The 56,790-nt window shown below is 65.7% G+C and carries 55 protein-coding genes and 2 pseudogenes (1 of these 57 only partly in view); 28 read left to right on the forward strand and 29 right to left on the reverse strand.

Features of this window, described 5'->3' with window-relative positions:
- Both C477_RS23475 and C477_RS09230 read left to right on the forward strand, forming a co-directional pair.
- Positions 1-595, forward strand: a pseudogene (locus tag C477_RS23475) (phenylacetate--CoA ligase family protein); the annotation flags it as partial.
- 90 nt (positions 596-685) lie between these two features.
- A complete protein-coding gene (locus C477_RS09230) occupies positions 686-1,102 on the forward strand; it encodes a PaaI family thioesterase (RefSeq protein ID WP_008894206.1) in 417 nt (138 codons plus the stop codon).
- A 64-nt stretch (positions 1,103-1,166) separates the two neighbouring features.
- Here the strand turns inward: C477_RS09230 and C477_RS09235 are convergent, their stop codons facing one another.
- Both C477_RS09235 and C477_RS09240 read right to left on the reverse strand, forming a co-directional pair.
- The gene (locus C477_RS09235; RefSeq protein WP_008894207.1) at positions 1,167-2,174 is read right to left on the reverse strand and encodes an LLM class flavin-dependent oxidoreductase; all 1,008 of its coding nucleotides are present in this window, start codon (positions 2,172-2,174) and stop codon (positions 1,167-1,169) included.
- Between the two features lie 440 nt (positions 2,175-2,614).
- Positions 2,615-3,889, reverse strand: coding sequence for a M24 family metallopeptidase (locus C477_RS09240; protein WP_008894208.1), 1,275 nt, complete (start codon positions 3,887-3,889; stop codon positions 2,615-2,617).
- A gap of 96 nt (positions 3,890-3,985) precedes the next feature.
- Between C477_RS09240 and C477_RS09245 the strand changes: the two genes are divergently transcribed.
- The gene (locus tag C477_RS09245) at positions 3,986-4,177 is read left to right on the forward strand and encodes a hypothetical protein (protein ID WP_008894209.1); all 192 of its coding nucleotides are present in this window, start codon (positions 3,986-3,988) and stop codon (positions 4,175-4,177) included.
- Positions 4,178-4,200: 23 nt separating this feature from the next.
- On the opposite strand, the gene C477_RS09250 is transcribed toward C477_RS09245, so the two are convergent.
- The 3 genes from C477_RS09250 to C477_RS09260 all read right to left on the reverse strand — a co-directional run bounded on the left by C477_RS09250 (position 4,201) and on the right by C477_RS09260 (position 7,263).
- On the reverse strand, positions 4,201-5,169 hold the full coding sequence (locus C477_RS09250; RefSeq protein WP_008894210.1) for an NAD-dependent epimerase/dehydratase family protein: 969 nt from the start codon (positions 5,167-5,169) through the stop codon (positions 4,201-4,203).
- A 76-nt stretch (positions 5,170-5,245) separates the two neighbouring features.
- Positions 5,246-6,943 (reverse strand): thiamine pyrophosphate-binding protein, encoded by a 1,698-nt coding sequence (locus C477_RS09255; RefSeq protein ID WP_008894211.1) that lies wholly within the window; start codon positions 6,941-6,943, stop codon positions 5,246-5,248.
- The gene (locus C477_RS09260) at positions 6,940-7,263 is read right to left on the reverse strand and encodes an EthD family reductase (RefSeq protein ID WP_049914453.1); all 324 of its coding nucleotides are present in this window, start codon (positions 7,261-7,263) and stop codon (positions 6,940-6,942) included. The genes C477_RS09255 and C477_RS09260 overlap by 4 nt, the downstream gene beginning before the upstream one ends.
- 118 nt (positions 7,264-7,381) lie before the next feature.
- On the opposite strand from C477_RS09260, the gene C477_RS09265 reads away from it, so the two are divergent.
- The 4 genes from C477_RS09265 to C477_RS09280 all read left to right on the forward strand — a co-directional run bounded on the left by C477_RS09265 (position 7,382) and on the right by C477_RS09280 (position 10,182).
- On the forward strand, positions 7,382-7,849 hold the full coding sequence (locus C477_RS09265) for a VOC family protein (protein WP_008894213.1): 468 nt from the start codon (positions 7,382-7,384) through the stop codon (positions 7,847-7,849).
- 105 nt (positions 7,850-7,954) lie between these two features.
- Positions 7,955-8,671 carry an EthD domain-containing protein gene (locus tag C477_RS09270; protein WP_008894214.1) on the forward strand — a complete coding sequence of 239 codons (717 nt, stop codon included), beginning with the start codon at positions 7,955-7,957 and terminating at the stop codon, positions 8,669-8,671.
- Between the two features lie 4 nt (positions 8,672-8,675).
- A complete protein-coding gene (locus C477_RS09275) occupies positions 8,676-9,275 on the forward strand; it encodes an HD domain-containing protein (RefSeq protein WP_008894215.1) in 600 nt (199 codons plus the stop codon).
- Positions 9,276-9,414: 139 nt separating this feature from the next.
- Positions 9,415-10,182, forward strand: coding sequence for an IclR family transcriptional regulator (locus C477_RS09280; protein ID WP_008894216.1), 768 nt, complete (start codon positions 9,415-9,417; stop codon positions 10,180-10,182).
- A gap of 483 nt (positions 10,183-10,665) precedes the next feature.
- Here C477_RS09280 and C477_RS09285 read toward each other — a convergent pair.
- From C477_RS09285 to C477_RS23490, 4 genes and pseudogenes are all read right to left on the reverse strand, one after another.
- Positions 10,666-11,534: pseudogene (locus tag C477_RS09285) on the reverse strand (amidohydrolase family protein).
- 518 nt (positions 11,535-12,052) lie between these two features.
- Entirely contained in the window at positions 12,053-14,821 is a 2,769-nt protein-coding gene (locus C477_RS09290) for an ATP-dependent helicase (protein WP_008894218.1), read from the reverse strand.
- A gap of 726 nt (positions 14,822-15,547) precedes the next feature.
- On the reverse strand, positions 15,548-15,970 hold the full coding sequence (locus tag C477_RS23485) for a hypothetical protein (RefSeq protein WP_152423298.1): 423 nt from the start codon (positions 15,968-15,970) through the stop codon (positions 15,548-15,550).
- Positions 15,971-16,216: 246 nt separating this feature from the next.
- Positions 16,217-16,426, reverse strand: a complete 210-nt coding sequence (locus tag C477_RS23490; RefSeq protein ID WP_152423299.1) for a hypothetical protein — start codon at positions 16,424-16,426, stop codon at positions 16,217-16,219.
- A gap of 525 nt (positions 16,427-16,951) precedes the next feature.
- On the opposite strand from C477_RS23490, the gene C477_RS09295 reads away from it, so the two are divergent.
- Both C477_RS09295 and C477_RS09300 read left to right on the forward strand, forming a co-directional pair.
- Positions 16,952-17,881 carry a hypothetical protein gene (locus C477_RS09295; protein ID WP_049914454.1) on the forward strand — a complete coding sequence of 310 codons (930 nt, stop codon included), beginning with the start codon at positions 16,952-16,954 and terminating at the stop codon, positions 17,879-17,881.
- A gap of 300 nt (positions 17,882-18,181) precedes the next feature.
- Positions 18,182-19,228, forward strand: a complete 1,047-nt coding sequence (locus C477_RS09300) for a polysaccharide deacetylase family protein (protein WP_152423300.1) — start codon at positions 18,182-18,184, stop codon at positions 19,226-19,228.
- A 48-nt stretch (positions 19,229-19,276) separates the two neighbouring features.
- Here C477_RS09300 and C477_RS09305 read toward each other — a convergent pair whose 3' ends face one another.
- Positions 19,277-20,362 carry a zinc-dependent alcohol dehydrogenase family protein gene (locus C477_RS09305; RefSeq protein ID WP_008894221.1) on the reverse strand — a complete coding sequence of 362 codons (1,086 nt, stop codon included), beginning with the start codon at positions 20,360-20,362 and terminating at the stop codon, positions 19,277-19,279.
- A gap of 125 nt (positions 20,363-20,487) precedes the next feature.
- Here C477_RS09305 and C477_RS09310 point away from each other — a divergent pair, with 125 nt between their 5' ends.
- From C477_RS09310 to C477_RS09320, 3 genes are all read left to right on the forward strand, one after another.
- Positions 20,488-21,222, forward strand: a complete 735-nt coding sequence (locus C477_RS09310; protein ID WP_008894222.1) for an MBL fold metallo-hydrolase — start codon at positions 20,488-20,490, stop codon at positions 21,220-21,222.
- Positions 21,223-21,492: 270 nt separating this feature from the next.
- Positions 21,493-24,510, forward strand: coding sequence for an MMPL family transporter (locus C477_RS09315; protein WP_008894223.1), 3,018 nt, complete (start codon positions 21,493-21,495; stop codon positions 24,508-24,510).
- Positions 24,507-25,274, forward strand: a complete 768-nt coding sequence (locus tag C477_RS09320; RefSeq protein ID WP_008894224.1) for a TrmB family transcriptional regulator — start codon at positions 24,507-24,509, stop codon at positions 25,272-25,274. Before C477_RS09315 ends, C477_RS09320 begins: the two co-directional genes overlap by 4 nt.
- 26 nt (positions 25,275-25,300) lie before the next feature.
- Here C477_RS09320 and C477_RS09325 read toward each other — a convergent pair whose 3' ends face one another.
- Complete coding sequence (locus C477_RS09325) at positions 25,301-26,368, reverse strand: mRNA surveillance protein pelota (RefSeq protein ID WP_008894225.1); 1,068 nt, start codon at positions 26,366-26,368, stop codon at positions 25,301-25,303.
- A gap of 184 nt (positions 26,369-26,552) precedes the next feature.
- Here C477_RS09325 and C477_RS09330 point away from each other — a divergent pair, with 184 nt between their 5' ends.
- The 5 genes from C477_RS09330 (at position 26,553) to C477_RS09350 (ending at position 31,360) form a co-directional block, all read left to right on the forward strand.
- Positions 26,553-27,854 carry a DUF418 domain-containing protein gene (locus C477_RS09330; protein WP_008894226.1) on the forward strand — a complete coding sequence of 434 codons (1,302 nt, stop codon included), beginning with the start codon at positions 26,553-26,555 and terminating at the stop codon, positions 27,852-27,854.
- 108 nt (positions 27,855-27,962) lie between these two features.
- On the forward strand, positions 27,963-28,496 hold the full coding sequence (locus C477_RS09335) for a hypothetical protein (RefSeq protein WP_008894227.1): 534 nt from the start codon (positions 27,963-27,965) through the stop codon (positions 28,494-28,496).
- A 162-nt stretch (positions 28,497-28,658) separates the two neighbouring features.
- Entirely contained in the window at positions 28,659-28,991 is a 333-nt protein-coding gene (locus tag C477_RS09340) for a hypothetical protein (RefSeq protein WP_008894228.1), read from the forward strand.
- 100 nt (positions 28,992-29,091) lie between these two features.
- Positions 29,092-30,912: a nitrite/sulfite reductase gene (locus C477_RS09345; protein WP_008894229.1), complete on the forward strand. Its 1,821-nt coding sequence runs from the start codon at positions 29,092-29,094 to the stop codon at positions 30,910-30,912.
- A 166-nt stretch (positions 30,913-31,078) separates the two neighbouring features.
- A complete protein-coding gene (locus C477_RS09350) occupies positions 31,079-31,360 on the forward strand; it encodes a DUF6360 family protein (protein ID WP_008894230.1) in 282 nt (93 codons plus the stop codon).
- Between the two features lie 36 nt (positions 31,361-31,396).
- Here the strand turns inward: C477_RS09350 and C477_RS09355 are convergent, their stop codons facing one another.
- From C477_RS09355 to rqcH, 3 genes are all read right to left on the reverse strand, one after another.
- A complete protein-coding gene (locus C477_RS09355; RefSeq protein WP_008894231.1) occupies positions 31,397-31,738 on the reverse strand; it encodes a CBS domain-containing protein in 342 nt (113 codons plus the stop codon).
- A 132-nt stretch (positions 31,739-31,870) separates the two neighbouring features.
- Positions 31,871-32,164, reverse strand: a complete 294-nt coding sequence (locus C477_RS09360; RefSeq protein ID WP_008894232.1) for a hypothetical protein — start codon at positions 32,162-32,164, stop codon at positions 31,871-31,873.
- Positions 32,165-32,303: 139 nt separating this feature from the next.
- Entirely contained in the window at positions 32,304-34,475 is a 2,172-nt protein-coding gene (gene rqcH / locus C477_RS09365) for a ribosome rescue protein RqcH (protein WP_008894233.1), read from the reverse strand.
- A gap of 285 nt (positions 34,476-34,760) precedes the next feature.
- Between rqcH and C477_RS09370 the strand changes: the two genes are divergently transcribed.
- The 4 genes from C477_RS09370 (at position 34,761) to C477_RS09385 (ending at position 37,122) form a co-directional block, all read left to right on the forward strand.
- On the forward strand, positions 34,761-35,423 hold the full coding sequence (locus C477_RS09370; protein WP_008894234.1) for a hypothetical protein: 663 nt from the start codon (positions 34,761-34,763) through the stop codon (positions 35,421-35,423).
- A gap of 87 nt (positions 35,424-35,510) precedes the next feature.
- Positions 35,511-35,708, forward strand: coding sequence for a cold-shock protein (locus tag C477_RS09375; protein WP_008894235.1), 198 nt, complete (start codon positions 35,511-35,513; stop codon positions 35,706-35,708).
- Positions 35,709-36,035: 327 nt separating this feature from the next.
- Entirely contained in the window at positions 36,036-36,695 is a 660-nt protein-coding gene (locus C477_RS09380; RefSeq protein ID WP_008894236.1) for a helix-turn-helix domain-containing protein, read from the forward strand.
- A 67-nt stretch (positions 36,696-36,762) separates the two neighbouring features.
- Positions 36,763-37,122: a DUF7344 domain-containing protein gene (locus C477_RS09385; protein ID WP_008894237.1), complete on the forward strand. Its 360-nt coding sequence runs from the start codon at positions 36,763-36,765 to the stop codon at positions 37,120-37,122.
- A gap of 410 nt (positions 37,123-37,532) precedes the next feature.
- Here C477_RS09385 and C477_RS09390 read toward each other — a convergent pair whose 3' ends face one another.
- The 3 genes from C477_RS09390 to C477_RS09400 form a co-directional block, all read right to left on the reverse strand.
- The gene (locus C477_RS09390) at positions 37,533-37,841 is read right to left on the reverse strand and encodes a translation initiation factor eIF-1A (RefSeq protein ID WP_083870274.1); all 309 of its coding nucleotides are present in this window, start codon (positions 37,839-37,841) and stop codon (positions 37,533-37,535) included.
- A gap of 99 nt (positions 37,842-37,940) precedes the next feature.
- The gene (locus C477_RS09395; protein ID WP_008894238.1) at positions 37,941-38,453 is read right to left on the reverse strand and encodes a hypothetical protein; all 513 of its coding nucleotides are present in this window, start codon (positions 38,451-38,453) and stop codon (positions 37,941-37,943) included.
- Positions 38,454-38,593: 140 nt separating this feature from the next.
- On the reverse strand, positions 38,594-39,355 hold the full coding sequence (locus C477_RS09400) for a fumarylacetoacetate hydrolase family protein (protein WP_049914455.1): 762 nt from the start codon (positions 39,353-39,355) through the stop codon (positions 38,594-38,596).
- Positions 39,356-39,549: 194 nt separating this feature from the next.
- On the opposite strand from C477_RS09400, the gene C477_RS09405 reads away from it, so the two are divergent.
- A complete protein-coding gene (locus C477_RS09405; protein WP_008894240.1) occupies positions 39,550-39,798 on the forward strand; it encodes a hypothetical protein in 249 nt (82 codons plus the stop codon).
- Between the two features lie 30 nt (positions 39,799-39,828).
- Here the strand turns inward: C477_RS09405 and C477_RS09410 are convergent, their stop codons facing one another.
- Positions 39,829-40,854, reverse strand: coding sequence for an amidohydrolase family protein (locus C477_RS09410; protein WP_008894241.1), 1,026 nt, complete (start codon positions 40,852-40,854; stop codon positions 39,829-39,831).
- 121 nt (positions 40,855-40,975) lie between these two features.
- Here C477_RS09410 and C477_RS09415 point away from each other — a divergent pair, with 121 nt between their 5' ends.
- Positions 40,976-41,581, forward strand: coding sequence for an NTPase (locus C477_RS09415; RefSeq protein ID WP_008894242.1), 606 nt, complete (start codon positions 40,976-40,978; stop codon positions 41,579-41,581).
- A gap of 304 nt (positions 41,582-41,885) precedes the next feature.
- On the opposite strand, the gene C477_RS09420 is transcribed toward C477_RS09415, so the two are convergent.
- Together C477_RS09420 and C477_RS09425 are read right to left on the reverse strand one after the other, a co-directional pair.
- A complete protein-coding gene (locus C477_RS09420; protein WP_008894243.1) occupies positions 41,886-42,098 on the reverse strand; it encodes a hypothetical protein in 213 nt (70 codons plus the stop codon).
- Between the two features lie 149 nt (positions 42,099-42,247).
- A complete protein-coding gene (locus tag C477_RS09425; RefSeq protein WP_008894244.1) occupies positions 42,248-42,670 on the reverse strand; it encodes a hypothetical protein in 423 nt (140 codons plus the stop codon).
- 211 nt (positions 42,671-42,881) lie between these two features.
- Between C477_RS09425 and C477_RS09430 the strand changes: the two genes are divergently transcribed.
- Positions 42,882-43,604 carry a ZIP family metal transporter gene (locus tag C477_RS09430; RefSeq protein ID WP_193366259.1) on the forward strand — a complete coding sequence of 241 codons (723 nt, stop codon included), beginning with the start codon at positions 42,882-42,884 and terminating at the stop codon, positions 43,602-43,604.
- Positions 43,605-43,993: 389 nt separating this feature from the next.
- Here C477_RS09430 and C477_RS09435 read toward each other — a convergent pair whose 3' ends face one another.
- The 7 genes from C477_RS09435 to C477_RS09465 form a co-directional block, all read right to left on the reverse strand.
- Positions 43,994-44,749, reverse strand: a complete 756-nt coding sequence (locus C477_RS09435; RefSeq protein WP_008894246.1) for an adenosylcobinamide amidohydrolase — start codon at positions 44,747-44,749, stop codon at positions 43,994-43,996.
- Between the two features lie 8 nt (positions 44,750-44,757).
- Positions 44,758-45,822: a threonine-phosphate decarboxylase CobD gene (gene cobD, locus C477_RS09440; RefSeq protein ID WP_008894247.1), complete on the reverse strand. Its 1,065-nt coding sequence runs from the start codon at positions 45,820-45,822 to the stop codon at positions 44,758-44,760.
- Positions 45,812-46,864: a nicotinate mononucleotide-dependent phosphoribosyltransferase CobT gene (gene cobT, locus C477_RS09445; RefSeq protein ID WP_008894248.1), complete on the reverse strand. Its 1,053-nt coding sequence runs from the start codon at positions 46,862-46,864 to the stop codon at positions 45,812-45,814. The genes cobD and cobT overlap by 11 nt, the downstream gene beginning before the upstream one ends.
- Before the next feature lies 1 nt (position 46,865).
- A complete protein-coding gene (locus C477_RS09450) occupies positions 46,866-47,453 on the reverse strand; it encodes a GTP--adenosylcobinamide-phosphate guanylyl transferase (RefSeq protein WP_008894249.1) in 588 nt (195 codons plus the stop codon).
- Positions 47,453-48,214 carry an adenosylcobinamide-GDP ribazoletransferase gene (cobS, locus tag C477_RS09455; protein WP_008894250.1) on the reverse strand — a complete coding sequence of 254 codons (762 nt, stop codon included), beginning with the start codon at positions 48,212-48,214 and terminating at the stop codon, positions 47,453-47,455. Before cobS ends, C477_RS09450 begins: the two co-directional genes overlap by 1 nt.
- On the reverse strand, positions 48,211-49,338 hold the full coding sequence (locus C477_RS09460; RefSeq protein WP_008894251.1) for a CobD/CbiB family cobalamin biosynthesis protein: 1,128 nt from the start codon (positions 49,336-49,338) through the stop codon (positions 48,211-48,213). The genes cobS and C477_RS09460 overlap by 4 nt, the downstream gene beginning before the upstream one ends.
- A gap of 73 nt (positions 49,339-49,411) precedes the next feature.
- Positions 49,412-50,071: an HAD family hydrolase gene (locus C477_RS09465; protein WP_008894252.1), complete on the reverse strand. Its 660-nt coding sequence runs from the start codon at positions 50,069-50,071 to the stop codon at positions 49,412-49,414.
- A gap of 112 nt (positions 50,072-50,183) precedes the next feature.
- Here C477_RS09465 and C477_RS09470 point away from each other — a divergent pair, with 112 nt between their 5' ends.
- Positions 50,184-50,792, forward strand: coding sequence for a helix-turn-helix transcriptional regulator (locus C477_RS09470; RefSeq protein WP_008894253.1), 609 nt, complete (start codon positions 50,184-50,186; stop codon positions 50,790-50,792).
- 95 nt (positions 50,793-50,887) lie between these two features.
- On the opposite strand, the gene C477_RS09475 is transcribed toward C477_RS09470, so the two are convergent.
- Positions 50,888-51,499, reverse strand: a complete 612-nt coding sequence (locus C477_RS09475; RefSeq protein WP_008894254.1) for a translation initiation factor IF-2 subunit beta — start codon at positions 51,497-51,499, stop codon at positions 50,888-50,890.
- An 87-nt stretch (positions 51,500-51,586) separates the two neighbouring features.
- Complete coding sequence (locus C477_RS09480) at positions 51,587-51,973, reverse strand: DUF5789 family protein (protein ID WP_008894255.1); 387 nt, start codon at positions 51,971-51,973, stop codon at positions 51,587-51,589.
- A 153-nt stretch (positions 51,974-52,126) separates the two neighbouring features.
- Between C477_RS09480 and C477_RS24060 the strand changes: the two genes are divergently transcribed.
- From C477_RS24060 to C477_RS09490, 3 genes are all read left to right on the forward strand, one after another.
- Positions 52,127-52,303, forward strand: a complete 177-nt coding sequence (locus C477_RS24060; protein ID WP_008894256.1) for a hypothetical protein — start codon at positions 52,127-52,129, stop codon at positions 52,301-52,303.
- 99 nt (positions 52,304-52,402) lie between these two features.
- A complete protein-coding gene (locus tag C477_RS09485; RefSeq protein ID WP_008894257.1) occupies positions 52,403-55,963 on the forward strand; it encodes a PAS domain S-box protein in 3,561 nt (1,186 codons plus the stop codon).
- Positions 55,964-56,134: 171 nt separating this feature from the next.
- On the forward strand, positions 56,135-56,790 hold the 5' portion of the coding sequence (locus C477_RS09490; RefSeq protein ID WP_008894258.1) for a PAS domain S-box protein. 2,404 nt of this gene lie beyond the right edge of the window; the window shows 656 of its 3,060 coding nt (coding positions 1-656); the start codon lies at positions 56,135-56,137; the stop codon falls past the right edge of the window.

A 56,790-nucleotide genomic window follows, 5' to 3' on the forward strand; every position in this document is an offset into this window, starting at 1 on the left:
CACTTCTACCCTGAGGTGGTCGACCCGGACACGGGAGAACCCCTTCCGGAGGGCGAGGAGGGCGAACTGGTGTTGACGACGCTCACGAAGGAGGCCCTGCCCGTGCTGCGCTACCGCACCGGCGACCTCACTACGCTCACGACCGACGAGTGCGAGTGCGGCCGCACGATGGTCCGAATGGACAACGTCACTGGCCGCGCCGACGATCTCATCATCGTGCGCGGCGTCAACCTCTACCCGAGCCAGATCGAAGCCGTCGTCCTCGAGTTCGAGGCGGTCGCGCCCTACTACCGCATCGACCTCGAGCGCGAGGAGAACCTCGACACCCTCGAGNGAAGCCGTCGTCCTCGAGTTCGAGGCGGTCGCGCCCTACTACCGCATCGACCTCGAGCGCGAGGAGAACCTCGACACCCTCGAGCTCACGATCGAACTAGAGGAGGCGTTCGACGGCGACCGCGGCCGACTCCGGAGCGAGATCCTTGAGCGACTCCAGAACGCGCTGTCGTTCACGCCCGACGACCTCGAGTTGGTCGAGTCCGGAACCCTCGAGCGAACGGAGGTCGGGAAGGTCAAACGCGTCTACGACCACCGCTGAAGCGGACCGCGTTCTCCACCGGCGCCGAGCGCGTCCCGCTGAACGTCGCCGACTCCCACTTTTAATACGGTTCGTGAGACAGTACCGTGCATGGATATCGAAGCCTTCTTCGAGGGCATGCCGTTCGCCTCCCTGCTCGGGATCGACGTCACCGACTGCGAGGACGGGCACGCCGAGGGCCGCCTCGAGATGAGCGAGGACCTCTCGTGGAACGAGGACCGGCTGATGGCCCACGGCGGCGTCACGTTCACCCTCGCGGACACCGTCGGCGGCGCGGCGCTGGTCTCGCTGGTCGAGCAACCCGTTCCGACGATCGACATGCGGATCGACTACCTCAACGCCGGCACCGGCGACCTCTATGCGGAAGCCGACGTCGTGCGCTGCGGAAGCGACGTCGGCGTCGTCGACGTGGACGTCTACGCCGAAAACGGCGAGGAGTCTCCTGAAGACGCCGACGCCGTCGGGACGCACATCGCCGACGCGCGCGGGGTCTACAAGACCGGCTGATCGCTGAGCGTCCTCCGTATTCTGTTTCGTCACGTCCGGCTATCGACCCGGCCGGCCGTCCGCTTTACTCGAGTTCCGGCGCTACCTCGCGTCCGAGTCGGTGTACGCAGTCGATCGTCTCCGCCGTGTCGACGCCGGGATAGTACGTCCGGAGGATGAAGTGGAGATCGTCGCCGAGCGCCTCGCGATACCGCTCGAGTTCGTCGACGACCTGTTCCGGCGTCCCGAAGATCGCCTGTTCTTTCAGTTCCCGCTTGCGCTCGGGTTCGAGTTCGTCGACGGACTCGCCGGAGAAGAGCTCCGCGTACCGCCGCTGCAGGTAGAAGTAGCCGTCCCGCATCGCCTCCCAGGCGTCTTCACGGGAGTCGCCGACCCAGCCGTGCTGGAGGACGTAGATCGTGAAGTCGTCCTCGAGGCCCTCCTCCTCGCGGACCTGCCGGATGTCCTCGACGCGCTTGCGGACGCCCTCGACCGAGAGCGCCGAGGGGGCACACCACGCGTCGCCGATCCGAGCCGCCCGACGGACGGCCGGCTTCGCGCCGCCGCCGAGCATAATCGGTACCGACTCGTCGGTCGGTTTCGGCGTGATCGAGACGTCCGTCGGCACGTCGTGGAACCCGGACTCGTACTCGAGGTCGTCTCCGCTCCAGGCGCCTCGGAGGAACGGTACGAGATCGGCGAGCCGCTCGGCCCGTTCGTCCCGCGGGACGGCGAAGACGTCGAACTCCCGCGGGTTCGAGCCGATCGCGAGCCCCAGCGTCAGTCGGCCGTCGGCGAGCAGGTCGACGGTGGCGGCGTCCTCCGCGAGCCTGATCGGGTCGTACAGCGGTCCGAGCGCGACGCAGCTGCCGATCTCGAGGTCGTCTGTCTCGGCGGCCATCGCCCCGAGCGCGGGCATCGTTCCCGAGAGGTAGCCGTCCTCGGCGAAGTGGTGTTCCGACACCCAGGCGCTGTCGAGGCCCGCGACCTCGATCTCGCGGCTCAACGCGAGTACCTCGTCGTACAGGTCGCTCGCCTCGCGGTCGTCGTCCGGCCGCTGCTGGGCGGTGAACAGGCCCGTCCCGAGTTTCATAGTCCTATCATCCAGTGTGACCGGCTTAATTGTTAGTGCCTCGGCTATTCGTCGGACTCGAGTTCTGGTTTGGATTCGCTCGTTGCTTCGTCGCTGTGGCCACTACGAAAGCCCCTGGCGCTCTCGGTGGTTACGACTCGCTGCGGTCCTCGCCCTTCGGGCTGCGGTCCTTGCGTCGTCTCACCAACCGAGAGCGCCAGCCCCTTTCAGTCCCGCCCGCGGTGGCCTGCCCGACCAGCCGATACGGGCGGGACTGAAAGGGGCTGGTGCGGTCGATCCCTCCCGGGCGCAGTAAGGACCACAGCGAAGCGAGGACCGCAGCAAGCCCCGGAGGATCGAGCGTGCCAGGGGCTTTCGTAGTGGTTTCGAGCGATTCGGTCTCGAAACTGGCGACTCACACTCATGCACCGGACCGCATCAAAATACCCGTTCCAAGGCGGTCAGTGATCGATAACCGTAATCTCCTCGACCGGCCACTGGCTCAGGATTTCGACGCCGTCCTCGCGGACGACGACCATCTCCTCGACGCGAACGCCTTGCCGGCCGGCCGGCTCCTGGGTCTCGACGGCCATCGTCATCCCCGCTTCGATCTCGATAGGGTGATCGGGCGAGAGGCCGCGCCAGATCAGCGGGACCTCGTACAGCTGGAGTCCGAGCCCGTGGGCCCAGTGGTTCGTGGTCAGCTGCCAGTGCTCGTCGGCGTCGTAGTAGTCGGCGTGTTCGCCCTCCATGTCCGGGAACCCCTCGGCGATCTCGTCGGTCGTCGCGCCGGGTTCGATGCGCTCGAGCACGTCGTAGAGGTTGTCTCGAGCCGTTTCGTACGCCTCCCGCTGCTCGTCGGTCGGCTCGCCCATCGAGAAGGTCCGGTAATAACACGATCGGTAGCCGAGGTAGCCGATGTTGTAGAAGTCGGCGTAGACGAGATCGCCCGGCCGAATCGCACGGTCGGTCGTGTTGGCCTGGTGTTTCGGCCACGTGTTCGGTCCGGAGGTGAGGTAGCCGCCACCGACGAACGCCCCGTGGCGCCACAGTTCCTCGACCGCCTCGCCCCAGACCTCGTTCTCGCGCTTGCCCGGTTTCGCGGCGTCTTTGATCGCCTGGAATCCCGCTTCGCAGATCGACGCGACCATCCGCAGACACTCGATCTCGTCTTCGGTCTTGACCTTTCGGGCGTCCTCCATGACCGTGTTGCAGGCCTCGACGTCGGTCTCGAGGCCGCGATCCTCGAGGGCCTCGAGTAGTCCTCGGTTGCCAACGTCGACGCCGAGTGTCTCGTCGGCGACGCCGTAGTCCTCCATGGCCTCGTGGACCGTCTCGGCCATCGTCGAGAGCAGGAACCGCCGAGCCGACGGGCTGCCCGAGGCCCGCGGGACGTTCCCGAGGCCGGGACAGGCGTAGCGGACGTCGTGTAGCCAGGGGCAGTTGAACCGCTGATTGCTCGCGTGGTCGGCGGTGTCCCAGTGGACGATATCGCCGTTCTCGGTCAGGAGCGTGTAGTGGTCCGCGCCGCTGCCGCCGGTCATCGCCAGCCCGGTGACGTACCGGATGTTGGGGTCCGAAACGAGCAGCATCGCGCCGAGATCCGTCTCCCGGAGGTGCTCGAGCGCTTTCTCCTTGCGCTCCTCGCGAAGCCGCTGCGTGTCGATTCGCTGCTCCCAGTCGACGGCCTGCGTGCCGCGCGTTCCCTCCATGAACTCCCGCTCGTAGAATGTCATGTCGTGGCATATCACGGGAATCCACTAAACCGTACCGCTGGCGGCGATCGGCGAGGGACACCCGCCTATAAGGTCGTCGGCGTGCTATGCCCGTACATGCCAATACCCGGCTACGATCCGGAAGACATCGACGAGATGCTCGAGTCGCGCCTCGGAGACGACGAGATCGAGCGCAAGCTGACCGAATCGGAACTCGAGCGCTACCGAGCCGGCGACGAGAACCTGCTGGACCTCCTCGACGAGGAGGAAATCGAGCGGGTCCGCGAGCGCGGGGACGGCTCGAACTGAGTCGAAGCCGGGAACACGGCGGGTCAGACCGGGTCGAGACCCGCTTCCTCGCGTAAGACGTTGATGTACTTCCGGAACCCCGACTCGAGGTCGTACTGAACCTCGTAACCGAGATCCTCCCGGGCCTTCGTCATGTCGAGGTTCTGCGTCCAGGGGAGTTCGCCGTCGTCGGAAACGTCGACGTCGGCGCCGGGGACGATCGACTCGACTGTCTCCGCGGCTTCGCGGACCGTCGCGAGCACGCCGCGGACGTTGTAAACTCGCTGCGACAGGTCGTCTTCGGCCGTGAACGCCGCCTTCCGGAACGCCTGGGAGATGTCCTCGACGTGCTGCCAGTCGATCGCCTGATCGCCGTACTCGACGCTGTAGGACTCTCCGAGCGCGGGTTTCTCGATGATGTTCGCGAGAAACGCCGAGCCGCCGGTCTCGCGGTAGGGGCCGTAGGCGACCGTCGGCCGGAGCGCGACGTGGTCGAGACCGTAGTCCTCGTGGTAGACCCGGGCCTGGTGTTCGTTGTACTCCTTGGTCGCGCCGTAGAGCGTGTCCGGATAGACGAGTTCGTCCTCGTCGATCCACTCCGCGTCGTAGTTGTGCGGCGGGGCGTAGACCGCCGCCGAGGACGCCCACGCGACGCGCTCGATCTGATCGTCCAGCGTGCGCGCGGCCTCGAAGACGTTGTTCGTCCCCATGACGTTCACGTCGGCCGCGCTTCGGGGGTTCTCGCGCGCCGTCGTCGTCAGCAGCGCCGCGAGGTGGACGATGTGGGTCGTTTCCGTCTCCTTGACCGCGCGGATCACGTCGGTCGGCTCGCAGACGTCGCCGCGTCGAACGTCCACGTCGTTGGCGACGCCGAGTTTCTCGAGGATCTCCGCGTCCGTCGAGAGGTCGTAGGCGATCACGTCGTGGCCGTGCTCGAGCAGGTCCTGTACCACGTAGGAACCGATGAAGCCGGTTCCACCGGTTACCAGTACGGTAGCGTCGGTGTCGTTCATGTGTCCGTAATATGTCGATAGTTCACGTATAGGTTGGTGATTGTTCTCAGCCGACCGCGGGCGTCGTCGTCACCCGTCACTCGTGGAGCCCTCCGACCGATTCATAGAACGAGGACGCCAGCGTGTCGGCCATGTCTTCCTCGCGGTCGGTTCGCACGTCGATGACGTGGGGAACGTCAGCCGCCTTGCCGTCCTCGAGCGCCGCGGCGAACGCCTCGGGATCGGTCGCGCGCGTTCCGACGGCGCCGAAGGCTTCGGCGGCTTTCACGAAGTCCGTGTCGTGGAACTCGACGCCGGCGATGTCGCCGTCCTCGCTCTGCATCTGCCGGACCATCCCGAGGCTGGTGTCGTTGAGGACGACGAACGTGGGCGCGACGCCGTATTCGACGGCGGTCTCGACGCTGTTCATCGTCATCGAGAAGCCGCCGTCGCCGGCGACCGCGACGACGTCCTTGTCCGTCGTCAGCGCCGCCGACACCGCGGCCGGGTTCGCCCAGCCCATTCCGCCGACGCCGCCGCTACCGAAGTAGGTGCGGACGGCCGGGGTCTGCAGGTAGTACAACAGCCAGAACCGGTTGTTGCCGGAGTCGGCGGTGACGATCGTCTCCTCGTCGACGACCGCTTCGATCTCCGTGACGGCGCGCTGGGGTTTGATCGGCGTCGAGTCGTCCTCGCACTCGGGGGCGGTAAACCACTCTCTGGCCGTCGCCGCGCGTTCTATCGCCCAGTCGTTCGACGCGTCGCCGGCGTCGGCGAGCGCGGCGAGGCTCTCTTTCGCGTCGCCGATGAGGCCGACATCGGCGGGGTAGACCCAGCCCGCGTTGCGCGCGTCGACGTCCGCGTGGACGATCGTCTGCTCGTCGGGACGAATGAACTCGGGGGCCTGCCAGTTCGTGTCCATGGGGTTCAGCCGACAGCCGACGACGAGCAACGTATCGGCCTCGCTGACGACCCGATTCGCGCCTTCGTGCCCGAACGACCCCATGACGCCGGCGGCGCGGTCGTCGGTCTCGGGATAGGTCGACTTGCCGAGATACGAGGTGACGACGACGCAGTCGTACGCCTCGGCGACCGCCGCGAGTTCCTCGTAGGCCTGTGCAGCGTGGACGCCGTTGCCCGCGACGATCACCGGCCGCTCCGCCCCCTCGAGCGCTTCGACGGCGTCGGCGACGTCCGATGCGGTCGGCGCGGCGTCCCACGTCCGGGTCTGAGCGGGGGCGTCCCACGCGGTCGGCGTGGGATCGTCGGGAACGTCGTCGGTAATCGCGTCGCCGTCCAGGATGATCGCGGTCGGACCGGGACGGCCGGCGACGGCGTGTTTGAACGCCAACTGCGTCGAGCGCAGGGTTTCGATCGGCGTGCGCGGAAACCACCACTCCTCGGATACCCCGTCGAGGATCGAGGGGAGGCTGAACCCGCCGTAATCCCCGCGGGCTTGCTGGTACGGCGCCAGCGTCGAGTACTCGCCACGCTCGGAGGCCTCGGTGAGCACGACCATCGGCGACGACGCCAGCCGTGCCTCCATCTGCCCGATCATCCCGAGGCTGCCGATCCAGGGCCCCTGGCCGGCGAGGACGCCCGGGCGACCCGTGAGCCGGCCGTAGGTCTCCGCCATGACGCTCGCCTCGCGCTCGTCGCGCGGCCTGACGAGGTCGACGTCCGAGTCGGGGAGGTGCTCGAGCAGTTCGATGACTCGGCCGCCCGGATAGCCGAAGACGTACTCGACGTCGAGGTCCTCGAGCGTCTCGACGAGTGCGGACGCGGTCGTCGTCATTCGTCGGCGTCCACGTGCACGGTCTCTTCGACGACCATTCGCGGTCCCGCGCCGGGATCGGTGAACTCCGCAGCGTCGTCCATGACCTCCTGACCGATGTCGGACTCGAACGCCTCGTTCATGGCCCGACCGTCCTCGAACGTGAGCTCGAGGACGCCGTCGTATTCGGCGTCGTCGGGGTCCGCCGGAACGGACGTGCTGTACCGTTTCAGACCGGGGAGTTCGCTGGCCATTTCGGCGTGGTCGCCCTGCCACCGTTCGACGAACTCGTCGTGGCTGTACTCGTCGTCCCGGACGAGAAACTCGACCAATGTTATCATGCATCCTCACTGTTGCTATCCGCCGACTTTGTTCTATCGGTGCGGTGTGTTCACCTCAACCGCGGTGGCTGCCAACACGAACCGCAAGGTTATGTGCGCCTACCGTTATTTCCACCGTATGCCCGAGATGCCAGCGATGCGCGTCGATCACGTCGGGATCGCCGTCGAATCGATCGACGACGTCGAAGAACTGCTGTTCGTCCTCGGCTGCGAGAAGATCCACGAGGTGTCCAGCGAGTACGGTGCGTTCACCTGGGCGACGTACGTCCTCGGCGACGCCTCTCGGCTCGAGCTCATTGCTCCCGAGGACGGCTCGGAATCGTTCCTCACCGACTTCCTCGAGCGACGCGGCCCCGGCCTCCATCACATCACGCTCGAGGTTGCCGACTTGGAGCGAGCGGTCGACGTCCTCGACGCACACGACGTCCCGGTCGCCGATTACGCCGAATTCGAACACTGGGGCGAAGCGTTCGTGGCGCCGTCGAACCCGACCGGTGCGTTGCTCCAGCTCATGGAGTACGACGACGGGTACGCGGAGACCCGCGAGGCGGGACGGCGGCTGTTCGTCCGCGGCGAGTCGCTCTGACACCGCCGCTTCGGACGGGCTACGTCGGAGATGTCGGAACGCGACTGCGTGCGGCGCGGTCACAGGCCTCACCATTTATTGTACTGTGCGGAAAACACAGTCGTGATGTACAAACACGTCGCGTTACTGGTTCGTCAGGACGGCCTATCCCACGAGGAGTTCGTCGACTACTGGCAGGAGAACCACACCCCGATCGCCCGCGAGATCGAGGGGGTGGTTCGCTACCAGCAGGTGTTGCCGACCGAACCGGATCACGCCGAGTTCGACGGCCTGGCGGAACTGTACTTCGAGGACCTCGAGGCGCTCCACGACGCGCTGGGCAGCGAAGGCTCGCGCGATTACGACCCCGAGCAGGGGAAAGCGAAGGAGGCTCGCGAAGACGTGGACAACTTCCTCGCGGTCGAGGAGCGACCGCGGTTCATTGGCGAGGAGACCGTCCAGAAGGACGAGGTCGACGGCGATACTGACGGGCTCTACAAGCACTCTGCCTTTCTCGTCCGACAAGAGGGAATGAGCCACGAGGAGTTTGTCGACTACTGGCAGGAGAACCACACCCCGATCGCCCGCGAGATCGAGGGCGTCGTGAAGTACAACACGGTGATTCCGACCGATCCCGAGAACGCCGAGTTCGACGGCGTCGCCGAACTCTACTTCGAAGACCTCGAGAAACTGTACGACGCGCTCGGCAGCGAGGGCTCGCGCGACTATGACCCCGAGAACGGCAAGGCGAAGGAGGCCCGCGAGGACGTCGACAACTTCCTCGCGATTGACGAGCGGCCCCGATTCATCGGCCGCGAGCGCCTCGTCACGGCCGAGGAGTGATCGCATGGCTAACACCGATCGCGACTTCGAGAGTCAGGTCCGCGAGGCGTTTCCCGAACTCGAGCAAATCGAGGACGAAGACCTGCGCGAACGGGTCGTCGAGGCGTGGGTGCTCGGGTTAGCGCGCGGCGGCTGGCGAGACGTCGAGGACATCCCCTACGCCTGGAACATCCACGACGTCACGAACGTCGAACACGTTCGCGGCGTCGCGCGCATCGCGCTCGAGACCGCCCGCGAACAGCGGGCGTTCCACGGCGCCGATCCCGACGTCGACGTGACCGTCGCCGCGTGTCTCCTCCACGACGTCGGCAAGTGCTACGAGTACCCCGACTTCGTGGACGACGAACTGCTCACCGATCCCGATCCGCGATACGTCAGCGAGGAGATCCCCCACTCCATCTCCGGCTACGCCCTCGCCCACGAGGTCGGCTGTCCGCTCGCCGTGCAACGCGCGATCCCGCACTTCCTCGGCGAGGTCCCCACGCGCACGCTCGAGGCCGAACTCGTCAAGAGCGCGAACTCCGCGTCGTCGAACGCCATCACGCAGGCGACGATGGGGATCACGCTACAGGAGTGGGTCGAGGAGTACTCCCAGACTTCGTAGTCGTTCGACCGTCCCGGCGCGAGTCCGTTGGAATTGGACCGAGAGACCGGCGAACTTGCGTTCGAACTCCGCGAACGAAACCAGGAAACGTTCGAACAGCGGGAACAGCTTTTTGCCGATTCGCCACGATTGTGAACGCATGCCAAGCGAATCCCAACACAGGCCGGTCGAAACCGTCGAGACGGCCTTCGACATCGTCGACGTGCTCAAACGCGACGACGGTGCCGGGATCACCGACATCGCCGACGAACTCGGCCTCGCGAAGAGTACGGTTCACCGGCACGTGAAAACGCTCGAGTCGCGGGGGCTGCTCGTCCGGGAGGGCGACGTCTATCGCATCAGTACGTGGTTCCTCGACTACGGCATTCACGTGCGCAACCGCCACCGGTTGTACGACGTCGCCAGACCCAAAGTCGACGAACTCGCCGCGGAAACCAACGAGAAGGTCTGGTGCGTGATCGAAGAGCACGGGATGGGCGTCCACATCTACGGCGCCGAAGGACGACACTCCGTCAAGACCCACGCGCGGATCGGACAGCGGACGTATCTCCACCAGTTCGCCGCCGGCAAAGCCATCCTCGCGCACCTGCCCGACAACCGCATCGAGTCGATCCTCGAGGACTACGGCCTCGCCGCACAGACCGACCAGACGATCACCGAGCGCGACGAGCTCCACGACCAGCTCGCGACGATCCGCGACAGGGGATACGCGTTCAACCGCGAGGAGTCGGTCATCGGCGTCCACGCCGTCGGCGCGCCGATCAGAAACAAGTCGGGGACGGCCATCGGCGCGATCAGCGTCGCCGGTCCTGCGAACCGACTCCGCGACGACCTGATGACCGAAGAACTTCCGTCCCTCCTGCTCGGTGCGACCAACGAAGTGGAGATCAACCTCGCCCACTCGTAGCGGCCCCGTCGTCGCCCGCTCGCCACCGAACTCGGTTACGTCTCCTATGTATCTCCCTCATTACCGAATTCACTAACTCGTCCCATCACCGAACTTACGCTCTCTCCGCCGGTTCGACGCCGATTCACCGCTATCTCGTTCGAGCCTTTCGAACGGCATTCAGCGCGCATCGATCGTCGCTGTCAGATTCGCTCGGTATTCGGTGTCTCGAGTACTAATTCTGGGACTCCGCTGTTCGTCCCTCGGATCGATCCGATCTGTACTTACAGCGGTGCCGATGTAATATCCGCTATGAGGGCCGGTCGATTACAGAAGTACTACTGTAATTCAGCTGATCGTGTTCGTGACGACGGTCGTTTCCGTAATTCGAACGGGGGTGGAGCAGTCGGTCGCCCGAGACCCGAGCGACTCGCTCGGTGGACACTGGTCGATGGGTGACACTCCGACAGGAGGGAACCAGACGGCCCACGGACGGCCGATGGACTACAGTTCGAGGAACTCCTCGGCGTTCTCCCAGAGGATTTTCCGCTTGATTTCCTCGTCGAAGTCGAGGGCGGCGAACTGCTCGAGCCACGGTCCCGGCTCGAGCATCGGGTAGTCGGTCCCGAACATGACCTTGTCCGCGAGGAGGGACTTGGCGTACTGCAGCACCTGCTCGTCGATGTATCTCGGCATCCACCCCGAGAGATCCATGTAGACGTTCCCTTTTGTTGGCAGATCGCGAGCTGTTCTTTCTCCCACGGGTAGGCGGGATGCGCGATGAGGATCTGGAGATCCGGGTGGTCGGCCGCCACGTCGTCGATCAACATCGGGTTGCCGTACTTGATCTTCAGGCCGCGACCGCCCGGCGAACACGCGCCGAGGGTGGAGTTCCCCCCGTGAAAGACGACGGGAACCCCGAGGTCCTCGATGGTCGCCCACAGCTCCTCGTGCTCGGGGTCGGACGGGTCGAACCCCTGGGCGATCTGCTGGAACTTGAACCCGGAGAGATCCAGATCCTCGACGCAGCGGATCGCCTCCTCGACGCAATCGTCTTTGAGCGGATCGACGGAGCCGAATCCGATGAAGAAGTCGGAATGCTCGTCGCGGACCTCGGCGACGTAGTCGTTCGGCACGGGCGGATTACCCGTGTTCGTCTCCGCGTCCCAGCCGAGCAACACGGCCCGGCCGACCCCGGCCGCCCGATACTCCTCGATCATGTTTTCGTACGTGTCCGGCTCGAGGTCGGCGCCGAACCGATCGGCTGCGTCCCGCATCATCTGTCCCCCCGCGTCGTGGAGGAACTCGCTGGTCGGCTGGTGAGCGTGCGTGTCGATCGCGCGCGACTCCTCGAGTACCGTGGGAGAACCCATACCACAAGCGACGTGAGGACACCATATGTATTTTCCCACGAAAGACGAAGTCGATCGAATACCGGTGCTGGCGATCGACGGTCTACTCGAGAGAGATAATTATATGGTATCTGAGTTAATTTCACTATACTAATTTTTGCTATACTTCTGGAGAGAGACCCGATTCAAAACCCGAATGCCGCCTTAGTGTGCCTACTGGTATTGTTTTAGTGCACTTATTCATTCCGGCCACCAATATGGGAGATGTCGTTAGACGAAACGATATCCCTGGCTATATGGGCCTAATATACCCTAATTCTGGACTTTGGGCCGAAGGTCTGATAAAAGACAATAAATCTATATGTTTGTATTGATTCATACAGTAGTATTTGATAGCAACCTCAGAAGGTCGTTGTTGGACACTCATATCGAAGAGACCACCGCTAACCGATCAGTTCGACCGAGCACATCGCACCGGATACGTGACGAGAGTCGGCGATCTCGACGTCGAGTGCGAGAGAATCGACGCGCTTGAGTGTCTAGTCCGTGGAGAGTCCGCGAAGCGACTCCTCACCGATCTCCTCGAGGACGTGCTCGTGAAACGCCTGCAGGGCGGCGCTCTCGTCTTCGGCGAGAACGACGTCGCTGGCCGACAGCGTCGCCAGTCCGAAGGCCCGCGGCGTCGGCGAGTCGAGCAGCGTACGTTCGATTTCGATATCGCCGGCCGCGATATCGCCGACGATCTGCTCGATCTCCGCGACGTTGAGTTTGTCCTCGAGAATCTCGCGGTAGGTCTCCTCGATGACCGCGAACTCCTCGAGATCCTCGGCGAAACCGAGCAGCATCTCGCTCGAGACCTGCTGTTCGCTCGCCGATTTCTCGTAGCCCTTGTAGCGCTTCAAGATCATCAGCGAGCGGGTCGCGTTGATCCGGAAGTACCGCTGGAGGAGGTCGGTGCCGGAGAGCGCGCTCCGGAGGTCCTCGCGGACGTCGTCGGCCTCGAGGTCCTCGAGGATCCCCTCGACGTCGACCTTCCGATTGAGGGGCATCGAGAGGACGAACCCGTTGTCGGCGACGGCGGCGCGAACGTTGGCGGTGGCCTCCTGGGCGCACCGGTAGGCCAGCAGCCGAGAGAACCCGTCGTTGAACTTCCGACCGTAGCTCGAGTGGACGTAGTAGTGGCGCTCGTACTCCTCGCGGTCCCGGACCACCTCGATCGCGAGGCGATCAGTCGTGCTGACGCTCTCGCTCCCCGCGTACCGGAACTGGTGTTCGAACAGCCGTGCGATCGCACGCACGCTGTCGTCGTCCAACGGGAACTCACGGAGCCACGCGCGGACCCGCGGCGGACCGCCCGCGTCGTAGCGCTCGAGGAGGTCGCCCTGGAACGCGAGGATCTCCCGCCCGAGGTCGTAGGACAGCGGCAGCCGCTCGGAGTACCACGAGGGGACGGTCGGTCGCGCGCTCGTGCGGTCGACGTAGACCTTCGAACCCCGCCGGTACCGGTACTCGAAGTGGTCGCCCCCGAGGACGAAGACGTCGCCCTTCTCCAAGGTGTCGAGGTAGTTCTCGTCTAACTGGCCGACCCACTCGTCGCCGGCGCGGGTCTTGACGTCACAGGTGAAGGAGTCGGGAATCGTCCCGATGTTGGTCATGTAGATGACGCGAGCCAGCCGGCCGCGCTTGCCGATCAGCGGCCGTCCGACGGGGTACTCCTCGTGGTGGTGCTCGCCGCTGGGCGGATCGTTCTCGTCGCGCCAGATCTTCGCGTAGACGTTCTTGTCCTCGAGGCCCGCGTAGTCGGCGGTGAGGTACCGGGCGAGCGATTCCCACTCCTCGTCGCTGTAGTTCCGGTAGGGGTAGGCCCGTCGGAGGATGCCGACCACCTCGCTCTCGGGCCGAATCTCGGCGATGGCCATCCCGTAGACGTGCTGGGCGGCAACGTCCTGGGCGTTCTCCGGGATCGAGACGGAGTCGACGAATCCGTCCTCGGCCTTCTTGAGCATCACGGCGCACTCGAGGAGTTCGTCCCGATCCAGGGCGATGACTCGTCCCGTCACCGTCTGGCCGACGCGGTGGCCCGCGCGGCCGACGCGCTGGAGCAGGGCGGCGACGGACTTGGGCGAGCCGACCTGCACCACGAGGTCGACGTGGGGCATGTCGATCCCCAGCTCCAGCGAGGTCGAGGAGGTCACCACGTCGAGGCTCCCCTCCTTCAGCCGCTTCTCGACGTCGTGGCGGACGTCCTTCGAGAGGCTGCCGTGGTGACAGCCGGAGTTCTCCTCGTCGTAGGCGTCGAACCCCTCGCGCAAGTTGTGCAACACCCGTTCGGCGCCCGAGCGGGTGTTCGTGAAGACGATCGTGTTCGTGTGCTCCTGAATGTGCTCGTGGAGCATCCGGTAGAACCGCTCCTGGACGACCTCGCGGGGCGTGTGGATCAGGTCGTCGGTCGGACACTCGAGTTCGATGTCGAACTCGCGGGCGAAGCGGGCGTCGACGATCTCGTACGGACGGGAGTCGCCGCCGGGCTCGTCCCGCCCGACCAGAAACTCCGCGACCCCCTCGAGTGGTTCGATCGTCGCCGAGCAGCCGATCCTGGTGACGTCGTGGTCGACCATCGCCTCGAGTCGCTCGAGGCTCACCGACAGGTGGGTCCCGCGCTTGCCCGCGGCCAGCGAGTGGATCTCGTCGACGATGACGTACTCGACGGTCCGCAACTTCTCGCGGAACTTCGGCGAATTGAGGAGGATCGCGAGCGTCTCCGGCGTCGTGTTCAGAATGTGTGGCGTCTCCTCGAGCATCTTCTGGCGGTCGCTCGAGGAGGTGTCGCCGTGGCGGATGGCGTGGCGGATTTCGCCCATTTCCGCCTCGTCGTTCCGCTCCGCGACGACGGATTCGATCCCCTCGAGGGGCACCTCGAGGTTGCGGTGGATGTCGTTGGCCAGCGATTTGAGAGGGGAGACGTAGAGGCAGTAGACGGAGTTCTCGAGGCCGTCGTCGTCGTCCCGATCACGCCGGTAGAGTTCGTCGATAATCGCACAGAAAGAACTTAGCGTCTTGCCTGAACCCGTCGGCGCACAGACCAGCGTGTTCGTCCCCTCGTGGATCTTCGGGATCGCCCCCTGCTGTGGCGGCGTGAAGAAGCCCTCGTTCTCGGGAACGTACTCGCCGAACTCCTCGAGCCACCACTCTTGGACCGCCGGCTCGAGGAGGTCGAAGACGTCGCGGTCCTCGATCGTGACGGCGTCCGGATCGAAAGGGAGGTCGGCGTCGGGGACCGGCAACTCGAGGCCGTCGTTCCCGCTCATTACCGTCGTCTCCGGGGCCGGTATGTAAGAGGGTTTGGACAGCGGGGCGGAAGTGAACTCGAACGGGGCGAGGCCGGTCCAACTGTCAGAAGCCGAGGCTCGATCGGATTCGTAATGAATCCATAATACAGACCGTTCCTTATTCCTGATATTCAGAGGATATACCGTTGCGGTCCCTCACGTCTCTTGCTCCTGTCATTGACTCGTAATAGTCGGGTTCGTCGGGGGATGACGATCGCCGATCCCGACTCCAACGGAGTCCTGCCAGTAACAGAAATCTACGACGGGACCGCCGTCTTCGATGCCAAGACGGTGACGGCCTCGCGGACGGCGATGAAGTGGGTAAACACGAGACCGTTCCGCACGCGACTAATACAGACAATGACGGACAAAGGAACAGTACGGAGTTCCGTGAGTACGGGACCGAACCAATGACTTCCAATACCGATGACGCTGGGTCCTTGGATGGTACGGAAGTCAATCGGCGGGCATCTTTCCCGACGCAGACCCGCTCAGGACGGATATCTACGTCGGGGACGACACCATAAAGCGGACCAATCTCGAGCAGCACGAAGTCGAGTCGAGTGTCACAGAGTTCGACGAGGCCCACTCGAGAATCTCGACGACTCGACCGGTTCACCCTTCTATGTAGACTTCGACGAACTATCGCTTGTGTATCACTACTCAAATAACCGTCAATAAATAGTCAATTCTATCCTATTTAACTCAGAACCAAGGAATCAACCCCCCGCCATCGTCGTCATTCTCCTCGTCATCATATTGTGGTTCAATCGCCCTGTTATAGTTTTTAATTAAATTTTGTGTGGGCGATAGAACCATTTTGATGCCATGACCCTCATCATTATTAGCGAGTATCGTAGTAGATGTTCCAGTTATTGCACCCAGAACGCCAGCGGGGACGTTACCGGTTTTGATCCCATAGGAAGCTAGGAGTCCTGTCGTTATGGCGCCTGCATCAACGGCTTCTTGTACACCATCATGATCCATGTAGATGATATACTCCGGTGGAACCTTCAGCAGTCGAATGCTCATTTTGTTTTTACCATGATCTGCACTAGCTGTTGATGATAGCACAGACGCTCCAACACAACCTGTGATGCTTGAGACAACGAATTTGCGCCGATTCATTTTATCCCCTACACGATAAAATAATATATCTACTAATATATTTTTCTAATTTTCTGGATTCGAAGTTATTAATTACCCGCACTGTTAATAACACGGTTAGCTGTATCACTGCAAGTTGTGATAATAGCAGGATTGTGATGTACTGTACCATCTACAGCTAGTCAGACAGCTATAGCACAATTTCAGTCAGTTATCCTTCAAAGGTAGTTCCCTGAATAAAATTTTAAATGGATACTATTCATTAAATTATATGTCTGTATAAAATGTCTTGATGAGAAAGGAAATACCTGCAACGATCAACAATGAAGCGATGATTACAAATCCTGCCTCAAGACCAAATATGGGGGAAAAGTCTCCACGGAATCCAACTACTAGCATATAGCTAGCAGATACGAAAAGAAGAGCACTAGTAATAAGATGAATTTTTCGTCGACCTTTAGCCTTATCTGACTCCATAGATGGAATGTATACAAGCTCGGCAATTAAACGTTCGGTAACGAGAGTCTGGCTTCAGAGAGGCTAATAATACTCCAATACTCTTGATGATTTGTGGGGCCTCCTTGAGGGGATTGACGAACGCCGCCAACGACCTCGGTCGCTATCTTTCGAGACGGATCACATGCACTTTGGAGGATTTCAATCACCTCACGAGCACTGACGGCAGGGAAATCGATCGAAGAGGAGGGCGTCGGGGACCGGCAACTCGAGGCCGTCGGTCCGGCTCATTACCGTCGTCTCCGGGGCCGGTATGTAAGAGGGTTTGGACAGCGGGGTGAAAGTGAACGCGTTCGAACGGGGCGAAGCCGGCGGCGTGGAAGTTGCAAGCCTCGCGTATACGTTGTCGATCGGCGACAGACCGAATCAGAGGAACTGCGGCCGTCCCCACGTCACTGCGGAGTTGGGCGAGTCGATTAGCCGCCGTATCCCGCCGCTCGAGCCGTAGGGTCGCCACTTCGGACAGCCAGTACTCAACCCATATCCATGCCACGATTGACTCGACGTCGACTGCTCGGTGCGCTCTCGCTTTCGACCGGCGCGGGCGCGCTGTCGATCGCAGCGCGAGAGTACGGTCCGTTCGCGTCGGATTCCGAGCCCGATTCGGACGCCGACGCGGTCGCGTTCGATCCGGCCGTCGACGGGTTCGGATTCGATAACTACGCGACGCCCCCCGAGTCGCCGTCGCCGAGCGAGTTTATCTCCCGGAGCGACCTCCGAGATCGCCTGACGTCGGTCGTGAGCCCGCCGTTTTTCGACTTGGTCGGGCGATCACCGGACGGAGCGCTGCGGTCGGGGATCGGCGCGATCGTCGATCGGTTCCTCTCGAACGCCGACTGGTTGTTCGGGACGAAGGGGTACTGCTACGGCATGGCCGCGGTCGCGCAGTGGTACGCCGAAGTACCGACCGCCGTTCCCGTCGACCGGGACTCGACCAGCGAGATCACTCAGATCGACGTGCCGGTCGACCGATCCGCGACGCCCGTGCGGGACGATATCGAACGGTTTCACCGAAGCCAGTTCACCGACGTCGACTCGTGGGTACAGCGATTGCCGCTCCTCCGTCCGGAACGGATCGACTACCGGTCGCAGGCGCGCGAGCTCCGCGCCGCGATCAACAAGTACGGATCAGCGGGGGTGACCATCACCGGTGCAAACGTCGTCGAGGGTCACTACGTGCTCCTCTACGAGTACGACGAGGGCGATACCGACGTGACGTTCGCCGCCTACGATCCGAACATCGCCGCGGACGAGTACGCGACGGCCGCGACGTCGCGGACCGTCGGGATCGACACGGCCGCCGGCGAGCCGGTGCTCGGTTCGTACGCGGAGACGTTCGATCGGTTCCTGTTCACTCGCGAGGACCGCGTTACGAACGAGCAGGCCAGAGCGGACAGATCAGAACGGAGTCGCTAGCACCGATCGGATCGCGTTCGGGGCGCCGTCGCTTACAGCTCCGTCACGGCGTCCACGCCGCGAGTCTCGTAGTTGCTCATCGCCGCGGGTCGATCGGAGAGACGACGTTTCGTGAGTTACGTTACCAGCCCGCGTCTCTCGTTTCGAGCTCACGGGACCTCGAGCGCCCGATTTAGTACCTCGATTAGAGTAGTTGCACGTCTAACAAACATTATCAATTATGCACGTATGGGGAAGGTATTCCGCATTCTAATTGTGAGAAAGCAATCATTTATATGATACGGGTCTGACATCCGCTCTGTGAATCGACGAAGCGCTCTCGCCGCGGGAACGGCGGCGATACTGGGAATAGGGGGATGCTTCCGTCCGTCAGGGTCCAGCAACGATGATGACGGCCCTGAACGGGAACCGAGAGACGATGACGGCCCTGAACGGGAACCGAGAGACGAACGAAACGCTCCTGAACGGACCGGCGATTCGGGGATGGTCGTCTTCACCTACGACGATGGGGCGATCGAAGACTACACGATGACGTACCCCGTTCACGAGCGATACGACGTCCCCGCGTGTATCGGCGTCTGTCCCGATCTCGTGCAGTTGTCAGACGATTTTTTGGATCCGAACCACGTCGGAGAACTGCACGACGCCGGGTGGGAAGTGATGTCGCACACGAATCGACATCGATCAGTCGGACGGATTCTCCTCGAGTCCGACGCGGAGGTCGGCCACGACCGGATCTACGTCCAGGCGAATCGCCACGGCGATCACGTGGGCGATCCGCTCGTACTGTTCGACGGCGAACGTACGGTCGAGGCGACGGTCGCCGGGAAGGGCTCCGACGACAAAGGCCAGTACATCCGCCTCGAGGAGCCGATCGATCAACCGCTCGATGCGACCAACCCCGCGTACGTCCGCTACACCGAATCGTTCCTGCGGACGATCCTCTCCGATTCGAAGCGCCGAATCGAAGACTGGGGCATCGACGTGACCGGGTTCGTCTATCCGTACGGGCGCACCGACGGACTCGCCGAATCCCTCGTCCCGGAGTACTACGACGCCGTCCCGAACTACCGGACCGGTGTCGGTGGGATCAATCCTATCGACGACCTCGAGCCGACGCAATTGCACCGTCGGTACATCGAAACGGATCGATCGACGCCCGATGAGATCGAGAAGTTCATGGCGACCGTCGCGTCCGAGGACGTCCTCGGAATGGTCGGCGGTCACAGCGAGTACGATACGCTTCCCGCCGAGCGGATCGAATTTACCATCGAGACCGCCCTCGATCACGACCTTCGAATCGTCACACTGCAGGATGCGCTGACCGAACTCGGCTATCTCGACTGACCGCCGGCCGACCCGTCGATCCGCGAACCGAACGCTGACGCCGCTCGATCACTCGCTCGCGGACGAAAACGCCGTGACGACTTCGAAACCCTGTGTCTCGTAATCGCTCATCGCTGCGAGCCGATCCGAAACGTCCTCGAGTTCGACGCGCCGCGTGACCAGTTTCTGCGGCTCGAGCCGGCCGCCCTCGATCATCCTGAGCAGTTCGTCGTACCGGGAGGGCGGCATCCCGCGGGAGCCGACGACGGTGACGTCCCAGCGGGTCATCTCGTCGACGGGCAGGGCGACCTCCCCCTTCTCGGCGCTGGTCGTCAGCCCGATCTGGACGTGCGTGCCGCGGATGCGGAGGCAGTCGACGCTGTTGCGGCAGGTTTCGGCGCGCCCGAGGGCGTCGACGGAGACGTGGGCACCGCCGTCGGTGATCGCGTCGATAGCGTCCGGAACGTCCTCGCCGCCCTCGAGCGCCGAGGCGTCGATCGTCTCCTCGGCGCCCAGATCGGCGGCCATCTCGAGGGGCTCCTCGCGGACGTCGACGGCGATCGCCCGGCCGCCCAGCGCGGTCGCGATCTGGACCGCCGCGAGCCCGAGGCCGCCGCAGCCGTGGACGGCGACCCAGTCGCCCGCGTCGATGGCGGCCCGGTGTGCGAGCGCGTGGAACGCCGTGACGTACCGACAGCCGAGCGCGGCGACCGCTTCCGGGGAGACGCCGTCGGGCAGCGTCGTAACGTTGAACTCGGCGTGGGGCACGTGGACCTGTTCGGCGAACGCGCCCGGAACGCTCGACTCGAACCCGAGCGCGTACCCGTCCTCGCAGACGTTGCCGTGGCCGTTTCGACACTGGTAGCACGACCCCTCGCCGAGGTTGAACGGGACGGCGACACGGTCGCCGACCGCGAGCGCGTCGACGTCGTCGCCGACCCGCGCGACCCGACCCGCGGGCTCGTGGCCGAGGATCTGTCCGAGCGGCACCTGATCGTCGGCCCACTCGCCGTGTCCCTGCCAGGCGTGCCAGTCGCTTCGACAGATGCCACAGGCCTCGACGTCGACGACGACGCCGTGGGGCGCGAGTTCGGGCGGCTCGACCGACTCGATCGACAGCGGTTCGCCGTAAGCCTCGAGTACAGCAGCGCGCATACCGCCGCCAACGAGTGCGGGGGTGGTAATGGCTCCGACAGCGGCGAGTCGGATCCCCTGTCGCGGCGCTCGAGTGGGCCGCCCAGAGGACTACGCTTATCGGACAGGCCGTGCGAGAGGATCGTATGCGCGTCACCTTTCTCGGAAGCGGCAGCGCGATGCCGACCGGCGAGCGGTTCCAGACCGGTATTCTGGTCCAGGATGAGGGCCGAACGCTGCTGGTCGACTGCGGATCGGGTGTCCTCCACCGCCTCCAGCAGTCCGGCGTCGGCTACGAGAACGTCTCGACGGTCCTCCTCACGCACCACCACCTCGACCACGTCGCCGACCTGCTCCCGCTCATGAAGGCCCGCTGGCTCGCCGGCGAGGACCACCTCGAGATTGTCGGGCCGCAGGGGACGAAGTCGCTGGTCGACGACCTGCTCGACGTCCACGAGTACATGCAGGGGAAACTCGACCTGCAGGTCCGCGAGGTCGTCGCCGGCGAGTTCTCGGTCGCGGGGTTCGACGTTTCGGCCTACGAGACCCGTCACTCGTTGCCTTGTCTCGCCTACCGGTTCGGCGATCTGTTTACCTTCAGCGGCGACAGCGAGGCCTTCGCGGGGCTGGCAAACTTCGCCGACGGGTCGGCCATCCTGGCCCACGACTGCTCGTTCCCCGACGGCGTCGACGTCTCGAACCACCCCACCCCGGAGACGCTCGGTCAGGCGCTAGCCGGTAACGAGATCGGCCGCGTCTACCTGACCCACCTCTACCCGCACACGGAGGGTCGCCACGACGAGATGCTCGAGTCGATCGGCGCCCGCTACGACGGGGACGTCCGGTTCGCCGAGGACCTGAAGACGATCAGTATCGAGTAGCCGATCGGTCGGTGTCTGTTTTCGACAGGTGCCGGTCAACGAGCAGCCGGATCTCTACGATCTGGGCTGGACGAATGTTCTCTCACACCTCCAAAACGTGGGAGTTGGGACTGCCTCCTCCCTCTCGCTACCCGTTTGTATGCGTTCCCGTTTGCGTGTTGTCAACACGCAGGTGTTCGCATCCGAATACGTTTATACCCCGAGTTTGTAGGATCATAACAACAGAATGGTTTCCAGACGATTGTCGGACGATATTGGGGGGGAGAACGGATGAACGCGCCGGATCGTATCGCGGACGCAGTAACGAATCATTCCCGGATCGTCATCGTCGTCCTCCTGTTGCTGACGGCGGCCGTCGGCGTCGGGATGCCGATGGTCGACCAATCCTCGTCGCTCGATCAGTTCGAAAGCGAGTCCCAGGAGGCGCAGGCCCTCGAGCGGATTCAGGGCAACTCCGACGACGGGACCGACCCCTATTTCGCGACAGAGGGTGAGGAAAATACCACCAGCGTCCAGGTGATCGTTCGCGGCGACGGCGACAACGTCCTTGCGCGGGAGTCGCTGGTCTCCTCGCTCGAGTTCCAACAGGAGCTTCGAAACGACGAGTCAATCAATTCGACGCTGGCGGAGAATCGGTCGATCACCGGCGTCGAAAACCTCGTCGCGTTCACCGCGATCAGCGGCAATCTCGCCGAACGCGAGGCAGTACTCGAGACCGGACTCAACGACACGCTGGAACTGCAACGCGAGTACCTGAACCAGACCGCCGCCGGCGACGAGCAGGCCGCGGCCGAGACCGAAGCCGAAATCAACGCGACGATCGAGCAAACGGCCGAGTCGGCGGCGCTCGGCGACGAACGAGCCGCCGAGTACGAAGAGCTGGTCCAACAGGCTCGAGAGGTCGAATCCGGCCGCTGGGAGATCGAACAGGAGACCGATAACTACGAGGCGAGCGAGGAGTACCGGAACCTGACCGCGACCCTCGAACAGCTTCGCCTCGGCGCGACGACCGGGATCTTCGAAGCCGAGTACACTCAGCTTCAGGAGGGGACGGTACCGCTTGAGGACCAGCTCGAGGCCCTCGAGAGCCTCGACGACGAGGAGTACGAGCGGGTCGTCCAGCAGACGCTCTCCGACGGCGACGGACAGGAGAACGTCGCGCTCGCGCTGATGCCCTCGTCCTACGAACCGGGCAGCACCGAGGCCGAGACGCGGATGACGTCGGTCACGCAATCGACCCAAAGCGACGCGGCCGGCGGCGGAATGGGCGGCGGTGCTGTCAGCGATCGGATCGTCGAGAGCCAACTCGATATCCGCGACCTCGCGAACGCCCAAGACGAGGACTACATCGTCTTCGGCGGCGGAATCATTACCGACGAGATTGACCGGTCGATGGGCGACAGTCTCGCCATCGTCGGTCCGTTCGCCCTGCTGTTCGTCGTCGTCGCCCTGCTGATCGCCTACCGGGACCTGATAGACATCGTCCTGGGCGTCGTCGGAATCGTCGCGGTGCTCGTCTGGACGTTCGGCTTCATGGGCTGGGCCGATATCGCGTTCAACCAGATGTTCGTCGCGGTGCCGGTCCTGTTGATCGGGCTCTCGATCGACTACGCGATCCACGTCTTCATGCGCCACCGCGAGCAACGCGAGGAGGACGGACAGGCCGGTTCCGTCCGCGGCTCGATGAAGGTCGCGCTGGCCGGCGTCGGCGCCGCGCTCATCTGGGTGACGGCGACGACGGTCATCGGCTTCCTCTCGAACCTCGTCAGTCCGATCGGCCCCATTCGGGAGTTCGGGATCGTCAGCTCCGTCGGGATCGTCGCCGCGCTGATCATCTTCGGCGCCCTGATCCCCGCGATGAAGGTCGAACTCGACGAGTTCCTCGAGTCCCGCGGCTACGACCGCCGTAAGCGGGCGTTCGGGACCGGCGGCGGCCGCTTCAGCGAGGTGCTGACGGTCGGATCGACGGCCGCTCGGAAGGCGCCGCTGGTCGTCCTCGCCCTCGTGCTCCTGCTCTCGATCGGCGGAGCCTACGGCGCGACCCAGGTCGACACCAGCTTCCAGGAAGAGGACTTCCTCGCGGAGAGCCCGCCGGCGTGGACCGACAACTTGCCGGGCGGAATGAGCCCCGGCGAGTACCAGGCCAAGGACGATCTGGACTTCGTCAATCAGCACTTCCAGCGCGAGGACAGCCAGGCGCAGATCCTCGTCGAATCGGACGGCGGCGGCGTCGACGATCCCGAACTGCTCGAGCAGATGAACCGGACGCGCGACGAGGCCGCGGCGAGCGACGTCGTCTACACGATGGCGAACGGCGAGGCCGACGTTCAGGGTCCGCTCTCGACGATGGAATCGGTCGCCGCGCAGAACGAGTCGTTCAACGAGTCGTTCCGGGCGGCCGACACCGATGGCGACGGCGTCCCCGACGAGAACGTCTCGGCGCTATACGACCAGCTGTTGGAGGTGGACGAGGAAGCCGCGAGTCAGGTCCTTCACCGGACCGACGACGGCGAGTACGACGCAACCCGCATGATCGTCGGTATCGACGGCGGTGCCAGCGCCGCCGATACGACCAGCGAGATGCGAACATTCGCTGACGACGTCGAAGACGGCAGCGACGGCCGCTGGAGCGCGATCGCCACCGGCGACCCGGTCGTCAGCCACATCGTCGAACAGGATCTGCTCGACACCGTCCTCGAGAGCCTCATGATCACGCTCGTGGCTGTGTTCGTCTTTCTGTCGGTCGCCTACTGGGCGACCGGCGACAGCGCGGCGCTTGGCGCCGTGACCCTGCTGCCGGTCGCCTTCACCGTCAGCTGGATCCTGGGGACGATGTACCTCATCGGCATGCCCTTCAACGTGCTCACGGGGATGATCACGAGCCTCACGATCGGGCTCGGCGTCGCCTACAGTATTCACGTCAGCGACCGGTACACGCTCGAGCTCGAGCGCCAGGGCAACGTCTGGTCGGCACTGCGGACGACCGTCACTGGCACCGGCGGCGCGCTGCTGGGCAGCGCGGCGACGACCGTCGGCGGCTTCGGGACGCTCGCCTTCGCGATCCTGCCCGCGTTGCGCCAGTTCGGGATCATCACCGGGCTGACGATCACGTACGCGTTCCTCGCGAGCGTGATCGTCCTCCCGTCGCTGCTGGTGCTGTGGACGCGCTATCTCGGCCCCGACGTCTCCTTCGACGGGCCGGGTGCGGCCAGTCCCGCGGCGGCCAGCGACGGCGGCACGCCCGCCGAAACGGACGCCTCGGATACCAACGGAGGGTCCGACGAGTGACGAACGACGAGAACGAGGCCGTCGACGCCTTCGAACGTCTCGGGCTCACCAGCTACGAGGCCAAGGTCTTCATCGCCCTCCACCGGCTGGGGTCCGGCACGGCGCGAGACGTCGCCAGCGTCACCGACGTCCCGCGCTCGCAGGTCTACAGCGTCGCGGAGAGTTTGGAAGACCGCGGGCTGATCGAGGTCCAGCAGGCGAGTCCGATCCGCTACCGACCGGTCAGTCTCGAGGAGGCCCAGCAGACCCTCGAGGAGCGGTTCGACCGCGAACGGGAGCGGGCGTTCGACTACGTGGACTCGGTCAGAAAGGAGGCGACGACCGAGGAGACCCAGGAGGACATCTGGACCGTCCGGAGCCGCGAGCGCGTCGACGATCGCGTCGTCGACCTCCTCTCGCAGGCGACGGACAAGATCGTCATCGGGACGCGGCTCCCGGAACTGTTCACGGAGTCGATCGAACGGACGCTCGAGGAACGGGCCGCGGCCGGCGTCTCCGTGCTCGCGATCAGTCGGAACGACGAAATATGGGAGCGACTCGACGCCATCGACGGCGTCGATATCGAGACGCCGCCCGCCTATCGCGAGGGAGACCAGCGATCGGGACGGATCGTCATCGTCGACGACGACGGTATCCTGTTGAGCGTTATCGACGACGACGGCAGCGAGACGGCGATCTGGAGTTCGGGTTCGTTGTTCGCCTCCGTGCTGATCCAGCTGATCGAGGCCAGCGACGAACTGCGACCCGGCTCGGAGCTGCGGTGAGTCGGTCGCGGCTGACCGCCGCGCCGTCACTCGAGTCGGTACCGTAACAACGCCGCGATCCCGCCGAGATTCGACAGCTGTTGACCGGGTGGGAACTCGCTCGAGAAGACGGTCACATCGCCGCCTTTCTGCTCGGTCGTGCGGACGATCTCGTCGACGCTGATCGCCCATTCGCCGTCGGGACCGCGCTCCTTCTGCAATCGGTCGTCGAGGACGAGCAGGCGCTCGATCGCGCCGAACTCGGCGGCCTTTTTCACCTGTTCCGGCCCGTAGGCGGCCTTGGCGCCCTCGGCCATGCGACGGGTGAGCTCGTCGATGTACTCGGCCTCGCTCTCGATGCGGGTCTCCTGCTGGACGTCGGCGACGGCGCCGCGCTTGAGCACCTCGTGGACGCCACGGTCCCCGACGCTGGCCGTGTCGACCATCGTGATCTGCTCGGCGAGCTCCGATTCGTTCTGCTCGATGTGCTTGTAGGCGTCCTGTTTCGTAAAGCCGGGTCCGGCGAGGATGATCGCGTCCGCGTCCTGGCGTTTCAGGACCGTCGCGAGTTCCTCGAACAGCTCCGAGCGCCCGCGGGCGTACTCGCCTTTCCCCGTCGTGCCCGTGATCGTCGCCCGCTCTTCGGTGCCGTACTGGGCGACCGTGTGGACGTGGGCCTGCCCTTCCTCGACGGTCGCGATGGCGACATCCGGATTCTCGGTGGCCTCCTCGGCCTCCTCGAGGCGCGCCTCCTGATCCGGTTTGAACCGCTTCTCGATCGAGAGCTCGTCGCGCTCCTCGACGTTCAGCGTGTGGTGAAAGCCCAGCTGGTCCTCCCGCGAGCAGGCGACGATCTCGCCGCCGACCCGCAGCCGGTTGGCGAACTTGTGGAACTCGACGTCCTCGACGGCGATGGCGACCCACATGGGCTCGCGCTCGCCGCCGGTATCGCGCATCTGGTCGTCGTTGCGCTGGATCCGTCGGGTCGTATCGCCCGCGACGCGGTCGCCGGGCTCGAGGACGTACTGCAAGTGCCAGAGGTCGTCGACGCTCTCGGGGACGACCGTCACCCGTTCGCGCCCGCCCTCGACGTGCTCCCGGTCTTTGATCTGCATGGGCGTGGCTTCGCGGGGTGTGGGTAAGTGGGCTGCGATCCTCGAAACGCCGTCTCCGACCGGGTCGCTCCGTCGAACGGGCGCTCGAGTCCGCGCGACCCTCGACGGGACCGTGTCGCGGCTCGTCGTCTCGGCCCGCTGTACCACCTCTTTTGTATTCGCCGCGCCTCGGAACGAATAAGCGATGACCTCCGAGACCGGGCCGACGCCGCCGTCGGAACGTATCGTCGGCCTCGACGTCCTGCGGGGAGTCGCGCTCCTCGGGATTTTGCTGGTCAACGTTCGGGTGTTCTCGATGCCGTCGGTGGTGCTGACGAATCCGACGACGTACGGCGACCTGACCGGGGCCAACTACTGGGTCTGGTTCGCCGGCCACGTCTTCGCCCAGCAGAAGTTCCTCACGATCTTCACNCCAGCCCGCTCAGAGATGTGTATAAGAGACAGGCAGAAGTTCCTCACGATCTTCACGCTCCTGTTCGGCGGCGGCGTCGTGTTGTTCACTCGCAGCGCCGAGCGGCGCGGGCGATCCGCGGTCGGCTTGCACGTCCGCCGCTCCGCGTTGCTCGTCGCTGCCGGCCTCGCACACGCCTACCTCCTGTGGTACGGCGACATCCTCGTCGCCTACGGGCTCTGCGCGATCGTCCTCGTCATCTTCCGGGACCACGAGCCGTGGGACCTGGCGACCTTCGGCGTCGTCCTGCTGGCGATCCCGTCGTTCATCGAAGTGGCCTCGGCGCTCACCATGGATCCGGCCGCGATCGCGGACTCGTGGCGACCCGCTGAATCGGTGCTCCGGTCCGAGATCGAGGCCTACCGCGGCGGCTGGATCGCACAGCTCGACCACCGGGTCCCGACCGCGTTCCAGCGCCAGACGTCGGGCTTTTTCGGCTACAGCGCCTGGCGCGTCGCCGGCTCCATGCTGCTCGGAATGGCGCTGTTCGAGTGGGGCGTCCTGACGAACGACCGCTCGTCGCGGTTCTACCGCCGATTAATCCTCGTCGGGGCCGCCAGCGGGCTCACCGCGATTCTCGCCGGCGTCTGGTACATCGAGGCCAACGACTGGTCGGCCGGCGCGGCCCTGTTCTGGCGGCAGTTCAACTACTGGGGGAGCGTCCCCCTCGCCGGCGCGTACATCGGGATCGTGATGCTGTTCTGCCGGTGGCGTCCAACCGGGCTCGCGACCCGAGCGCTGGCCGCCGTCGGCCGGACCGCCTTCAGCAACTACATCCTGCAGACCGTCCTCGCCACGTCGATCTTCTACGGCCACGGCCTCGGACTGTTCGGCCGGCTGACGCGAGTCGAGGCCCTCGGCGTCGTCCTGGCTATCTGGTCGGTCCAGATTCCGCTGTCGGTCCTCTGGCTGCGGTACTTCCGGTTCGGGCCGCTCGAGTGGCTCTGGCGCGTGCTCACCTACGGGGAACGCCAGCCGCTTTTGAACGATCGACGCGACTCGAGAGCCGACGGGCGATCGAGCACTGACGATTGAAAACCGCATAGGACGCGAGAACGACGACGACAGTAGTCCGTCTACCGGCGCGATCGGGATTTCACTGTTAGGGCGCAGTGGTATCTCCTTAGGGTGCCAATTGATACCATGAAGCTCGCACACGTTTCGCTCCTCGAAGACTTCGGCACTCGATCGGTTGCAGTCCACGCGCTCATGGTACTCGCGTTCGCCAACGCGGTGCTCGCGGGGCTGTTCCTCACCGGACAGGTCGGCCTCGTCTCGTTCGTCGCGCTGCTCAACCTCACGGCCGGACTGTGGGTTGCCCACTCGATTCACTCGCTCGGGCACGAGGCCGCCGGCGGCGAGTACGAGGGCGTCCTCAACGAACTGCTCGACGGCGGTACTGACGACGCCGTCAACGGCCTCGATACGGGCCGGTTCGGTCGACTGCTCGCGCTCGTCGCGGCCGTGACGGCCGTCGCGCTGTTGACCTCGGCGCAGGTCCTTCCGGGCGCGGTCTTCCGGATCGCGGTCGTCGCCGTCGGCAGCATCGCCGTCGTGACCGCGATCATCGGGTTCCTGATCGCGCTGGGCGCGTCCTACGACGAGAGTCAACGGCAGACCGTCGAGCGGATCGAACGGAACGCGGAGACCGACGGCGGCAATATCGACGACGAGTGAGCGGGGTGCGAGGTACAACCGGCAATAATTTTCCCTACCTCGTACTCGAATCTCGAGAGGACGCCAACTCCCTCGTGCGGTTTTCGCTCGAACCGGCGTCGCCGCGCCGGTAAGGCTTGCCCCGGACGACGGATGGAGTCCGCTGGACTGTGAACCGAACGTATGACGATCGCAGTCCGGACGCTCGACGACGGCGCGTGGATCAGCGTCAACGACAGCCGACAAGTAAGCGTCAGCGACGTTTGGACCCTCTCTCGGGGTGTTTTCTGTGACTGTGAGCCGGCGTACGTCCTCCTGGAGGCGTTCGTGGACGTGAGCGTCGACGGCTCGATCGTGTTCGCGGACGCGGTCGGACAGTGCCTCGAGTGCGGGACTCGCGACCCGATCGACCGGCTCCCCGTCGGCCGCGTCGTCGACGGGGAGTTCCGCCCGTACGATCCGGAGGGCGTCCAATGGCGCGTCGAGCCCGAAAGCGAGCGGGCGAGTCGAGAGTAGCGGTAGTAGATAGTGGCAATGACGACCGGGACCGACGAGACCCGGGCAGTACTGACGACAGACAGCGGGGCTTATACGTGCAGGTCATATAGCGGGATCAATGCCAAGCGACGTCGAGCAGTGGAAGGACGAACTCTACGGCACGGACATTCGCGACGAGATCGAACGCTTCGCCGAGGAGGGATGGGAATCCATCCCCGAGGACGAGCGAGACGCCTGGTTCGAGCGGTTCAAGTGGTTCGGTCTGTACCACCAGCGGGCCGGACAGGAATCGTACTTCATGATGCGGATCGGCCCGCCGGGCGGCGTTCTCGAGCCGGGTCAGTTCCGACGAATCGTCGAGATCGCCGACGAGTTCTCGCGCGGCCCGGCCGAAAACCCCGAGTTCGGCAACGGCTGGATCGACGTGACGACGCGTCAGGCCATTCAACTGCACTGGATCCGCCTCGAGGACGTCCCGGAGATCTACGAACGACTCGAGGACGCTGGCCTCTCGACGGTCCAGGCCTGCGGCGACTCCTGGCGGAACATCGTCGGCTGTCCCGTCGCCGGCAAGGACAAACACGAGCACGTCGACGCCGGCGCGCTCGCGAACGAGCTCCACGACACGTACAAGCAGAACGAGGCCCACTCGAACCTCCCGCGCAAGTGGAAGGTCTCGGTGACCGGCTGCGACGAGGGCTGCGGCCAGGGCGACATCAACGATCTGGCGTTCGAGCCCGCCGAGAAGGAGATAGACGTCTCCGGCGAAGCCGGAGGCTCGTCGGACGAGTCCGACGGTGGCGAGACCGTCACGGGCTACAACGTCCGCGTCGGCGGCGGCCTCTCGCGCAACGAGCCCCGCTTCGCGCGAAACATCGACGTCTTCGCGACGCCCGAACAGGCCGTCGAGGTCGCCGGCGGGCTCTCGGCACTGTTCCGCGACCACGGCGACCGCGAGGACCGCTACAACGCGCGCATCAAGTTCCTCGTCGACGAGTGGGGCCCCGAGAAGGTCCGCGAGACGCTCCAGGAGGAGTACGTCGATTTCGAACTCGAGACCGCGGGCGAGGACCTCCGCGAGTCGTATTCGTACAACGCGGGCGAGGCCGACGGCAAGCACGACCACGTCGGCGTCCACGAGCAGGTCGACGGGAACTACTACGTCGGTCTGAACGTCCTCGTCGGCCGTATCGGCATCGACGACGCCTACGAACTCGCCGACGCCGCCGAGGAGTACGGCTCCGGTGAGGTCCGCCTCACGCAGCGCCAGAACATCATCTTCACCGACGTCGCCGAGGAGAACCTCGACGACCTGCGCGCCGAACCCGTCCTCGAGGAGTACAGCCCCGATCCCCACCCGTTCCAGCGCGGCTCGATCGCCTGTACCGGTACCGAGTTCTGTTCGCTCTCGATCGTCGAGACGAAGAACCGACAGGTCCGCTTCGCCCGCTGGCTGAAGGCGAACGTCGATCTTCCTGACGGCGTCGAGGACTTCCACATCCATCTCTCGGGCTGTACCGCCTCCTGCGCCCAGCCCCAGATCGCCGACGTCTCCCTGCGCGGGATGAAGACGCGCAAGAACGGCGAACCCGTCGAGGCGCTCGACATCGGTCTCGGCGGCGGTCTCGGCGAGGAGCCCCAGTTCGCCTCGTGGGTCACCGAGCGCGTCCCGGCCGACGAGGTCCCCGGCGCGATCGCGAACCTGCTCGAGAACTTCGCCGACGCCCGCGAGAGCGAGTCCCAGAGCTTCCGCGAGTTCGTCGCCGAGCGCGACGACGAGGAACTCGCCGAACTGGTCGAACCCGAGGAGACCAGCTACGAGGACCCGTACATGCACAACACGAAGCGCACCTGGTACCCCTACGCCGAAGACGACGAGCTGGACTCGAGTCCCGCGCCCGCTCGCGCCGACGGCACGCCGATCGCCTCGGACGACTAACGGCTAAGACTCACTGCGCGCTTTCGATCTGCGGCTCTCGTTTCTCGGTGCGTTTCTGATTGGAACACCATGTTTCCGAAGGACATCGCAATCGTAGTGAGGTCTACAAGCAATTCTGTCATCAATTCTCGAGTGGCCTAAGTGTGCTCGCCCGCTCTACGGCAACATGACCGACCGACTGATGAAGGTTAACGCCTACACGACGCTCGATCTGGTCGACGCCGTCGCGAGGGGTCAGGAGTTCGAGACCGAGGCGTTCGCCGTCGCGAACGCGACCTCGGACAAGGAGACCCCCGACTGCGTCCGACTGCAGTTCGAACTCGACAACATGACCGAGGAACACCTCCCCGCCCACATGGAGGAACTCGAGTTGACGGCCGACCAGGCGCGGACGCTCGCGGCTGACCTCGAGAAGCACGCCGATCGGATCAACGACGCCGACGAGTAACGGCAGCGACGAGTCGACCGCGCCGTCGAGTTGGGATCAGGAAAGCGCCGCGGTGACGTCGGTCGACGAAACCATGCCGAGGTAATCGTCTTTCTTCACGACCGGGAGGTGACCGATGCCGAGACCGGTCATCATCGCGGCGACCTCCTCGAGGTAGAGGTCCGGCGGCACGGTCTCGACGGATTCCGTCATCACGTCTCTGACCCGCAGCTCGGTCGGGTCTCGTCCCTCGGCGGCGGCGTTCACGAGATCGGTGCTGGTGACGATCGACGGGGGATCCGTCGTCACGACGAGCGCGGTGATCTCCTCGTCGCGCATCGTCGTCGCGGCCTCCTGGAGCGTCGCGTTCTTCGAGACCGTCTCGAGCGGCGTCGACATTACCTCGTCGACACGGGTACCGTTAGTAGGTGTCATGTGACCACGTACGATCACATCCACCATGTCTCTTGCGCACGGTTATCACTGACCTCGGCGCCGAGGTGTCGCCGTCAGAGCCGCGACCGACCGCCGTCAGTCCCGCAGTTCCTCGATTTTTCCCTTCGCCTTCTCGATTCCGGACTCGAAGGTTTCCTCGATCTCTTCGACGGAGCGTTCGACGTAGCGGACGCGCTCTTTCGGAACGCGGCGAACGACGTTGTTGCCGTCCTCGTCGGTCCCGTACGCGAACAGCCAGTGATCTTGGAAGTAGGCGATGCGATCGTTGTCGACGGTCGCCCGCTCGAGGTCGCCGGTCGCGGTCTCGTAGACGATCGACGCCTTTCCCAGCTCGAGGTCGGATTCGGTGTCGGTATCGATATCGACCATGGGCATGGCGTCAACCGTCGACCGTGTAGGCCTGTACCCGGCAGGTGCAGCCGCGGCGCTCGCCGATCGATCGCTACCGGGAGAACTCGACGGCGACGCCGGTCGCTGCTCCTCGCGAGAGCGGCGGCGACGCGGCCGCTCACTCCTCGCTGATCCGGCTCCCGCCCGGCGGCATGAAGTGCTGGATGCGGTCCGGGCTGGCGATCTTCCGGACGAACGACTCGTCCTCGAAGCGCTCGCGGAACCGGCGGTAGATCCGCTTTGCCGCGTCGGCTTGTGCGTACCGACCGGGCTCGAGTTCGATCGTCGTCTCGGCCTGTCCTTCGATGGCCGACGGCGGACCGCCGATCACGCGCGTGTAGGGCTCACACTGGATGCCGACCGCGACGTCGACCGGCGTGTCCCGGTAGTAGGTGCGGTCGCCGCGGATCGCGAACCCGCCTTTCTCCAGGTACTCGCCGCTCTCGGGGGTCTTGGTGACCTGATCGGAGTCGACGGCGTAGACGTCGCCGGCGTAGCGGCCGTCCTTCCAGACCGACGAGTAGGAGACCGCGAACTGCGCGGCCTCCTCGATGCTCGACTCCGGCAACTCGATGTCCGACGAGGAGGCCTCGCTCGGATCGGTCGCCTTGAGCACGGTGACGGGGCCGCCGTGGGCCTGCGTGTGAAGGACCTTGTCGCCGGGCTCTAAGTATTTCTTGACGAGTTCCTCGTTCTGGTCGGCGTTGCGGCCGCCGATCACGAGGTAACCGTCGCTGGTGTGAAACCAGCGGAAGCGATCGAACCACGGCTCGTTCTCGCGGATCGGAACGGAGGGTTCCGACAGCCAGTCGCGGTCGTCGTCCTCGTCCTCGTCGTCGTCGCCTTCGGCGGCGGCGTCTTCTTCCTCCCACCGGTCCCGGCGAGCCTTTGCTTCCGCTAAGTCCTCGCGGGTGTCCTCGATGGCCGCCAGCGCGCCCTCCTTTTTCTCCTCGACGCGCTTGGCCTCGGTGTAGAGTCGGTCGGCGTTCTGTTCGACGCCCTGCTTGGCCACGAGGTCGATGCGCTCGCCGTCGAGCTCGACGGTGACCGTCCCTTCGCTGCCGTCGACGTCGACGACGGCCTCGGCGGCCGCGATGCCGCGGTCGGCCCCTTCGGCGAACCGCTCTTCGATCTCCTCCCAGGGCCGGTCCTGGGCGCGGGCCTCCTGGACCGTCGAGAGGATGTCGTCGACCAGCCCGTACTCGGCGTACAGCAGTTCCGCCTGCTCGCGGAGGGCGTCGGCCTCCTGCTCGAACCCCTCGATCGCGCCCTGCTGTTGCTCGATGATCCGCTCGTACTTGGCGATCTCCTCCTCGAAGTCGGGCCGCTGGGTCGTCGGATCGGTCTCCTCCTCGTCCTCGGCGAGCTCGAGTCGGTAGAAGTAGTCGTCCAGTGCCGCGAGGAAGGAGTCGTAGGGCTCCGAGGCCAGTTCGACGTGCTCCTCGAGCGGGAACGGCGTCGCGTCGACGACCCGGTCGGGACTCGAGTCACCGTCGCCGCCGTTCTCGTCGGATTCGCTCTCGTTGTCATCGTCGCCTTCGTCCGCGAGGTACAGCCGCGGATCGAAGTTCCCGTTGCGGAGGTCGAGCGCGAGCCGTTCGATGGCGCCGTAGATCCGATCGTAGACGTCCTCGTCGGCCTCGGCGATGTCCATCGCCTTCTCGACGCCGGCGCGGGTGCAGATCTCCTCGGCGTAGAGGCCGCCGAAGTTGAGCTGGGTCGCCAGCGTCCGGACGACGTCCGTGTCCGAGTCTTCCATCTCGCGGTCGAACGCCTCTCGGGAGACCGTCAGGGGATTCGTCCGACTGTCGGGGAACTCGTAGCGCGACCCCGGTACGACGGTTCGGGACTTGAGGCGGACGGTCTCGAGGCAGTCGATCACTTCGTACTCGCCGTCGGTGACGGCGACGTTGCCCTGCCCGAACAGTTCGACGATGATCCGGGTGGTGCCGTCTTCGCGCTCGAAGACGAACTCGAGGATGCGGTCGAACTCGTACTGTTCGACGCCGGCGAAATCGGCCCCGGAGAGTCGGTTCCGGAGCATCATCGCGAACTGCGGCGGTCGGCCGGGCGCGTCGGGCACCCGCTCGGGGGCGACCGTGTGGGCCCGCTTGGTCTCGCCGACCTCGAGGAGGAGTTCGACGCGGCCGCGATCGAAGTCCCGCATCTTGAGCCGGACGAGATCGTCGCCGTAGAGATAGGCCTTGTCGACCTTCGCTCCCTCGTAGGCACCGAGTTCCCCGACGAGGGCGGCGAGGTCGACGCTGGTAAGCTCCCGCTTTGGATCCATACCCCAAACTGCCCGGCGCTGTCAAAAAGGCGTGTCGCTCCGGCGCGGTCGGCTCGCGCCCTCGCTGGGGTGGGACCGTCCCGCGACACGGGCGGACGACCGCCGGTCGCCACGTCCTCGACGGTCGGAAAGTCTAATCCGCGCCGAGGCCCACCGTACGCGTATGTCCGACAGCGTCGACACGAGCCGTCGGGGCCGACGCCCGACCGCCGCAGCCGTTCGGTACCGCAGCGACGACCGAACCGGAACCCAAAGCGGGCGCCGACCCGCCGCCGGAGGCCGCCGATGAGTCAGCCGGGCCCCGACTCGAGCCCCGATCCCGACGACCAACCGTGGGATGAGGTCTCCCGGTTCCCCACGTTCGTCAACCACCTCGAGAACGAGGGGGCGTTCTCCGTCCGGGAGATTATCTCCAACTTGGACGTGGAGATCCCCGTCGACGGGATCGTCTTCCATGACCGGGGCATTCGCGTCCCCGGCTACGACGCGACGTTCGTCCACGAGCCCTCGCGGGGCCGGCCGGCCTTCAGCCTCGAGGTGGACACGGTCGGGCCGCGAAACGCGTGGGCCGTCTTCGACGCCCAGCTCGGCTGGGACCTCTACCTGCTCCGGACCGAGGGCGTGTCGGCTCTGGCCTGGGTCAGCGACGAGGAGTACAAGACCGAGGAGGCGACGCACTTCCGGACGAAACACGACGCGCTGGCCGCGGGTCGGTTCTCCTTCGGCGTCTTCTGTTACTCGGGTAGCGACTGGGACGAACGCGTCGCCCGAATCGAGGGCACGGACGCCCCCGCCTACCTCAAACGCGACGACGGCACGCCGGTGATCCCCCAGAACCCCTCGGAGTTCTACGACTACATCGGCTCGAGCGCCACCGAGTTGCGCCAGACCGGCGGCGGCGCGCCGCCCCACCTCGGCATCCTGGAACTCGAGGTCACGATCAACTGATCGAGGAGGTCTGCTCTCGGATCCAGCTCCCGTGGTATCACGACTCTCGGAACCCTTATCCGGTGTTCGACCCTACGATTGTTTGTAATGGCAAACGGTAACGTTGATTTCTTCAACGACACAGGCGGCTACGGTTTCATCTCGACTGAGGACGCGGACGATGACGTGTTTTTCCACATGGAAGACGTCGGCGGTCCGGATCTGGAAGAAGGCGAGGAGATCGAATTCGACATCGAACAGGCCCCCAAGGGCCCCCGCGCGACGAACGTCGTCCGCAACAACTGATCGCGACGGCTCCGTCGCCAGCGGGCGACGATGACTGTTGCCGTGATTTTTCGTACGTTCCGTGCTGAGCGGCCGCTCCGCGCGTTCGGTAGCGCGGTCGATACGGACTCGACTAGCGCCGACTCGAGATTCATACAGAACAGATGAGCGAGTTCTCCTCAGTAGGTCGCGATACGGTTTATTTATCTCCGAGAGGGCGCAAAACCCGCGTTCAGTACAGGGGAGAGACGTCCCGGGTCGGTTCCGGATACGAAACTCGAATCAGTTCGTGACTCGGTTGCGCAACCCCTGGAGAGTATTTACGTTCGGGCCGCCACGGGTTGGACGATGGCTACAGAGGCTTCCTTTACGGTACCGTCCGACGAGTTCCCGCTGGGGACGGTGTTCAAGAAACTGCCGAACGTGTCGGTCGAACTGGAGCGGATTATTCCCGCTCGGGACGTGGTGATCCCCTATTTCTGGGTTCGCGGAACCGCAATTGACAACGTCCAAGGGGCGTTCTCGGAGCATCCGGGCGTAAAGCAAATCCAGTTCATCGACTCCGTCGAAGACGAGAATCTGTTGCGCGTCGAGTGGGCGTTGGATTACGACGACGTACTAACCACGTTGACAGAAACGAACACCGCGCTCATCGAAGCCGTCGGGACGAGCAAGCAGTGGACGTTCGATATTCGTGGCGACACCCGTCACGATATCGCTGATTTTCAGTCCCGCTGTCGGGAGTTAGATATTCCGATCACGCTCACCGAGCTGCACGCGCTCACGCCGATAGAGACGGCTACTGAGGCGGCCCTCACCGACACCCAACAGGAAGCGCTAGTGCTCGCCTACGAGTGCGGCTACTTCGAATCCCCGCGTGAGGTAACGATGGAAGAAATCGGCGACGAACTCGGCATCTCACAGCAGGCCGTCGCCTCCCGACTCCGGCGCGGGATCAAACAGATCCTCGGGAATACACTATCCGACATACCGGCTCACTCTCGATAGTGGGTTTAAAAGTATGTTGGATACTAAAAAGTGAGGGTGATCTGCGTGAGCCTTCTAAAATGATGTAATGAACGAGGGTCCCTTCGCGTTCGATACCGTGCTCGACCTGTGCGGAGATACGCATCGTCGCATCGTCCTCGCGGTGCTCGCAGAAGAACAGCGTCCGTTGACGGTTAATGACCTCACGAGAACGATTCTCACCCACAATCATCATACGGCGGTTACCGAAGCTTCTGAAGGGATGCTAACGGAAATTCGGTCCTCACTATACGACACGCACATCCCGAAGTTAGAATCGGCGGGAGTCATCGACTACGACCCGGAACGTAAACTCGTCGAACCAACGGAACAGTTCGACCGGCTACAGCCCCATCTCTCTGCGATCCTCGGTATCGATCCGAATCTCGACGACTCAATTGAGTTATGAGCTTGTCTAGATGACCCGCTATTCACGATAGCGCGCTGAAATCACTTCAGTGACGTCTGAAATGAGAACGTGATCGATAAGCGCACATAGTTACCGAATTGCCTCACTTAGTTCTAATATGCGGGAACGAATATCGCTACTACCCGCTGGTATCCAGAATTTTGCTTGAGACCGAGAGAAGCATTCGATACCGACACGCGCGAGCGTGTCACTATCGATATCCTACCCGGCCTTCAGTGCGGGGTTTTGCGCCTGTTCCTCCGGTTCCTTCAATTTGAGACCGACGCCTCGAGATCGTTCTCACTCGAGCAGGTTCGATTCGGGCGAGAACAGCGGTGCTCGACGCGAACGCCGTCGCTCGAGGGCGGTGTCGGTCGGCGAGAAATGCGATCAGTTCGAGTTACCGAGGTTCAATCGATGTGGCCTTCGCGACGCAGTTGATCTGCGTCTTGGCTGGTGTAGCGCCACTCGATCGTCGCCTTCTCGTCCTGCCAGTCCCAGGGTTCGGCGACGACGATGTCGTCTTGTTCGATCCACGTGCGGTACTTCATCCGACCGGGGATGCGGCCGAGGCGCTCCTCGCCGTCGGCACAGCGCAGTTGCACGTGATTGCCACCGAGATGTTCGGTCACGACGGCGAATACTTCATCGTTGTTGGGCATACGGAGATTCCGGCGCCCGGATTCTTCTGTCACAACTGTACTACGTGCGGGAGACATTTAAAGGGTTGGAGAGCCGTGGTAACATTTGGCTCGATACTGACAGTACGCACAGCTGACGTGATGTCGATTTAACAGTCGTACTCGGCGGCCGGCGGGCTACAGTTCTCGATCCGAATCCGGGTTCTCGAGTTCCCACAGCAGTTCCGGCAGGAACGCCTCGAGGTTCTCGATAACTTTCCGCTCGCTGACGTTCAGTCCCTCGCAGTGCTCGTGGGCCGAGTCGCGGATGTCGACGTGGAGGTCGCCGTCCTCGAGGAAGACCGCCAGCGGGAAGACCGAACACCGGGTCGGTTTCCAGTCCTCCTCCAAGTGGAGGGTACAGAGCCCGTCGTCCCGGAGGAAGGCACAGGCGCAGCCGTCGTCGCCGACGTGGTCGTCCCGATCTTTCTCCTCGCGGGTGACGAACTTCTCGCCGCGGAAGTCCGTCGTCGTCTCGGCGAGGTTAGCTCGCTGGGCTAACTCGAGGAGGTCCTTGTCGTAGAGGAGCACGCCGTGGTGACAACACCAGGTGCAGTCCTCGACGCACTCGAAGGTAAGCTCCGGATCGAACTCGACGACGACCTCGCGGTCGGGGTAGACCTCGACGCGTCGCCGCTGGTCAGCGCTCACGGCTCCGGAGAGGGGCGTCGCCCTCAAGTGCCTTTCTACCTGCCCTCTCGGATCGATCGTCGCCGCGACGGTCGGTTCGACCGTCGCCGATCGGTCGAAGCCGTTACCGGACCGAAGCCATCACTGGCTCGAGGACGGGATTACGCGCGCAGCGACTCCCGCTCGAGCTCGCGTCGTTCCGGTTCGCTCGAGTCGGAGACCGTGTTTCGGAGCGTCCCAACGCCCTCGTAAGTGGTCTCGACGGCGTCGCCGGCTTCGACCGCTCCGGGAACCGCGGGACTGCCGAGCGAGACGACGTCGCCCGGACGGAGGGTAACCCGACGGGAGAGCGACGAGACGATTTCGACGGGGTCGAACGGCATCGATTCGACGGTCGCCTCCCGGCGCCGCTCGCCGGTGACGTCGAACCGCACGTCGATCCCGGTCGGGTCGACCGCGGTTTCGATCCATGGGCCCAGCGCGACGGAGCCGCCGCCCACGTTCCGGATGGGACGACCGCTCGGATCGACTGCGGCGACGTCGTTTCGGATCGCGTGCCCGCGGACGACCTCCGGAACCTCGTCTTCGGAGACGTTTCGACAGCGTTCGTCGATGACGGCTGCGAGTTCGCCGACGGCCACGAGTCTGCCGGCGACGTCGGGAGCCGGAACGGAGGCCCGGTGGCCGACCAGCGACGCCGCCGACTCCGCGACGAAGTCGAGTGCGTCTATGTGTTCGTGCGCCGGCTGTTCGTCGGTGGTCGCGAGGCTGCCGTCGATGCGGTACAGCGCCGAGGGGTTACAGGGCGGCAGGAAGTCGGGGTCGACGCCGACGTCGTAGGCGCCGCCGTCGGTGTGGAGGACGCCGTCTTCGTACCGTCCGGCGACCGGTCCGTCGTCGGTCGCGATCCGCGCGCGTTTCATTACCGCCCGTCGCGGTTCCGGAAGGGTAGTGGTGTCGATTCCGTCGTCCGCTGTTCGGAACCGTACGAGCGATTCGCGGGTCGACTCGCAGCTACCGCTCTCGAGGAAATTCCCACTCACCCGCGACGCTCGAGGCCCGGACACAGGCACATGGAGGGCCGACGTATACCCCGATCCCTCGGCAACGGACGGGTATGTGCGCTAACCTCACCGTCGACGAGGAAGGAAAGCGAGTCGTCAACACGAACGGCAAGGAGATCGGCGTCATCGACGAGGTCGGTGCGGGGGTCGCGTACGTCGAACCCGAGGCGGAGATGAGCGACTCGATCAAGTCGCGACTCCACCGCGACCGGGACGTCGCCGACGGCACGGAGCGATTCCAGCTCGACGAGGATCACATCGAGGCGATCACCGGCGACGAAGTTCGACTGCAGCGGTTCTGACCGGGCGACTCTCGGACGATCGCCGAGCGCTTACGCTTCGCCTAACAGTCCCTCGAGGTTCCGGTAGCGAACGTTCGCCCACGCCTCGGCCGGGAGATCGAACCGATCGAACAGTCCGAGCTGCGGCACCTCGTGACCCGGGTAGAGGTAGTCCGTCCCGAAGAGGAGCTGTTCGTGGTGGGTCTCGAGAAACGCCCGTCCGTATTCGGGATCCCGAGTGAGCCCGGTCCAGCCGGAGAGCCCCGAGAGATCGCCGTAAACGTTGTCGTACCGAGCGAGGAGCTCCGGCACCCGGCCGCCGGGTTCGACCGGCCGCTCCGGATACCGACCCAAATCCGATTCTTCGACGTCCGCGGAGATGTGGGCCCACCAGCCGTGGGCGTGGCCGATGAAATCGACGTCAGGGAACGACGCCAGCACGTTTTCGAAGCGCGGCAGGCCGACCGCGTCGAGCATCGCCTTGTCGTCGAGGTGGAGGACCACCGGAAGCCCGTGGTCGGCACACAGTTCGTACAGCCGCTCGTGTCGAGCGTCGTCGACCGGCAACCCGGCCTTCAGTTCGCCGAAGCCCCGCGCGCCCCGCTCGACGTAGCGCTCGAGGAGGTGCGTGACGGCCGAGAAGTCTTCCTCGTAGACCAGCGTCCGCGGATCGACCGTACAGAAGGGGACGAGCCGGTCGGGGTAGGCGGCGACCTGCTCGAGGATCCACCAACTCGGCGCCTGGACCGGATAGCTCTCGGGCGAATCGAGCGCCAGCACGACCGCGCGGTCGATGCCGACCGCGTCCATCCACGACACCAGATCGTCCGCGTGCAAGGGCTCCCTGTCGAGGGTCTCCGCGGGGATCAGATGGGTGTGGGTGTCGAACAGCGGCTGGTCGGCGACAGCTGCCTCCTGACTCGATCGCACGCTCGGTTCCGTCCCGGCCGTCGCACTCTCCCCCGTCCCGACGACGCTAGCGGCCCCGAGGAGTCCGGCGCTCGCCCTCGAGAGCACGCGCCGTCGGGACGCGCTCGTCGTCGATCCCCGCCGTTCGCTCGCTCGCGCTCGGGACATGCGACACTCTCCCACGATCCCGACAAAAACGGTACGGGGGACCGATCAGTCGGGCGACGGGTCGCGGAGGCTTTTAATCTTGAGGCGGTCGAACGATCCGATTACGAGCGCCGGAGCACTGATGTCGGACGTGCCCAACGCCCTAGTCACCGGCCCGCCCCGCAGCGGTAAGACGACCGCCCTCGAGCGGACCGTCTCGCGCCTGCGCGAGGACGGCTACGCGGTCGGCGGCCTCTCGAGTCCCGAACGCCGCGAGGCTGGCCGGCGCGTGGGATTCGACATCGTCGACGTCGCAACCGGCGAGCGCGCGGTGATGGCCCGCGTCGACGGGGTGATCCAAGAGTCTGGCGCCTCGAACGGACGCGACGAGCCCCCCGAGTCGGGGGCGTCCGCTCCCACCGTCGGCAAGTACACCGTCGACGTCTCGGCCGTCGACCGCCTCGCCGGGAGGGCGCTGCCGTCGGCTGTCGACGGCGCCGACCGCGTGGTGATCGACGAAATCGTGCCGATGCAACTCGAGAGCGACCGGCTCGTTCGGGAAACGGCGCACGCCCTCGAGTCGTCGACGCCGGTGCTGGCCGCGATCAAACTGGACGCGACGGACGGATTCCTCAGCGTGGTGAAAAATAGGTCGGATACCGAGCGGTTCGGGGTCGAGCCGGACGCGCGAGACGCGCTTCCCGAGACCCTCGCCGCGTGGGTCCGATCACGAATCCGGTCCCGATAGTCTATCGCCCTCAATCCCGATCTCAGGTCCGATCTCGTGTTCTCGTGGCATGTGACGGTTCCGCCGGCCCGTGACAGGCGGTCCGGCGGAGCGCGTGACAGGGGTGGCGCCGAACCGTGTGATAGGCGGTCCGGCGGAGCGCGTGACAGGGGTGGCGCCGAACCGTGTGACAGGCGATTCGGCGGAGCGCGTGACAGGGATTCGTCGGCGTCTGACAGGGATTCGTCGGCGTCTGACAGGGATTCGTCGGCGTCTGACAGGGACGCCGGCGGAACGTGTGCGTGTGCGAATTCAGCTACCGACGTTACTCCTCGATGACGAGATACGTCCGGTCGAGGCGGTGCTCGAGCGAGACGTCGTCGGTGTCGACACTCGATTCGACGAACTCCTCGATGCCAGCGGCGTGGAGATCGGTGACGTCGATGCGACGCCGGTGAGGGTCGAACTCCAGCGCGGTGCCCTCGTCTCTGGTGGTCGGCTCGGATCGGTCATCGGTTCGGTCGACGATCAGTGCCATACGTATCGATGAGACGGAAAGTACGTTAAACCGATCCACCCGGAGTGAAAGTGAAAGNAGATGTGTATAAGAGACAGGTGCAAGACAGCGGGAGTGTATCGTAGAATCTGCGAATCGACGTCGCGGCGGTGTCGGCGCGAGTCTCCGGCCTACCCGAGGCGCTTGACGTCGACGCGGTGGGATCCCGCGTCGGTCTCGAGTTCCACCGCGTCGACGATCGCCGCCTCCGCTCGCGCCTGCCAGTCCTCGACGGCCTCGGCGTGGCGCTTGCGGATCCGCTCGGTCTCGGACGGGTCGGCGTCCTCGAGTTCCCCCTCGAGGTCGGGGTAGTCGGCGACGACGTCGTCCGCGATGACGTCCCCGGGCGGGACGTGGACCGCGCCGGTCAGTTCGGTGTCGTCGCGCCGGTAGACGTGGATCCGCGCTCGCATCCGTCCGTGGAACGGCGGCGTCACCCGGAGCACGGCTGCGCCGGGGTTCTCCCGCGTGTACGCGTAGGCGTTGACCGCGTCCTCGGCCGAGAGCGCGAGCGAGCGAATCGCCGTCGGATCGTCTTCAGTGTCCCCCGCCATTGCCCGTTCGTTAGGCTCGAGACGGGTAAAAGGTGTATATCGGTCGGACTCCGGGGTTCGAAACGGGCTTGAGGGTCGTCTGATGCGTCTCAATTATTTGCGCTATTGGAATCGCTCTCCCGTGCTGAGTCCCGTTTCGGGTAGCGGATACGGTATATCCAGGTCTCGTGGAAATAGCATTCAACTGTATCCAGACGCAAGCGGTAGTCAGATGGCTGGGACCCTGGTACAGGCCCTTTCGTACACGATGTTGGCGGTCGTCGCCGCGCTCATCGGCGGACTCGCGGCTGTCTACCGGACGCCGGGACCGCAAATGGAGAGTAACGTCCAGCACTTCGCGGCCGGCGTCGTGTTCGCCGCCGTCGCCGCCGAACTCCTCCCGGACGTCCATACGCGGGCTCCGACCGTGGTCATCGTCGGATTCGCGATCGGTGTCGCCACCATGCTCGGCATCCATCGCCTCAGCAAGTACGTCGAAAAGCGGGGCATCGGCGGAAAGATGGCGGGCGCCGCTGGTCTGCTGATCACCGTGAGTATCGACATGCTGATCGACGGCGTTCTGATCGGTGTGGCGTTCTTGGCGGAGGCGGCCACGGGCGTTCTCATCGCAGTGGCGCTCGCGATCGAGGTCCTCTTTCTCGGCGTGACCGGCGTCATCGCGCTCCCGGAGGAGACGAGCACGCCGAAGAAACTGGCCGTCCCCGCCGGGTTCGGGCTGCTACTGCTGAGCGGAGTGACCGCCGGCGTCCTCCTGTTCGACGGCGTTACGGGCACGCCGATTGCGCTCGTGCTCGCGTTCGGATCCGCCGCCCTCCTCTATCTGGTGACCGAGGAACTCCTCGTCAAAGCCCAGAAGGTCCCGGAGACGCCGACGTCGACGACGCTGTTCTTCGTCGGCTTCCTCCTTATCTTCCTCCTGGACATGCTACACTGAGGGGCTGCTGAGAGTCGAAAGGCTAGATTCACCGTATTCGAGGGCACGGAAAACAGTCGTCGTGACTGATCGTCCACTCGGACGGTACACGGCTACGTGACATCCTCCTCGCCGTAAACGGCGAGGCTTCCCACGCATGAATACCTCGTCGTCTCCAGAACCTTCGGTTCTGGCGGGCTGCACGAGACTTTCGGTCTCGTGAACGCTGGTAGAGGGTTCCGACTCTTGGAACGCCGTGAGCGTCATCTGCGAGGGTGTCTCGCTCTTCTCACTCGGGTTGCTGTAGACTGTGGGTTGTGTAGTCAAGCGACGCGATTCACGCCCGCCCGAAAGGGCGGGATTCTCTCGCTGTTTAAAGATAGTCGCGTGAGGCGACACTCGAGAATCGGCTATCGCTCCTCGAGCGTCGGTCGAAAGACCTCGGCCCGGACGTCCGTCGAGACGCCGTAGGTCGCGTCCGCGACCGATTCGGGCGGGTCCTCGTCGCGGTCAGCGTAGTGGGCCCGCAGCGACGCCCCGACGGCCTCGCGGACGCAGGCTCGAGTCGCAGCGCCGAGATCGGTACCGCTACCGGAGAACGCGGCCCGCTCGCCGGTCGGATCGTGGCCGACGACGACGGCGTCCGTCGTGGTGCCCGGCACGCCGGTCTCGGCGAGCAGCGTCGCGGCTTTGGCCTCCGCGGCGACGGCGATCAGATTCGCCAGCGCGCCGGGGGCGAGCGCCCGCGTCGTGCCGACGACGATATTGACGGTGCCGCGGCCCGGCGTCGCGTCGCCGCCCGCCGAGTCAGGGACGCCAGCACTCGAGTCGTCCTCCGGGTCCATCGGTAACGCGGCGGGATTCGAGATGCCGGCGGTCGCGTAAGCGGTCACGGAACCGCGCCGCGCGCCGCGGGCGTCGGCCTGCTCGACGCCGGTCAGTAGAGTCGGCCCGTCGGCGGCAAAGCCCGCGTGCTCGAGGCGCTCGTCGACGTACGCCGCGAGATCCGTCCGGTCCCAGCCGTCGGGGACGGAGACGTTGTAGGCGCGGTCGGCGGTCCGACGGCCGCCGTTCCAGCCGGTCGAGAGCCACTCCGTCTCCGGGCGCGCCACCCGAAGGACGCCGTCGCGGCGGACCCCCTCGTACGCGGGATCAGTCGCAGTCATCCACGGCGTCAGTGCTCCCGTCCGGTACTTGAGTCGTCGGATTCCGATCCGTCGGCGACGCCGAGGGCCGCGAGCAGCCGATCGTTCGCCTCGCGGTCCTTGACGGCGACGCGGACGTGCGAGTCGAGGCCGCGGAAGGTCCGCGCGTCGCGGATCGCGACGCCGTCCGCGCGGGCCGCGGCGATCGCGCCGTCGACGTCCCGCTCACCGACGTCACACAGCAGGTAGGGCGCGTCCGACGGCTGAACGTCGAACTGCGAGGCGAGCGCCGCTCGCATTCGCTCGCGCTCGCTGGCGACCCGCGCTCGCGTCTCGCGCACGAACGCGTCCTGTCGAAGACAGTACGCGCCGACCCGAGCGGCCGGCGTGCCCAGCGACCAGGCGCGGCGGGCCGTCTCGAGGGCCTCGCGCCGTTCGCCCGTCGCGACCGCGAACCCGGCCCGCAGCCCCGGCAGACCGAACAGTTTGGTCAGCGAGCGGGCGACGATCACGTCCTCGGACTCGAGGCGGGCGGCCGACGGCAGGTCGGTGAACCCCAGAAAGGCCTCGTCGACCAGCAGCGTCGTTCCCGCGGCCTCACAGCGGGTTGCGAAGTCGGCCAGCGTGTCGGGATCGGTCGCCTCGCCCGTCGGATTGTTCGGCGTGCAGACGATCGCCAGCGCGCAGTCCTCGAGCGCGTCGTCCGCCGCCAGGATCTCGTCGTGCGGAACGAACCGCGGCGAAGCACCCTGCAGGCGGACTTCGCGCGCGTACTCGCCGAAACTCGGGACCGGAACCATCGCCTCGTCGCCGGGCTCGAGGGTGACCTCCAGCGCCAGCCGAATCGCGGCCAGTCCGCCGGGCGTCGGAATCACCCGATCGGGAGCACAGTCGACGAACTCTCCCGCTGCGGCCCGGAACTCGGGGTAGTCGTCGTCCGGATACCGGCGGGAGTCCTCGAGGGCGTCCGCATAGACCGCCTCGACGCCATCGGGCGAATAGGGATTGGTGTTGGCCGAGAAATCGAGGATATCCCGGTCGGTCTCGCCGCCGTGGGGGACGCGCTCTCCGGTGCGTATCGCGTCAGGGTCCACCGTCGCCCTCCGTCTTCGGGTTCGTCTCCGTCTTCGGATCCGAGTCCGGTCCGCCATCGGCGTCGATTCCGAGCCGATCGCAGACCGCCTCGAGTCGGTCAAGTACGTCGTCCATCCGGCCGTCGGGGACCAGCGAGAGCGCGCCGCCCATCGCGACGCCCTCCTTGGCCTCGCCCGCGCAGTAGCGGGCCATGGCGACGTGATCGCGCGAACCGAAGCCGGGATCCGTGACGGTCAGCTCGCAGTTCAGCCGGTAGCAGGCCTCGCCGAGCCGATCGCTCTGCTCGTCTTCGACGAACGAGGTCGTCGCGATCGACAGCGGTTCGTCGACGTCGGCGTGGCGCAGGGCCGTCGCGACGGCCACCATCTGGGTGCCGCCGGCCAGCGTCACGTCGGCGCCCGACTCGAGCGCGCCGGCCGCGACGCCGGCCACCGTCGCCTGGACCGGGTCGCCGACGGCGCGGATCGCCGCGAGCGGGTCGTCCTCGCAGTCGCCGGGCTCGAGGTCGCTCGCCGCCAGCGCCTCGTCGACGACCCGCCGTTTGCGCTCGATCGGGTTCCGCGGGAGCGAGGAGGAGACGCTGGTTGATTCGCCCAGCGCGGTGAGCACGCCCAGCGCGGTCGTCGTGCCGCCCGGCACGGTCTCGCCGATCAGGAGGTCGTCCTCGGGGAGGCTCGCGCCGAACGAGCGGGCGCGGTCGAAGATCGCCGCCGCGTCGGGGACGGCCTCGGCTGCGCGGACATCGGCGCCGGGTTCGACGCCCAGTTCGACCGTCGGCGCGCCCGTCGGCTGGGCGAGGCCGGCGTCGACCACGGTCGTATCGAAGCCGACGACCTCTCGGACGGCCCGGGTCACCGCGGCCGGCGTCGGACAGCCGTTCGGGCTCACCGGCGTGACGGGGGTCGTCGTCGGCCTTCCGTACTCGAGGATTTCGACGTCCGCGGACGGGGTGTGTTCCATCAGCTCCGGGGCGGCCCCGGCGGCGCTGATGCCGTCGATCAGGGCCGTCTCGGTCGTCCCGGCGGGGAGGATCACGCGCATCTCAGCGGTCCTCCGTGGACGCCGCGGACAGTCGTGCGGCAGCGATACGGGCGTCTTCGCGTCGATTCACGTTGATCGCGAGTCGCGGGTCGTAATGTACGCGTGTCATGGATTCGTCCGAATCGCCGACTACGTTGACCCCGGTCGGCGCGAGGTGGTCGTCCGCCTCGAGCGTCGCGTCGACGCTGACGCCGAGGCGGCGCTTGAGCGCGACGGGGACGGCGACGGTCAGCGACGCGGTGGTATCGCGGTCGCGGTAGGGTTCGATAATCCGATTGACCGCAGCGCCCGCGAGCAGCGGGACGTCGGCGGCGACGGTGAGGATCGGCGGTTCGATCGCGGGCCGCTCGAGCAGGGCCATCAGGTCGGCCACGTAGCCGTCGCCGGCCGTCTCGATCGTCGTCACCCCGTCGACTCGCTCGAGGTGCGTTCGCGTCTCGGGGGCGTTCAGCGAGACGGCGGCGTAAACGGCGTCGACGCGGCTCTCCTCGAGGCCCGCGAGCACGCGGTCGACCATCGCGACCCCGTCGATCGGGTGCAGCGGTTTCTCGCGGGGGCTCTCGAGCCGAGTCCCCTTCCCGCCGCACATCAAAACAGCGTCCACGCGATCACCCCCAGGTGGACGCCGGCGACGCGGCCGATCTCGTTGGCCGCGCCGAAGATGTCGCCGTTGATGCCCCCGAGGTGGCGGTTCGCCCAGTACCAGGGGAGGCCGATCCCCGCGAGGGCGCCGCCGAGGCTGACCGCCGCCGCCGGGTTCGGCCACGTCAGCGCGGCGGCCGGCAGAGCGATCAGGGCGGGTCCGACGAACGAGAGCGGATCGGACGCCGTCGTGAACTGTCGTCCCATCCCCTCGTCGCTCGCCGTCCCGAAACAGGCCATCGCGGCCATGCCCAGCTTCGTCCCGACTTCGGCGGCGATCGCGACGCCGATCGCGTGACGGGGAGGGAGTCCGGTGAGGGCGAGCCCCCCGAGCGCCAGCGCGGCGACGACGAGGGCAACCGCAAGCAGCGCGCCGACGCCGGTCGTCGTGTCCTTCAGGACCTCCCGGCGGCGCTCGCGGTCGCCGTGGACGACGAGCGCGTCGCCCAGGTCCGCGACCCCGTCGAGGTGGTGAATCCCGAGCACGGCGTAGACAGCCAGCAGGTAGCCCAGGGCGACGGTCGGGTCCGGGAGCGCCCCGGTCGTGAGCAGGGGGACGGCAGCCAGCGTGCCCGCGACGTAGCCCACGATCGGGAACGTCGCCGGCGCCGAGCGAAACGCCGCCCAGTCGCCGTCGCGGTGGCCGACCGGCAGTCGCGTCAGGAAGCCCAGCGCGCCGCGGACGGCGGCGATCCCGCCCCCGATCACGCGGGCATCACCTCGAGTCCCGGCAGCGTCGCCATCGACGCGGCGAGTACGTCGGCGAGGCCCGCAGCTTCCGCGCCGAGCGCGGCGCCGACGCCGGCGGTCGGACCCGTCGGGACCGGCTGCGTCCCCTCGAGCGGCGGGCTGATCGCGATCACGGCCGCCGCGAGAAGGACGGCGAGGAGGACGCCGACGACGGCCGCCCGGCCGACGACGGTGACGGCCCGCTCGCCGTCCGCGACCGTCGGCAGGTCGGCCTCGGGATTCAGGTCGTACACGCCCGCCTTGCGGAGTCGGACCGAGAGGACGCAGGCGAGGGTGGCCATCGGCCATCCGGAGTTGGGCGACGGCGGGTCCCGCGCCCACTCCCTGGCTCGCCCGAGCGCGAGCGGGTCGGCGCCGGCGACGGCGATGGTGACCGCGGCCAGCCGCGCGGGGAGCCACATCACGAGGTCGTCGAGTCGCGCGCTCGCGGTGCCGTGTGGCTTCGCGGGATAGCCGAGCATCGAGTCGAGCGTGTTGACGCCCTTGACCCACGCCGCGGCGGCCGCGGCGGCCGGCAGCGACAGCGGCGCGAGGAGGGCGAAAGGGACGAGCGTCGCGACCAGTCCGTCCGCAAGGTTCTCGCCGGCGCTCTCGACCGCCGCGCTGCGGATTTCAGCCGCCGAGAGCGTCGACGTATCACGACCGACGAGGCCTCGAACCCGCTCGCGGGCCGCCTCGAGGTCCACATCGGGCTCGGATCCGGAGCCGTCCGTCTCGACAGCCGACGCAGCGGTCGCAGGGGCCGCAGTGGCGTCGACGACCGCCCGGGTCAACTCGAGCAGCGAGCGCAGGCTGGTCGTCAGAAAGAGGACGAGGCCGGCGACGACGGCCCCGGCGAGCGGCGACAGGGCGCCGGCGAGCACGACGGCGCCGCCCGCGGCGATCGCGGGACACAGCGGCGCGAACACGGCGATACCGACCCCGGCCAGCCGCTGCCCGCGCTCGGTGGCGGCCCACTTCCGGTCGAGCGCGCCGACCAGTCGGCCGAACCACGCCACCGGGTGGAGCGCGTTCGGCGGCTCGCCGACCAGCAGATCGAGGCTGAAGGCCAGTCCGAACAGCGCGATCGTCGTCAGTAGCACGGCCGTCCCTCCGGGCCCCGAGCGCAAGTGCGAGCCTGCGTTCCGTTTACACTCTCGCCGTCCCGCCGCGAGGTCATGATTCCCGTGACTCTCCGCGGGATTCCCGCGACTCCTCGAGGGTCGACAGACGATCCGGGATCGACTCGAGCGGACAGTCCTCGAGCAACAGCGCCGTTCCGCCGACGTCCTCGACGCCGCCGTCGGCCCGGGGATCGTCGCCGACGTGGACGAGGTCGGCGGGATCGACGCCGAGGCGATCGGCGGTCAGTTCGAAGATCTGGGGGGCGGGCTTGCGCCAGCCGCAGCCGACGCTGGTCACGATCGCGTCGAAGTCGTCGCGCTCGAATGCCGAGCGGACGAGGGTGCGACCGACCAGTTCGGGGACGCTGCAGTTCGAACAGATCGCGACCGGCCCCGTTTCGCGGGCGGCCGCGACGGCCTCGACGGCGCCCGGTCTGGTCTCGACCGTCGGGTCGAACGCCGCGACGACCGCTCGCCGGGCCGCGTTGCGCTCGTAGCTGACGTCGCGGCTCGCGAGCGCGCGCGAGACGTGGGCCGGCAGCGGCACCTCGGCGCCCTCGGGGGCGTCGACGTGGGCCTCGGCGTAGGCCTCGCTCCAGTCGTCTGGGACCGCGACGCCGCGGTCCGCGAGTTCCTCGGCCACGGCTGCGGTCGGGTCGGACGGTCTCTCGGCGGTCACGAGCGTCCCGAAGAGGTCGAACGATACTCCCACGAGTGTGTAACTAGCACAAACTGACTTTAATTTCGCGGTCGGAACGCGATCGATCGGCGGCGGGAAAAGATTTGTAACGACCACGGCCGGGATAGTGATCGAGGCTTCCCCGATGTCCCGACGATCCCCCTCCACCTCCCGATTCGTCCGCCGCGTTCGGCGCACCGTCCGAGCGAGTCTCGAAACGGTCAAATCACTGGTCCGTGTCGGCTCCAGTTCCGATACCGCCATTGACGAGCCGACGCCCGCAGACGGTCCGCACCACAATCGTCACGACCGACTCGATTCGACGGGTTGGGATCGCGCTGATCACTACAGCGGGCCCGATCGACACGACCAATCCGATCGTGACCACGACGACGGTACGCGACTCGAGTCCGGTTCGGATCCGAATCCGAAGTCGTCTCCGGGGTCGAGAGCCGCCCTGCTCGACCCTGCAACCGGTCCCACGAGTCAGAGCGAGATCCTCGAGCACGGCTGCGTGCCGGCTCAGTACGTCCGCGTCGTTCTGACTGAACACGGCGGCCGACTCAAGCAGCGGCGCTTCGTCGACGAGTACGGTTGGTCGCCGTCGACGATCAGCGAACTCCTCTCGTCGCTCGAGGACGACGGCGCGATCGAGCGCTATCGGATCGGCCGCGAGAAGGTGATTCGTCTCCCTGACGGGGAGCAGCAGCTGGCGCCGATGGCGGGACGGTCGCAAAACGAGCGCAGCCGCTGAGCGTCATCGCGTCGCTGATCGCACGATACCGTCGCGATCGGCATGTAAATCAGTTCGGCGGCTGCGATAGCGTTCGGGAGAGCGGACGACCGGCCTCAGTCGAGGCGGGCGAACGCGAGGTTGCCGGAGATGTTCTTGATGTAGATGTCGACGACGTCGCCCTCCTCGGCGCCGGGGACGAAGATCGTGTACTCGCCCTTCTCGGCGACACCGTCGCCCTTGCGGCCGGTGCCGGTGATCTCGACGGTGTAGGTCTTGCCCTCTTCGACGGCGTCCTGCTGTTGTTGCTGCTGGCTGCTCGTCGAGCGCTTGGTGACGGGACGGAACGCACCGCAGGCGTCACAGCGCAGCATGGGCGTGCGGTCCTCGCGGACGAGGCGGGTGTCGGGCAGGCCACACTCCGAACAGAGGACGTACTCATCGACGTAGGCGTCGACGGCCGCGTTGAAGTCCTGCTCGGAGAAGGTGCCGTTGTACCGACCGCGGCCGTCCTCGAGTTTGCCGCTGGTCCCCAGTTCGCGCTGGATGAACCGGTGGAGGTGTTCGTCGTCGCGCGAGAGCACGTCGGCGATTTCGCCGAGATTCGTGAATCGCGTGAAGGCGCCGTCCTTCTGGGGAACGGCATCGGGGATCTGCAGTCGCTCCTCGTCGCCGCCGATGTCCGGTACGTCGTCCATCGCCCGGTCGAGACTCGCTTCGTAATCCATACGCGAGAACAGGGGACCGGGACGTAAATCCGTTCTGCTATCACGATCGAGAGACGGGCGGCCGACCGCGTCACGGCCGGCGAGCGCTCACAGCGAGTCACTGCCGCTCTCGCCGAGCGATCCCTGTTTCTCCTCGTCGAGACTCGAGAGGTCGCGCTCGGGGTTGGCCTCGTTGGGGCTGCCGGCCTCACCGGTGACCTCGCCGTAGACCACCTCGCGGACCTCCTCGGCGGTGTCGAACTGCTCGCCGGCCAGACGGTCGAAGACGCTGCCCAGCGACTCCGTCTCGTTCGGCATGTCGATCGCCTCGTTGGCGTACTCCGAGGCGAGCTCCTCGCTCGTGACCGGATACTCGAGTTCGCCGAGGTCGCGGCCGACGTCCTCGAGGATCGACTCGGTCGTCTCGGCCCGCTCGGACTTCCGCTGTTCGGCGCTGTCCTGTGCCCGGTCGCGGCTGGGACCGTCCTCGCTCATACGCCGTGCTACCGTCGGCCGAGTGAAAAACGGCCGGCCGGCGATCGCCTGTGGCCGTCGGGATCGCTCCGTTGTTACAGCCGTGACAACAGTGCTGTCGTTACGACTGTCCTCGCAGAGGATACTTTGTGCCCCTCTCGAGAGAGACGACGCATGCCTGAGGAGAATCGACGAACGATCGCGATGTGCGAAGAGTGCGGCGCCCTCTACGCGGCATTCGAGATCACCGCCGGCGAGTTCCGACCGATCGGGCAACGGGACGGCTGCCAGTGCGGATCCACGGAATTCACTCCCGTCGACGACGACGCCTCGGGGCTCTCGCTCGACTGACGGGCGGTGCGAGCCGAAGCGACCGAATATCCCTTCTCCCTTCCGAGCGCCCCCCGAGCGTACGTGGAACTTTTCCGAACGGGCCTCTCTACTGGGTGTATGAGTGACCGAGCGGGGGAACGCGGCGGGGACTTCTGGGACGACGCGGACGAGACCACCGCTCTCCAGCGCTACCGGACGCTGGTGAACACGATCGACGACGGCCTCTACCAGCTCGACGCCGACGGCACCGTCGTTGCGGTCAACGACGTGATCGTCGACCGGACGGGCTACGCGCGCGACGAGCTGATCGGCCACCACGTCTCTCGGATCCTCGACGCAAACGACATCGAGCGTATCGAACGCGAGATTCAGGAGGGCCTGTCGGCCGATCGGGACGCCGCCGGCGTCTTCGAGGTCGCGATCGAGACGGCCGACGGCGATCGCGTCCCGACCGAGCTTCGAGTGAACCCGCTGCTCGAGGACGGCGAGTTCCGCGGGACGGTCGGCGTCGCCCGCGACGTCAGCGATCTGGAACGCAGCCGAGAGCGCGCCGAGACGGCCATGGAGTCCTACGAGACGATCACCACAGTCCTCGACGAGGCCGACGTGGGCGTCTTCATCCTCGACGACTCCTTCGACGTCGCTTGGGCCGACGAGACCGCGGGCGAGTACTTCGGGTTCGACCGGGACGCGGTCATCGGTCGCGACAAGCGCGAACTGATCGACGAGACGATCCGCCATCGCGTCGCCGACGGCGACGCCTTCGCCGACACGGTCCTCGCGACCTACGAGGACAACAGCTACGACGAGCGTTTCGACTGTCACGTCACGGCCGATTCCGACGGGGAGGAACGCTGGCTCGAGCACCGGAGCCGACCGATCGAGTCGGGCCGGTACGCCGGCGGGCGGATCGAACTCTACTACGACGTCACCGACCGACACCGCCGGGCCACCCAGTTGCGCCGGCTCAACGAAGCCGTCAGCGAGTGGCTCGAGGAGTCCTCGCGCGAGGCGGTCGCCGAGCGGGCCTCGGACCACCTCCGGGACATCCTCGGGATGACGCTTAACGGGATCTACATCTACGACGACGAGGCGACGGCGCTCCGACCCGCGAGCTGGACGGAGGCGACCGAGCGCCTGCTGGGCGACCTGCCGACGTTCGAACCGAACGAGGGGATCGCCTGGCGCGTCTTCGAGTCGGGCGAGCCGGCGTTTCACGCCGACGTGAGCGCGGCGCCGGACGCGTACGATCCGGACACGCCGATCGGCAGCGAGATGGTTCTGCCGATCGGGGACCACGGCGTCGCCTTCATCAGCTCCGCGGAGCGCGGCGCCTTCGACGAGGGCGACCGGATGCTCGCGCGGATCGTCGCCTCGAGCCTCGAGGCGACCTTCGACCGGCTCCGCCACGAGCGCTGCCTCGAGCGCGAGCGGGATCTGACCGACCGCATTCTCGATACCATTCCCGTGGGCGGCCTCGTGCTCGACGCCGACGGGGAGATCACCCGAATCAACGACCGCGCCGTCGAACTCCTCGGTGTCGAGAAGCCGGAGACGTTCTCGCGGGAGGACAGGCTACTCTACGACGAGAACGGCCGACGGCTGTCGGCCGAGGAGTACCCGTCGTCCCGGGCGTTCGCGACGGGAGAACCGATCTACGACCGCGTGTTGCGGGTCGAACGCCCGGAGGGGGACGAAGACGGAGACGGGGAGCGACACTGGCTGTCAGTCAGCGCCGCCCCGATCGCCGACGACGACGGCACGATCGATCGAGTCGTCACCGCCGCGGAGGACGTCACCGACCTCAAGGAGCGCGAACGGGCTCTCGAGAGCGAACTGCGCGAGGTGTTCGGACGAGTCTCGGACGCGTTTTACGCGGTCGACGAGGAGTACCGGTTCACGCACGTCAACGAGCGCGCGGCGGCGCTCCTCGGGGTCCCCGAGGACGAACTGCTGGGTCGGCGCCTCGGGGAGGTCTACCCGGAGTCGGCGGAGCTCGAGCGGGTGCGAGATCGCTTCGACGAGGCGATGGAAACGCAGGAATCGACCGGACTGGAACACTACTCGGACCTGCTCGGATTCTGGATCGAGGCGACCGTCTATCCCTCCGAGAGCGGCGTCTCGGTCTACTTCCGCGACGTCACCGGGCGCAAGGAGCGCGAGCAGGAACTCCGGGAGAGCGAGGCGAAGTTCCGGACCCTCGCCGAGAACTTGGACGAGATCGTCTGGATGTCGACGCCCGACACCGAGGAGGTGCTGTACATCAACCCGGTCTACGAGGACGTCTGGGGCCGTAGCTGCGAGTCGCTCTACGACGACCCGTACTCGTTCCTCGAGGCGGTCCACCCGGACGACCGAGCGCGGGTTCGGGAGGCCTACGCGGCCCTGCCCGAGACCGTGTACGACGAGGAGTTCCGCGTCGTTCGGCCGGACGGCGCCGTCCGGTGGGTCCACGCCCAGGCCGTTCCGGTCCGCAACGACGGCGAGATCGTCCGGGTCGTCGGCATCGCGACCGACGTCACCGAGCGCCGAGCGTACCGGCGCAAACTCGAGACGAGCGAGCGGCGCCACCGGACGCTCGTCGAGAACTTCCCGGACGGCGCGGTCGCGCTGTACGACGACGATCTCGAGTACACCGCCATCGGCGGCCAGTACTTCGACGAAGCCGGTATCGATCCCGACGAGCGGCTCGGAAACAACGTCGCCGACGTGTACCCGGACCACCTCGTCGCGGAGCTCGAACCGAAGTTCCGCGCCGCGTTCGACGGCGAGGAACGTGAGTTCGAAGTCGAACTCAATGACCGCTATCTGCGCGTGCACGTCGTCCCCGTCGAGAACGCGGCCGGCGAAATCTACGCGGGGATGATCGTCGCCCAGGACATCACCGAGCGCCGGGCGTACCGGCGCAAACTCGAGGAGTCCAACGAGCGCCTCCAGCAGTTCGCCTACGCCGTCTCCCACGACCTCCAGGAGCCCCTGCGGATGATCACGAGCTACCTCCAGTTGCTCGAGTCGCGGTACGAAGACGAACTGGACGAGGACGCCGCGGAGTTCATCGACTTCGCGGTCGACGGCGCCGACCGGATGAAGGCGATGATCGAGGGCCTCCTCGAGTACTCCCGGGTCACCACCCGCGGCGACCCCCTCGACCCGGTCGACCTCGAGCGGGTCGTCGACGAGGCCCTCGCCGATCTGCAGTTCCGGATCGAAGACGAGAACGCCGAGATCGAGACCGGGCCGCTCCCCCGCGTCGAGGGCGATATCGACCAGCTCCGACAGGTGTTCCAGAACCTCTTGGACAACGCCATCGAGTACAGCGGCGACGAACCACCGCGGATCGAGATCACCGCCGAGCGCCGCGAGGCCGGCCACGCGGCCGCGGACGGGTCGGCCGAGCCGCAGCCGCGAGCGGACGGGATCGCCGCGGAGCGCGACGACGAGTGGGTGATCTCGGTTACCGATGAGGGGATCGGGATCGATCCGGAGGACACCGACCGCATCTTCGAGGTGTTCGAGCGACTGCACACCCGCGAGGAACACGAGGGGACGGGGATCGGACTGGCGCTTTGCCAGCGGATCGTCGAGCGCCACGGCGGCGAGATCTGGGTCGACGCCGAGCCCGGCGAGGGCGCGACGTTTTCGTTTACGCTGCCGGCTGTCGACGAGACCGACGAGTAAACGCCGGCAGTCGGTTCGATGGCGTTGTCCGGGCCGGTACGACGCCGACGCCACGTCAGTCGGTGGACCGCTCGTATACTGGACGAACGCTACGGGAAAGGGGTAGCAGCACCGTCGGTGCGAACGAATCGTACGTGACACTTATCCGACCCGCCGGTCTTTTCCGACCATATGAGTGAACGAGTGGAGACCTCCGACGCGGACTGGAACGGTGACGCGGAGGCGCTCCAGCAGTTTCGAGCGCTGGTGGCGACCGTCGACGGCGGCGTCTGCCGGCTCGATACTGACAATCGCTTCGTCGCGGTCGACGACGACTTTCGCGAACTGGTCGGCTACGAGCGCGACGAGCTCCGGAGCGAACACGTCTCGTTCGTCCTCCCCGAAGCCGATAGCGAGCGCCTCGAGGAGCGACTCGCCGAGCGAGCGGCGACGATCGACCGACGGGCCGAGCCGTTCGACCTCGAGGCGACGGTCCGCACCGGCGGGGGCGACTCGACCCCGTGCGAGCTCCGGATCGGGCCGCTGACCGACGACGGCGAGTTACAGGGGACTATCGTCGTCGTCCGGGACGTCGGCGAGCGCCTGCGGCGTCGACGGCGCGACCGCGAATTAGAGCAGTACCGCGCGATCACGGAAGCGGCCAGCGACGTGATCGTCACGGTCGACGGGGAGAGCACGATTCGAACGATCAACCCCGCAGTCGAGCCCGTCTTCGGCTACGAGCCGGACGAGCTCGTCGGCGAATCGTTGACGACGCTCATGCCCGACGGACTGGCCGACCGGCACCGCGAGGCGCTGGCGCGGTATCTGGATGGTGGCGACCGGAC

The organism is Haloterrigena salina JCM 13891, from assembly GCF_000337495.1.
Classification (GTDB): domain Archaea; phylum Halobacteriota; class Halobacteria; order Halobacteriales; family Natrialbaceae; genus Haloterrigena; species Haloterrigena salina.

Coding starts and splice junctions, on each gene's coding strand:
- C477_RS09230 (WP_008894206.1), top strand. CDS start 686: ATGGATATCGAAGCCTTCTTCGAGGGCATGCCGTTCGCCTCCCTGCTC.
- C477_RS09235 (WP_008894207.1), bottom strand. CDS start 2,174: ATGAAACTCGGGACGGGCCTGTTCACCGCCCAGCAGCGGCCGGACGAC.
- C477_RS09240 (WP_008894208.1), bottom strand. CDS start 3,889: ATGACATTCTACGAGCGGGAGTTCATGGAGGGAACGCGCGGCACGCAG.
- C477_RS09245 (WP_008894209.1), top strand. CDS start 3,986: ATGCCAATACCCGGCTACGATCCGGAAGACATCGACGAGATGCTCGAG.
- C477_RS09250 (WP_008894210.1), bottom strand. CDS start 5,169: ATGAACGACACCGACGCTACCGTACTGGTAACCGGTGGAACCGGCTTC.
- C477_RS09255 (WP_008894211.1), bottom strand. CDS start 6,943: ATGACGACGACCGCGTCCGCACTCGTCGAGACGCTCGAGGACCTCGAC.
- C477_RS09260 (WP_049914453.1), bottom strand. CDS start 7,263: ATGATAACATTGGTCGAGTTTCTCGTCCGGGACGACGAGTACAGCCAC.
- C477_RS09265 (WP_008894213.1), top strand. CDS start 7,382: ATGCCCGAGATGCCAGCGATGCGCGTCGATCACGTCGGGATCGCCGTC.
- C477_RS09270 (WP_008894214.1), top strand. CDS start 7,955: ATGTACAAACACGTCGCGTTACTGGTTCGTCAGGACGGCCTATCCCAC.
- C477_RS09275 (WP_008894215.1), top strand. CDS start 8,676: ATGGCTAACACCGATCGCGACTTCGAGAGTCAGGTCCGCGAGGCGTTT.
- C477_RS09280 (WP_008894216.1), top strand. CDS start 9,415: ATGCCAAGCGAATCCCAACACAGGCCGGTCGAAACCGTCGAGACGGCC.
- C477_RS09290 (WP_008894218.1), bottom strand. CDS start 14,821: ATGAGCGGGAACGACGGCCTCGAGTTGCCGGTCCCCGACGCCGACCTC.
- C477_RS23485 (WP_152423298.1), bottom strand. CDS start 15,970: ATGAATCGGCGCAAATTCGTTGTCTCAAGCATCACAGGTTGTGTTGGA.
- C477_RS23490 (WP_152423299.1), bottom strand. CDS start 16,426: ATGGAGTCAGATAAGGCTAAAGGTCGACGAAAAATTCATCTTATTACT.
- C477_RS09295 (WP_049914454.1), top strand. CDS start 16,952: ATGCCACGATTGACTCGACGTCGACTGCTCGGTGCGCTCTCGCTTTCG.
- C477_RS09305 (WP_008894221.1), bottom strand. CDS start 20,362: ATGCGCGCTGCTGTACTCGAGGCTTACGGCGAACCGCTGTCGATCGAG.
- C477_RS09310 (WP_008894222.1), top strand. CDS start 20,488: ATGCGCGTCACCTTTCTCGGAAGCGGCAGCGCGATGCCGACCGGCGAG.
- C477_RS09315 (WP_008894223.1), top strand. CDS start 21,493: ATGAACGCGCCGGATCGTATCGCGGACGCAGTAACGAATCATTCCCGG.
- C477_RS09325 (WP_008894225.1), bottom strand. CDS start 26,368: ATGCAGATCAAAGACCGGGAGCACGTCGAGGGCGGGCGCGAACGGGTG.
- C477_RS09335 (WP_008894227.1), top strand. CDS start 27,963: ATGAAGCTCGCACACGTTTCGCTCCTCGAAGACTTCGGCACTCGATCG.
- C477_RS09340 (WP_008894228.1), top strand. CDS start 28,659: ATGACGATCGCAGTCCGGACGCTCGACGACGGCGCGTGGATCAGCGTC.
- C477_RS09345 (WP_008894229.1), top strand. CDS start 29,092: ATGCCAAGCGACGTCGAGCAGTGGAAGGACGAACTCTACGGCACGGAC.
- C477_RS09350 (WP_008894230.1), top strand. CDS start 31,079: ATGACCGACCGACTGATGAAGGTTAACGCCTACACGACGCTCGATCTG.
- C477_RS09355 (WP_008894231.1), bottom strand. CDS start 31,738: ATGTCGACGCCGCTCGAGACGGTCTCGAAGAACGCGACGCTCCAGGAG.
- C477_RS09360 (WP_008894232.1), bottom strand. CDS start 32,164: ATGGTCGATATCGATACCGACACCGAATCCGACCTCGAGCTGGGAAAG.
- rqcH (WP_008894233.1), bottom strand. CDS start 34,475: ATGGATCCAAAGCGGGAGCTTACCAGCGTCGACCTCGCCGCCCTCGTC.
- C477_RS09370 (WP_008894234.1), top strand. CDS start 34,761: ATGAGTCAGCCGGGCCCCGACTCGAGCCCCGATCCCGACGACCAACCG.
- C477_RS09375 (WP_008894235.1), top strand. CDS start 35,511: ATGGCAAACGGTAACGTTGATTTCTTCAACGACACAGGCGGCTACGGT.
- C477_RS09380 (WP_008894236.1), top strand. CDS start 36,036: ATGGCTACAGAGGCTTCCTTTACGGTACCGTCCGACGAGTTCCCGCTG.
- C477_RS09385 (WP_008894237.1), top strand. CDS start 36,763: ATGAACGAGGGTCCCTTCGCGTTCGATACCGTGCTCGACCTGTGCGGA.
- C477_RS09390 (WP_083870274.1), bottom strand. CDS start 37,841: ATGTCTCCCGCACGTAGTACAGTTGTGACAGAAGAATCCGGGCGCCGG.
- C477_RS09400 (WP_049914455.1), bottom strand. CDS start 39,355: ATGAAACGCGCGCGGATCGCGACCGACGACGGACCGGTCGCCGGACGG.
- C477_RS09405 (WP_008894240.1), top strand. CDS start 39,550: ATGTGCGCTAACCTCACCGTCGACGAGGAAGGAAAGCGAGTCGTCAAC.
- C477_RS09410 (WP_008894241.1), bottom strand. CDS start 40,854: ATGTCCCGAGCGCGAGCGAGCGAACGGCGGGGATCGACGACGAGCGCG.
- C477_RS09415 (WP_008894242.1), top strand. CDS start 40,976: ATGTCGGACGTGCCCAACGCCCTAGTCACCGGCCCGCCCCGCAGCGGT.
- C477_RS09420 (WP_008894243.1), bottom strand. CDS start 42,098: ATGGCACTGATCGTCGACCGAACCGATGACCGATCCGAGCCGACCACC.
- C477_RS09425 (WP_008894244.1), bottom strand. CDS start 42,670: ATGGCGGGGGACACTGAAGACGATCCGACGGCGATTCGCTCGCTCGCG.
- C477_RS09430 (WP_193366259.1), top strand. CDS start 42,882: ATGGCTGGGACCCTGGTACAGGCCCTTTCGTACACGATGTTGGCGGTC.
- C477_RS09435 (WP_008894246.1), bottom strand. CDS start 44,749: ATGACTGCGACTGATCCCGCGTACGAGGGGGTCCGCCGCGACGGCGTC.
- cobT (WP_008894248.1), bottom strand. CDS start 46,864: ATGCGCGTGATCCTCCCCGCCGGGACGACCGAGACGGCCCTGATCGAC.
- C477_RS09450 (WP_008894249.1), bottom strand. CDS start 47,453: ATGTGCGGCGGGAAGGGGACTCGGCTCGAGAGCCCCCGCGAGAAACCG.
- C477_RS09470 (WP_008894253.1), top strand. CDS start 50,184: ATGTCCCGACGATCCCCCTCCACCTCCCGATTCGTCCGCCGCGTTCGG.
- C477_RS09475 (WP_008894254.1), bottom strand. CDS start 51,499: ATGGATTACGAAGCGAGTCTCGACCGGGCGATGGACGACGTACCGGAC.
- C477_RS09480 (WP_008894255.1), bottom strand. CDS start 51,973: ATGAGCGAGGACGGTCCCAGCCGCGACCGGGCACAGGACAGCGCCGAA.
- C477_RS24060 (WP_008894256.1), top strand. CDS start 52,127: ATGCCTGAGGAGAATCGACGAACGATCGCGATGTGCGAAGAGTGCGGC.
- C477_RS09485 (WP_008894257.1), top strand. CDS start 52,403: ATGAGTGACCGAGCGGGGGAACGCGGCGGGGACTTCTGGGACGACGCG.